Origin of the sequence: Phenylobacterium sp. Root1290 (genome assembly GCF_001425305.1) — a bacterium.
Taxonomy (GTDB): domain Bacteria; phylum Pseudomonadota; class Alphaproteobacteria; order Caulobacterales; family Caulobacteraceae; genus Phenylobacterium.
This window is the reverse complement of the sequence record NZ_LMEE01000002.1, coordinates 535803-588183: the sequence shown is the minus strand read 5'-3', so window position 1 is coordinate 588183 and position 52381 is coordinate 535803. Positions and strand designations below refer to the sequence as shown.

66 protein-coding genes (2 of these 66 only partly in view) are annotated in these 52381 nt (G+C 68.8%); 30 read left to right on the top strand and 36 right to left on the bottom strand.

Annotation, left to right across the window (positions count from 1 at the left end; genetic code table 11):
- From ASC79_RS12320 to ASC79_RS12315, 3 genes are all read left to right on the top strand, one after another.
- Window positions 1–1366, top strand: partial view of an acetolactate synthase large subunit gene (locus ASC79_RS12320; protein ID WP_056017928.1) — the 3' portion only. It extends 176 nt beyond the left edge of the window; only the last 1366 of its 1542 coding nucleotides appear in the window; its start codon lies off the left edge, out of view; the stop codon is at window positions 1364–1366.
- A gap of 334 nt (window positions 1367–1700) precedes the next feature.
- Entirely contained in the window at window positions 1701–1826 is a 126-nt protein-coding gene (locus tag ASC79_RS21650; RefSeq protein WP_255352739.1) for a hypothetical protein, read from the top strand.
- A 114-nt stretch (window positions 1827–1940) separates the two neighbouring features.
- Complete coding sequence (locus tag ASC79_RS12315; protein ID WP_056016537.1) at window positions 1941–3323, top strand: RNB domain-containing ribonuclease; 1383 nt, start codon at window positions 1941–1943, stop codon at window positions 3321–3323.
- 75 nt (window positions 3324–3398) lie between these two features.
- Here ASC79_RS12315 and ASC79_RS12310 read toward each other — a convergent pair whose 3' ends face one another.
- Entirely contained in the window at window positions 3399–4721 is a 1323-nt protein-coding gene (locus ASC79_RS12310; protein WP_056016534.1) for a hypothetical protein, read from the bottom strand.
- A 164-nt stretch (window positions 4722–4885) separates the two neighbouring features.
- Here ASC79_RS12310 and ASC79_RS12305 point away from each other — a divergent pair, with 164 nt between their 5' ends.
- The 4 genes from ASC79_RS12305 (at window position 4886) to ASC79_RS12290 (ending at window position 8760) form a co-directional block, all read left to right on the top strand.
- Window positions 4886–5950 carry an MBL fold metallo-hydrolase gene (locus ASC79_RS12305; RefSeq protein ID WP_056016531.1) on the top strand — a complete coding sequence of 355 codons (1065 nt, stop codon included), beginning with the start codon at window positions 4886–4888 and terminating at the stop codon, window positions 5948–5950.
- Between the two features lie 213 nt (window positions 5951–6163).
- The gene (locus ASC79_RS12300) at window positions 6164–6943 is read left to right on the top strand and encodes an enoyl-CoA hydratase-related protein (RefSeq protein ID WP_056016528.1); all 780 of its coding nucleotides are present in this window, start codon (window positions 6164–6166) and stop codon (window positions 6941–6943) included.
- A gap of 3 nt (window positions 6944–6946) precedes the next feature.
- Window positions 6947–7906: an oxidoreductase gene (locus ASC79_RS12295; RefSeq protein WP_056016525.1), complete on the top strand. Its 960-nt coding sequence runs from the start codon at window positions 6947–6949 to the stop codon at window positions 7904–7906.
- Window positions 7903–8760, top strand: a complete 858-nt coding sequence (locus ASC79_RS12290) for an NAD(P)-dependent oxidoreductase (protein ID WP_056016523.1) — start codon at window positions 7903–7905, stop codon at window positions 8758–8760. Before ASC79_RS12295 ends, ASC79_RS12290 begins: the two co-directional genes overlap by 4 nt.
- Before the next feature lie 162 nt (window positions 8761–8922).
- On the opposite strand, the gene ASC79_RS12285 is transcribed toward ASC79_RS12290, so the two are convergent.
- Window positions 8923–9264 carry a TfoX/Sxy family protein gene (locus tag ASC79_RS12285; protein WP_056016520.1) on the bottom strand — a complete coding sequence of 114 codons (342 nt, stop codon included), beginning with the start codon at window positions 9262–9264 and terminating at the stop codon, window positions 8923–8925.
- On the opposite strand from ASC79_RS12285, the gene ASC79_RS12280 reads away from it, so the two are divergent.
- Window positions 9263–9769 carry a GNAT family N-acetyltransferase gene (locus tag ASC79_RS12280; RefSeq protein ID WP_056016517.1) on the top strand — a complete coding sequence of 169 codons (507 nt, stop codon included), beginning with the start codon at window positions 9263–9265 and terminating at the stop codon, window positions 9767–9769. The genes ASC79_RS12285 and ASC79_RS12280 overlap by 2 nt on opposite strands.
- 96 nt (window positions 9770–9865) lie before the next feature.
- On the opposite strand, the gene ASC79_RS12275 is transcribed toward ASC79_RS12280, so the two are convergent.
- Both ASC79_RS12275 and ASC79_RS12270 read right to left on the bottom strand, forming a co-directional pair.
- Window positions 9866–10216, bottom strand: a complete 351-nt coding sequence (locus tag ASC79_RS12275; RefSeq protein ID WP_056016512.1) for a DUF3147 family protein — start codon at window positions 10214–10216, stop codon at window positions 9866–9868.
- A gap of 28 nt (window positions 10217–10244) precedes the next feature.
- Entirely contained in the window at window positions 10245–10934 is a 690-nt protein-coding gene (locus tag ASC79_RS12270) for a cation transporter (RefSeq protein ID WP_082532090.1), read from the bottom strand.
- 44 nt (window positions 10935–10978) lie between these two features.
- Here ASC79_RS12270 and ASC79_RS12265 point away from each other — a divergent pair, with 44 nt between their 5' ends.
- Window positions 10979–11401, top strand: coding sequence for a helix-turn-helix domain-containing protein (locus ASC79_RS12265; protein ID WP_056016509.1), 423 nt, complete (start codon window positions 10979–10981; stop codon window positions 11399–11401).
- 158 nt (window positions 11402–11559) lie between these two features.
- On the opposite strand, the gene ASC79_RS12260 is transcribed toward ASC79_RS12265, so the two are convergent.
- Window positions 11560–12111 (bottom strand): TetR/AcrR family transcriptional regulator, encoded by a 552-nt coding sequence (locus ASC79_RS12260; protein ID WP_056016506.1) that lies wholly within the window; start codon window positions 12109–12111, stop codon window positions 11560–11562.
- Window positions 12112–12203: 92 nt separating this feature from the next.
- Here ASC79_RS12260 and ASC79_RS12255 point away from each other — a divergent pair, with 92 nt between their 5' ends.
- Entirely contained in the window at window positions 12204–12641 is a 438-nt protein-coding gene (locus ASC79_RS12255) for a tautomerase family protein (RefSeq protein WP_056016503.1), read from the top strand.
- Window positions 12642–12652: 11 nt separating this feature from the next.
- On the opposite strand, the gene ASC79_RS12250 is transcribed toward ASC79_RS12255, so the two are convergent.
- Window positions 12653–13051, bottom strand: coding sequence for a hypothetical protein (locus ASC79_RS12250; RefSeq protein WP_056016500.1), 399 nt, complete (start codon window positions 13049–13051; stop codon window positions 12653–12655).
- Between the two features lie 68 nt (window positions 13052–13119).
- On the opposite strand from ASC79_RS12250, the gene ASC79_RS12245 reads away from it, so the two are divergent.
- Window positions 13120–13722: a GNAT family N-acetyltransferase gene (locus ASC79_RS12245; protein WP_056016497.1), complete on the top strand. Its 603-nt coding sequence runs from the start codon at window positions 13120–13122 to the stop codon at window positions 13720–13722.
- On the opposite strand, the gene ASC79_RS12240 is transcribed toward ASC79_RS12245, so the two are convergent.
- From ASC79_RS12240 to ASC79_RS12230, 3 genes are all read right to left on the bottom strand, one after another.
- Window positions 13719–14012, bottom strand: a complete 294-nt coding sequence (locus ASC79_RS12240) for a hypothetical protein (protein WP_056016495.1) — start codon at window positions 14010–14012, stop codon at window positions 13719–13721. The genes ASC79_RS12245 and ASC79_RS12240 overlap by 4 nt on opposite strands.
- 144 nt (window positions 14013–14156) lie before the next feature.
- Complete coding sequence (locus ASC79_RS12235) at window positions 14157–15086, bottom strand: SDR family NAD(P)-dependent oxidoreductase (RefSeq protein WP_056016492.1); 930 nt, start codon at window positions 15084–15086, stop codon at window positions 14157–14159.
- Window positions 15087–15118: 32 nt separating this feature from the next.
- Window positions 15119–16372, bottom strand: coding sequence for an MFS transporter (locus ASC79_RS12230; protein WP_056016489.1), 1254 nt, complete (start codon window positions 16370–16372; stop codon window positions 15119–15121).
- Window positions 16373–16612: 240 nt separating this feature from the next.
- Between ASC79_RS12230 and ASC79_RS12225 the strand changes: the two genes are divergently transcribed.
- The gene (locus ASC79_RS12225; RefSeq protein ID WP_056016486.1) at window positions 16613–17098 is read left to right on the top strand and encodes a GNAT family N-acetyltransferase; all 486 of its coding nucleotides are present in this window, start codon (window positions 16613–16615) and stop codon (window positions 17096–17098) included.
- On the opposite strand, the gene ASC79_RS12220 is transcribed toward ASC79_RS12225, so the two are convergent.
- The 3 genes from ASC79_RS12220 to ASC79_RS12210 all read right to left on the bottom strand — a co-directional run bounded on the left by ASC79_RS12220 (window position 17088) and on the right by ASC79_RS12210 (window position 19529).
- The gene (locus tag ASC79_RS12220; RefSeq protein ID WP_056016483.1) at window positions 17088–18008 is read right to left on the bottom strand and encodes an alpha/beta hydrolase; all 921 of its coding nucleotides are present in this window, start codon (window positions 18006–18008) and stop codon (window positions 17088–17090) included. The genes ASC79_RS12225 and ASC79_RS12220 overlap by 11 nt on opposite strands.
- 85 nt (window positions 18009–18093) lie before the next feature.
- Window positions 18094–19113, bottom strand: coding sequence for a helix-turn-helix domain-containing protein (locus ASC79_RS12215; protein WP_156378255.1), 1020 nt, complete (start codon window positions 19111–19113; stop codon window positions 18094–18096).
- Window positions 19114–19133: 20 nt separating this feature from the next.
- Window positions 19134–19529 carry a DUF1801 domain-containing protein gene (locus tag ASC79_RS12210; RefSeq protein WP_056016477.1) on the bottom strand — a complete coding sequence of 132 codons (396 nt, stop codon included), beginning with the start codon at window positions 19527–19529 and terminating at the stop codon, window positions 19134–19136.
- Between the two features lie 135 nt (window positions 19530–19664).
- Between ASC79_RS12210 and ASC79_RS12205 the strand changes: the two genes are divergently transcribed.
- Genes ASC79_RS12205 through ASC79_RS12185 form a run of 5 tightly spaced genes read left to right on the top strand, consistent with a single transcriptional unit; the run spans window position 19665 to window position 23085 of the window.
- Entirely contained in the window at window positions 19665–20240 is a 576-nt protein-coding gene (locus tag ASC79_RS12205) for a DUF1285 domain-containing protein (protein WP_056016474.1), read from the top strand.
- Window positions 20237–20878 carry a CoA pyrophosphatase gene (locus tag ASC79_RS12200; protein WP_056016466.1) on the top strand — a complete coding sequence of 214 codons (642 nt, stop codon included), beginning with the start codon at window positions 20237–20239 and terminating at the stop codon, window positions 20876–20878. The genes ASC79_RS12205 and ASC79_RS12200 overlap by 4 nt, the downstream gene beginning before the upstream one ends.
- A complete protein-coding gene (locus tag ASC79_RS12195) occupies window positions 20871–21146 on the top strand; it encodes a DUF6111 family protein (protein WP_156378254.1) in 276 nt (91 codons plus the stop codon). Before ASC79_RS12200 ends, ASC79_RS12195 begins: the two co-directional genes overlap by 8 nt.
- Entirely contained in the window at window positions 21143–22387 is a 1245-nt protein-coding gene (locus ASC79_RS12190) for a CCA tRNA nucleotidyltransferase (protein WP_369817257.1), read from the top strand. Before ASC79_RS12195 ends, ASC79_RS12190 begins: the two co-directional genes overlap by 4 nt.
- Window positions 22387–23085, top strand: coding sequence for a glutamine amidotransferase (locus ASC79_RS12185; RefSeq protein WP_056016460.1), 699 nt, complete (start codon window positions 22387–22389; stop codon window positions 23083–23085). The genes ASC79_RS12190 and ASC79_RS12185 overlap by 1 nt, the downstream gene beginning before the upstream one ends.
- A gap of 56 nt (window positions 23086–23141) precedes the next feature.
- On the opposite strand, the gene hemF is transcribed toward ASC79_RS12185, so the two are convergent.
- Window positions 23142–24020, bottom strand: a complete 879-nt coding sequence (gene hemF / locus ASC79_RS12180) for an oxygen-dependent coproporphyrinogen oxidase (protein WP_082532088.1) — start codon at window positions 24018–24020, stop codon at window positions 23142–23144.
- Between the two features lie 12 nt (window positions 24021–24032).
- Window positions 24033–24500, bottom strand: a complete 468-nt coding sequence (locus ASC79_RS12175; protein ID WP_056016457.1) for a tRNA (cytidine(34)-2'-O)-methyltransferase — start codon at window positions 24498–24500, stop codon at window positions 24033–24035.
- 228 nt (window positions 24501–24728) lie between these two features.
- On the opposite strand from ASC79_RS12175, the gene petA reads away from it, so the two are divergent.
- From petA to ASC79_RS12160, 3 genes are read left to right on the top strand one after another with little or no spacing between them, the layout of a single operon-like run.
- Complete coding sequence (gene petA / locus ASC79_RS12170) at window positions 24729–25283, top strand: ubiquinol-cytochrome c reductase iron-sulfur subunit (RefSeq protein WP_056016454.1); 555 nt, start codon at window positions 24729–24731, stop codon at window positions 25281–25283.
- 5 nt (window positions 25284–25288) lie between these two features.
- Window positions 25289–26608: a cytochrome b/b6 gene (locus ASC79_RS12165; RefSeq protein WP_056016451.1), complete on the top strand. Its 1320-nt coding sequence runs from the start codon at window positions 25289–25291 to the stop codon at window positions 26606–26608.
- 6 nt (window positions 26609–26614) lie between these two features.
- Window positions 26615–27463 (top strand): cytochrome c1, encoded by an 849-nt coding sequence (locus ASC79_RS12160; RefSeq protein WP_056016449.1) that lies wholly within the window; start codon window positions 26615–26617, stop codon window positions 27461–27463.
- Window positions 27464–27538: 75 nt separating this feature from the next.
- Here ASC79_RS12160 and ASC79_RS12155 read toward each other — a convergent pair whose 3' ends face one another.
- On the bottom strand, window positions 27539–28321 hold the full coding sequence (locus ASC79_RS12155; RefSeq protein WP_056016447.1) for a hypothetical protein: 783 nt from the start codon (window positions 28319–28321) through the stop codon (window positions 27539–27541).
- A gap of 191 nt (window positions 28322–28512) precedes the next feature.
- On the opposite strand from ASC79_RS12155, the gene ASC79_RS12150 reads away from it, so the two are divergent.
- Window positions 28513–28986, top strand: coding sequence for a hypothetical protein (locus ASC79_RS12150; protein ID WP_056016444.1), 474 nt, complete (start codon window positions 28513–28515; stop codon window positions 28984–28986).
- On the opposite strand, the gene ASC79_RS12145 is transcribed toward ASC79_RS12150, so the two are convergent.
- The 8 genes from ASC79_RS12145 to ASC79_RS12110 all read right to left on the bottom strand — a co-directional run bounded on the left by ASC79_RS12145 (window position 28983) and on the right by ASC79_RS12110 (window position 35795).
- On the bottom strand, window positions 28983–29498 hold the full coding sequence (locus tag ASC79_RS12145) for a GNAT family N-acetyltransferase (RefSeq protein ID WP_082532087.1): 516 nt from the start codon (window positions 29496–29498) through the stop codon (window positions 28983–28985). The two genes, ASC79_RS12150 and ASC79_RS12145, sit on opposite strands and share 4 nt — an antisense overlap.
- Window positions 29495–30175: a dienelactone hydrolase family protein gene (locus ASC79_RS12140; RefSeq protein WP_056016441.1), complete on the bottom strand. Its 681-nt coding sequence runs from the start codon at window positions 30173–30175 to the stop codon at window positions 29495–29497. The genes ASC79_RS12145 and ASC79_RS12140 overlap by 4 nt, the downstream gene beginning before the upstream one ends.
- A 2-nt stretch (window positions 30176–30177) precedes the next feature.
- Entirely contained in the window at window positions 30178–30846 is a 669-nt protein-coding gene (locus ASC79_RS12135; protein ID WP_056016438.1) for a dienelactone hydrolase family protein, read from the bottom strand.
- Window positions 30847–30996: 150 nt separating this feature from the next.
- Window positions 30997–32094 carry a redox-regulated ATPase YchF gene (gene ychF / locus ASC79_RS12130; RefSeq protein ID WP_056016436.1) on the bottom strand — a complete coding sequence of 366 codons (1098 nt, stop codon included), beginning with the start codon at window positions 32092–32094 and terminating at the stop codon, window positions 30997–30999.
- A gap of 98 nt (window positions 32095–32192) precedes the next feature.
- Window positions 32193–32804: an aminoacyl-tRNA hydrolase gene (pth, locus tag ASC79_RS12125; protein ID WP_056016433.1), complete on the bottom strand. Its 612-nt coding sequence runs from the start codon at window positions 32802–32804 to the stop codon at window positions 32193–32195.
- A gap of 30 nt (window positions 32805–32834) precedes the next feature.
- Entirely contained in the window at window positions 32835–33443 is a 609-nt protein-coding gene (locus ASC79_RS12120) for a 50S ribosomal protein L25/general stress protein Ctc (RefSeq protein ID WP_056016430.1), read from the bottom strand.
- Window positions 33444–33569: 126 nt separating this feature from the next.
- On the bottom strand, window positions 33570–34493 hold the full coding sequence (locus ASC79_RS12115) for a hypothetical protein (RefSeq protein ID WP_235528645.1): 924 nt from the start codon (window positions 34491–34493) through the stop codon (window positions 33570–33572).
- A gap of 366 nt (window positions 34494–34859) precedes the next feature.
- Complete coding sequence (locus ASC79_RS12110; protein ID WP_056016424.1) at window positions 34860–35795, bottom strand: ribose-phosphate pyrophosphokinase; 936 nt, start codon at window positions 35793–35795, stop codon at window positions 34860–34862.
- A gap of 159 nt (window positions 35796–35954) precedes the next feature.
- On the opposite strand from ASC79_RS12110, the gene ASC79_RS12105 reads away from it, so the two are divergent.
- On the top strand, window positions 35955–37031 hold the full coding sequence (locus tag ASC79_RS12105; protein ID WP_056016422.1) for a calcium:proton antiporter: 1077 nt from the start codon (window positions 35955–35957) through the stop codon (window positions 37029–37031).
- 74 nt (window positions 37032–37105) lie between these two features.
- A complete protein-coding gene (locus ASC79_RS12100) occupies window positions 37106–38173 on the top strand; it encodes a mechanosensitive ion channel family protein (RefSeq protein WP_056016419.1) in 1068 nt (355 codons plus the stop codon).
- Here ASC79_RS12100 and pgeF read toward each other — a convergent pair.
- The 3 genes from pgeF to lgt are packed head-to-tail and all read right to left on the bottom strand — an operon-like array spanning window position 38170 to window position 40846.
- Complete coding sequence (gene pgeF / locus ASC79_RS21520; RefSeq protein ID WP_056016416.1) at window positions 38170–38943, bottom strand: peptidoglycan editing factor PgeF; 774 nt, start codon at window positions 38941–38943, stop codon at window positions 38170–38172. The two genes, ASC79_RS12100 and pgeF, sit on opposite strands and share 4 nt — an antisense overlap.
- Window positions 38940–39995 (bottom strand): class I SAM-dependent methyltransferase, encoded by a 1056-nt coding sequence (locus tag ASC79_RS21515; protein ID WP_056016410.1) that lies wholly within the window; start codon window positions 39993–39995, stop codon window positions 38940–38942. The genes pgeF and ASC79_RS21515 overlap by 4 nt, the downstream gene beginning before the upstream one ends.
- Window positions 39992–40846 (bottom strand): prolipoprotein diacylglyceryl transferase, encoded by an 855-nt coding sequence (lgt, locus tag ASC79_RS12085; RefSeq protein ID WP_056016407.1) that lies wholly within the window; start codon window positions 40844–40846, stop codon window positions 39992–39994. The genes ASC79_RS21515 and lgt overlap by 4 nt, the downstream gene beginning before the upstream one ends.
- An 82-nt stretch (window positions 40847–40928) precedes the next feature.
- Between lgt and ASC79_RS12080 the strand changes: the two genes are divergently transcribed.
- The 3 genes from ASC79_RS12080 to proC all read left to right on the top strand — a co-directional run bounded on the left by ASC79_RS12080 (window position 40929) and on the right by proC (window position 42624).
- Complete coding sequence (locus ASC79_RS12080; RefSeq protein ID WP_056016404.1) at window positions 40929–41174, top strand: accessory factor UbiK family protein; 246 nt, start codon at window positions 40929–40931, stop codon at window positions 41172–41174.
- Between the two features lie 142 nt (window positions 41175–41316).
- Window positions 41317–41820, top strand: coding sequence for a YbjN domain-containing protein (locus ASC79_RS12075; RefSeq protein ID WP_056017916.1), 504 nt, complete (start codon window positions 41317–41319; stop codon window positions 41818–41820).
- Window positions 41821–41829: 9 nt separating this feature from the next.
- Window positions 41830–42624, top strand: coding sequence for a pyrroline-5-carboxylate reductase (gene proC, locus ASC79_RS12070; RefSeq protein ID WP_056016399.1), 795 nt, complete (start codon window positions 41830–41832; stop codon window positions 42622–42624).
- 3 nt (window positions 42625–42627) lie between these two features.
- Here the strand turns inward: proC and ASC79_RS12065 are convergent, their stop codons facing one another.
- The 4 genes from ASC79_RS12065 to ASC79_RS12050 are packed head-to-tail and all read right to left on the bottom strand — an operon-like array spanning window position 42628 to window position 45641.
- Entirely contained in the window at window positions 42628–43050 is a 423-nt protein-coding gene (locus ASC79_RS12065; RefSeq protein ID WP_056016396.1) for a DUF2147 domain-containing protein, read from the bottom strand.
- 44 nt (window positions 43051–43094) lie between these two features.
- On the bottom strand, window positions 43095–44447 hold the full coding sequence (locus tag ASC79_RS12060; RefSeq protein ID WP_056016393.1) for an ATP-binding protein: 1353 nt from the start codon (window positions 44445–44447) through the stop codon (window positions 43095–43097).
- 10 nt (window positions 44448–44457) lie between these two features.
- Window positions 44458–45165: a response regulator gene (locus ASC79_RS12055; protein ID WP_056016390.1), complete on the bottom strand. Its 708-nt coding sequence runs from the start codon at window positions 45163–45165 to the stop codon at window positions 44458–44460.
- Window positions 45165–45641 carry a MarR family winged helix-turn-helix transcriptional regulator gene (locus tag ASC79_RS12050; protein ID WP_056016387.1) on the bottom strand — a complete coding sequence of 159 codons (477 nt, stop codon included), beginning with the start codon at window positions 45639–45641 and terminating at the stop codon, window positions 45165–45167. The genes ASC79_RS12055 and ASC79_RS12050 overlap by 1 nt, the downstream gene beginning before the upstream one ends.
- An 81-nt stretch (window positions 45642–45722) precedes the next feature.
- Here ASC79_RS12050 and ASC79_RS12045 point away from each other — a divergent pair, with 81 nt between their 5' ends.
- Window positions 45723–46610 (top strand): branched-chain amino acid aminotransferase, encoded by an 888-nt coding sequence (locus tag ASC79_RS12045; protein ID WP_056016384.1) that lies wholly within the window; start codon window positions 45723–45725, stop codon window positions 46608–46610.
- A 300-nt stretch (window positions 46611–46910) separates the two neighbouring features.
- On the opposite strand, the gene ASC79_RS12040 is transcribed toward ASC79_RS12045, so the two are convergent.
- The 6 genes from ASC79_RS12040 to ASC79_RS12020 all read right to left on the bottom strand — a co-directional run bounded on the left by ASC79_RS12040 (window position 46911) and on the right by ASC79_RS12020 (window position 50092).
- Window positions 46911–47309: a hypothetical protein gene (locus tag ASC79_RS12040; RefSeq protein ID WP_235528643.1), complete on the bottom strand. Its 399-nt coding sequence runs from the start codon at window positions 47307–47309 to the stop codon at window positions 46911–46913.
- A 94-nt stretch (window positions 47310–47403) separates the two neighbouring features.
- A complete protein-coding gene (locus ASC79_RS12035; protein WP_056016380.1) occupies window positions 47404–47880 on the bottom strand; it encodes a hypothetical protein in 477 nt (158 codons plus the stop codon).
- Window positions 47880–48227: a dihydroneopterin aldolase gene (gene folB, locus ASC79_RS12030; protein ID WP_056017911.1), complete on the bottom strand. Its 348-nt coding sequence runs from the start codon at window positions 48225–48227 to the stop codon at window positions 47880–47882. The genes ASC79_RS12035 and folB overlap by 1 nt, the downstream gene beginning before the upstream one ends.
- Before the next feature lie 90 nt (window positions 48228–48317).
- Entirely contained in the window at window positions 48318–49052 is a 735-nt protein-coding gene (locus ASC79_RS12025; protein WP_056016377.1) for an SDR family oxidoreductase, read from the bottom strand.
- A gap of 9 nt (window positions 49053–49061) precedes the next feature.
- Window positions 49062–49196 carry a hypothetical protein gene (locus ASC79_RS21645; protein WP_255352736.1) on the bottom strand — a complete coding sequence of 45 codons (135 nt, stop codon included), beginning with the start codon at window positions 49194–49196 and terminating at the stop codon, window positions 49062–49064.
- A gap of 8 nt (window positions 49197–49204) precedes the next feature.
- On the bottom strand, window positions 49205–50092 hold the full coding sequence (locus ASC79_RS12020) for a LysR substrate-binding domain-containing protein (protein WP_056016374.1): 888 nt from the start codon (window positions 50090–50092) through the stop codon (window positions 49205–49207).
- 94 nt (window positions 50093–50186) lie between these two features.
- On the opposite strand from ASC79_RS12020, the gene ASC79_RS12015 reads away from it, so the two are divergent.
- The 3 genes from ASC79_RS12015 to ASC79_RS12005 all read left to right on the top strand — a co-directional run.
- Window positions 50187–51575, top strand: coding sequence for a phosphatidylserine/phosphatidylglycerophosphate/cardiolipin synthase family protein (locus ASC79_RS12015; protein ID WP_056016371.1), 1389 nt, complete (start codon window positions 50187–50189; stop codon window positions 51573–51575).
- Window positions 51576–51678: 103 nt separating this feature from the next.
- The gene (locus ASC79_RS12010) at window positions 51679–51987 is read left to right on the top strand and encodes a hypothetical protein (RefSeq protein WP_056016368.1); all 309 of its coding nucleotides are present in this window, start codon (window positions 51679–51681) and stop codon (window positions 51985–51987) included.
- 70 nt (window positions 51988–52057) lie between these two features.
- On the top strand, window positions 52058–52381 hold the 5' end (the start) of the coding sequence (locus ASC79_RS12005) for an SMP-30/gluconolactonase/LRE family protein (protein ID WP_056016365.1). It continues 624 nt past the right edge of the window; only the first 324 of its 948 coding nucleotides appear in the window; its start codon is at window positions 52058–52060; its stop codon lies beyond the right edge, outside the window.

The following is a 52381-nucleotide window of genomic DNA, read 5'->3' as shown; positions in this document are numbered from 1 at the left end:
CCGCATCGCCGAGACCCCGGCCTGCACGCTGCTGCACCTGGGTCCCGGCTACGGCAACGGCCTGGCCAACCTGCACAACGCGCGGCGCGCCTTCACCCCGATCGTCAACGTGATCGGCGACCACGCCACCTATCACCGCCAGTACGACGCACCGCTGAACTCCGACATCCCGACCATCGTCGGACCCAACTCGCTGTGGGTGAAGTCGGCCGACAGCCCCGACACGGTTGCGGAGATCACCGCCGAGGCGGTCACCGCCAGCTACGGTCCGCCCGGCGGTCCGGTCAGCCTGATCCTGCCGGCCGACTCCGCCTGGCTGGAGACCACCAAGGGCGCGGTGAAGGCCTCCGTGCCGACCCGCGCGCCGCCGGCGAGCGGCGTGGTCGAGGACGTCGCCAAGAAGGTCCGCGCCGCCTCCAAGCCGGTGGTGCTTCTGGGCGGGCAGGGGACCAGCGCCAAGGCGCTGGAGCAGGCCGCGCGCCTGCAGGCGGCCGGCGTGCGGGTGATGGCCGATACTTTCTGCGCGCGCCAGCCGCGCGGGGCCGGCGTCTTCCAGCCGGCGCGGATGCAGTATTTCGGCGAGGCGGCGCTGGCGGACCTGGAAGGGACCGACCTGATGGTGTTCGTAGGCACGGTGACGCCGGTGGCGTTCTTCGCCTATCCCGACCGGCCGAGCGTGCTGGTCCCGGAAGGCTGCGAGACCATGACCCTGGCGCAGCGCTCGGAAGACGCGGTGGCGGGGCTGGCGGCGCTGGCCGACGCCCTGGGCGCGCCGGCGAGCGGGCCGTCGCAAGCCTACAAGGTGGCCGACGCGGCCCCGACCGGGCCGTTGACCCCGCAGTCGGCGGGCGTGTCGGTGGCGCGCCACCTGCCGGAAGGCGCGATCATCTGCGACGACTCGGTGACCTCGGGCGGCGGCATCGCCGTGCCCTGCGCGACGGCCAAGGCGCACGACGTGCTGGCCCTGACCGGCGGGGCGATCGGCATCGGCGGGCCGCTGGCCATCGGGGCGGCGACAGCCGCGCCGGACCGCAAGATCGTGTCGCTGAACGGCGATGGCTCGGCGATGTACACGGTGCAGTCGCTCTGGACGATGGCGCGCGAGAACCAGGACGTGACGGTGGTGGTGTTCGCCAACCACTCCTACCGCATCCTCAACATCGAGATGGGCCGCACGGGTTCGGGCAATCCGGGGCCGTCGGCCAGCAAGCTGCTGGACCTGGGCGATCCCAAGATCGACTGGGTGTCGGTGGCCAAGGGCCTGGGCGTGCCGGCGGTGCGCTGCGAGACGGCCGAGGCGTTCGACGCCGCCTTCGCCAAGGCGATGGCCGAGCCGGGCCCGAAGTTCATCGAAGCGGCGATCTAAGGCGACGGTCGCCCTCCTGGGGGAGCTGTCAGCCGAATGGTTGACGGAGGGGGCATGCGGGCTCCCTCCGTCTCGCCGCTGCGCGCCGATCCACCTCCCCCAGGAGGAATTTTAGGTGCTTCGCAAACCGGGATGACCCTGATGAGGGCGGTCGCGAGGCGTTCGGCCTTTGCAATGCAGCATCGGCCGATCACGCCCGGTCCGGGCAGAAAGCTGACCCCGGATGGTGCTGGGGCTCGCTTCACATTTTTTCATCACAATATGAAATATTGCGACGCACCATTGATTTTGGGTGCGTCGCAGCATAGGTAGCGCTCAGCACTTGGAGGCGATCATGCTGTTTGCTGAATACGAAAACGTCGAAGGCCAACTGGCTTTTTACCGCGCGACCAACGCGTTCGTGGGCAAGGTCCTGGCGCGCCTGCGCGGCGAAGCCGAACACCTGCTCTCGCACGCCTAAGCGCGCGACCGAATGACGAGCAAGGCCCGCGGAGCGATCCGCGGGCCTTTTCGTTTGGGCGAGCCGCCGGCGACGGGGGATGACAGCGGCGGGCGGGCCTGACAGAGCTTGGGCATGAAGACGCTCGTTGATCCGCACAATGCGTTGAGTCAGGGCCTGGCCGGCCTTCGTTCCCGCTTCAAGGTTCCAGACGGTTTTCCCCCCGAGGTGCGGGCCGCGGCCCAGGCCGCCGCGCAGCGACCGTTGAGCGAGCATGTCGACCGCACCGACCGGCCGTTCGTCACGTTGGACCCGGCGGCCTCGACCGACCTCGACCAGGCCTTCACCATCGAGCGCAGCGGCGATGACCTGCTGCTGCAGTATGCGATTGCGGACGTCTCGTGGTTCGTGCGCGACGGCGACCTGCTGGATCAGGAAGCCTGGAAACGGGGCGCGACGCTCTATCTGCCCGATGGCAAGGCGAGCCTCTATCCGCGCGAACTGAGCGAGGGGGCGGCGAGCCTGCTGCCGACCGGACCGCGGCCGGCGGTGGTCTTCGCCGTGCGGGTCGCGCCCGACGGCGAGGCGATGCTGGACGGCGTCGAGCGGGCGGTCATCCGCAGCGTCGCCAAGCTGGCCTATGACAAGGTCACGCCGGCCGAGCTGCCGGACGGCTTCGCCGAGCTGGCCGAACGGGTGAGGGGCGCCGAGGCGCGGCGCGGCGCCTCGCGGGTGGATCCCCCCGAGCAGGAGGTGGCGAGCGTGGACGGGCGGCTGCAACTGCGCTTCCGTCCGCGCACGCCGGCGGAGGACCAGAACGCGGCGCTGTCGCTGGCGACCAACATGGCGGTGGCCCAACTGCTGCAGGCGCACCAGACCGGCCTGTTCCGGGTGATGCCCGAGCCCGACGAGCGGGCGGTCAAGCGTCTGCGCCAGACCGCCAAGGCGTTCGGGCTGGCGTGGCCGCAGATGGCGAGCCTGGCGCAGTACGAGCTGACCCTGGATCCAGACGATCCGAAGGCGGCGGCGTTCATGCTGGCCATCCGCCGGGCCAGCACGGCGGCGACCTATGTGCCCTATTCCGAAGGCGCGCCGCCCTGGCACGCGGCGATGGCGGCGACCTATGCCCACGCCACCGCGCCGCTGCGGCGGCTGGCCGACCGCTATGTGGTCGACACCGCTTTGGCGATCGCCAACGGACGCCCGCCGCTGGCCGCGGCGGTTGAGGCGTTCGCCAAGCTGCCCAAGGTGATGGCGAGGGCCGACGCCCAGGCCGGCCAGATCGACCGCGCGGTGATCGACCTGGCCGAGAGCGTGATGCTGCACGGGCGCGAGGGCGAGAGCTTCCGCGCGGTGGTCACCGACATCGACGAGCGGGGCGCGCGGATGCAGCTGTGCGAGCTGCCGGTGGTGGCGCGGATCACCGCCCACAAGGTCGAGGTCGGCGATGCGCTGCAGGTGCGGTTGGCCGCCGCCAACCCCGACGCGCCGCCGGCGGTGTTCGAGCGGGTCGCCTAGGAGGCGGCCGCAGCAGGCAAAGAAAAAGGCCCGGGGTCGCCCCCGGGCCTTTCGCTTTGGCGTTGCTGGCGCGGCTTAGACGTTGCCGGGCAGCTTGCAGTCCTTGGTGAAGGCGCAGCCGGTGGTGGCCAGCGGGGTCAGGTCCGCGCTGTACTCCATGACATAGCCCTTCAGGCCGTCGGCGCAGGCGACTTCCATGTAGGTCGTGCCCTTGGCGGTCTTGCCGATGACGCGGGCGTTGGAGACCGCGCAGTCAGCCTTGCCCATCTTCTTCAGGTCGGCGGTGACCGAGCCGTAGCTGTTGACGTCCAGCTTGGTGAACGAGCAGCGGTAGCCGGCGATCGGCGCGCGGGCGCAGTCGTAGACGATCGGCTTGTCGTTCGGGCCGCCGAAGACGCCGACGCCGCCGTCCGGACGGTTCGAGCAGGCCATCTCGACGATGTCCTTGCCGGCCGGGCCGGGGAACGGCGCGTACTTCGACACGTCGCAGTTGAAGCCGGCCGACTTGGCCAGGCGGGTGTAGAGGCCGTTCTGCTCGGTGACCGCTTCCTTGGTGTCGGTCAGGGTGCAGCCGCCCATGACGCCCTGGGCCTTGGCGCACTCATAGGTCTGAGCGAGCTTGCCGGCGTCGACGCGGTAGAGGTAGCCCTTGCCGTCGGCGCAGGCGGCTTCGAAGAACGACGAGCCGGTCTGGGACATGCCCAGGTACTTCTTGTCCTTCACGGTGCAGCCGTTGTTGGCCTGGGCCGCGACGGCGTCGACCACCGCCAGGCGCTCTTCCTTGGTGCGCAGGCTGCAGGAGATGTTGCTGGAGCCGCCGTCGTACAGCATGCAGTCGCTGGCCTCGACCGGCTTGGCCGCGTCGATCGGAGCGCTGGTCTTCAGCACGTAGCCCTGGGCCGAGCCCTGGCAAGCGACTTCGAGGTAGGTGGCGCTGGCGCTTTGGCCGATGCCGCGGACGGCCTCGGGCGTGCACTGGACCTTGGCGGCGGCGAGCACGCCGGCCAGGTCGGCCTTCGGATCGGCGTTGCCGGGGAGCTTACAGGCCAGGTTGGACGGCTTGCCGTCCGGGCCGGGGGTGTTGGCCTCGATACAGGTGAACGAGGTCGTCGCGCCGCCCTCGACCGCCGACAGCACGAAGCCGACGCCCTGGTCGCAGTCGATCTCGAAGTAGCTGGTCTTGGTCTTGGCCTTCTTGTCTTCGGTCTTGCCGATGAAGAAGGCGTCGGTGACGTTGCAGGCGATGCCGGCGGCCTTGGCGAGGGCCGGAGCCTCGGCCATCCCCTGGGTGCGCGCCTTTTCCGAGATCTCGGCGGCTTTGTTGCCTTGCGAGACGGCCGCCGGCGCCAAGGCCAGCAAGGCCAAGGTGGCGGCCAGCCCCGTGATGAATGGCCTCATGGTTCAAAAACTCCTGGGTGGTTCCCTATTGCGCGGACATAAGCCCCCACAGCGCCAATGGGTCAAGTTCGTCGTGAATGACGTCTGAACGCGGCTGCGGGTTGCATTTGCCCTGACCAAGAGTGCGGTCAAAAATAGGGCGGGAACGAGAAGGGGATCTGGCTTTGCGCGACGGTTTCGAAGAGACGCAGGAGCAGACCGCGCGGGCGCGGCTGAGCTATCCGTTCGCGGAAGGTCCCGAACTGGGCGAGGCCGTCGATGTCGCGCCCGGGGTGAAGTGGCTGCGGATGCCGCTGGGCGGCTCGCTGGCCTTCATCAATGTCTGGGCGATCGAGGACGGCGAGGGCTGGGCCATCGTCGACACCGGCATGGGCGGATCGGACACCCAGCAGACCTGGCGCAAGGCGTTCGCCGGGGTGCTGGCCGGCAAGCCGGTGACACGAGTGTTCGTCACCCACATGCACCCCGACCACATCGGCATGGCCGGCTGGCTGACCCGCAAGTTCCAGTGCCGGCTGTGGATCAGCCGCCTGGAGTTCCTGATGTGCCGCTCGCTGGCGGCCGACACCGGCCGCGAGGCGCCGGCCGACGCGCTGGAATTCTACCGCGCGGCCGGCTGGGACGAGGAGGCGCTGGAGAACTACCGCGCCCGGTTCGGCGGCTTCGGCAAGGGACTGCACGCGCTGCCCGACGCCTTCCGCCGGCTCTGCGACGGCGACGTGGTGGAGATCGGCGGCCGGCCCTGGGAGGTCGTGGTCGGCTCGGGCCATAGCCCCGAGCACGTCTGCCTGTGGCAGAAGGACCTGAAGCTGTTCATCAGCGGCGACCAGGTTCTGCCGAAGATCTCGTCGAACGTGTCGGTGTTCCCGACCGAGCCGGACGGCGACCCGCTGACCGAGTGGCTGACGACCCTGGCGGCGATCAAGGCGCGGGTGAGCGACGACGTCCTGGTGCTGCCGGCGCACAACGAGCCGTTCTTCGGCTTGCATGCGCGGATCGACCACCTGATCGGCGGCCACGAGCGCGGGCTGACGCGGCTGCACAAGCTGATCGGCGAGCCGAAGCGGGCGGTCGACGTGTTCCCGGTGCTGTTCCGCCGCAAGATCGACCAGTGGGTGCTGGGCATGGCCACGGGCGAGAGCCTGGCGCACCTCAACTGCCTGATGTCGCGCGGCCAGGCGGTCGCCGAGCCCGACGAGGCCGGGGTGATCTGGTACCGGGCGGCTTAGGGCGGGCCCGAACTGTCATCCCGGTTTGCGAAGCAAGACCGGGAACCATTCGCGGCTGAGTTGGCAGGATGAGGAGAGGCCGTTGGCTTGCCTCGTCCATCAGGTGTTCATGGGTCCGGTCTTCGGCTGCGCCGAAACCGGGATGACACGAAATGATGGCGTCGCAGCCCCGCGCCGCGTTAGCATACGGCGTAAGTTATGGAGCGCATTTCAATGTCCGAACACATTCTGATCGAGAAGTCCGGCGGGGTTCTGACCCTGACCATGAACCGCCCTGACAAGAAGAACGCCCTGACCCGGGACATGTACCAGGCGCTGGGCGACGCGATCGATCAGGCCGAGTTCGACAAGGACGTGCGCTGCGTCCTGATCCAGGCCAACGGCGACATGTTCACCGCCGGCAACGACATCAGCGACTTCGCCGCGGTGAACGCCGGCGAGTCCTCGGCCAACGAGGCGCGGCGCGGCGGCAATCCGCTGCTGGCGGCGCTGGCGCGGGCCAAGACCCCGCTGATCGCGGCGGTGAACGGCCGTGCGGTCGGGGTCGGCACCACCATGCTGCTGCACTGCGACCTGGTCTATCTGGCCGACAACGCGCTGCTGACCACGCCGTTCGTGAACCTGGCGCTGGTGCCGGAAGCCGCGTCCAGCATCACCCTGCCGAGCCGGATCGGCCATGCGCGGGCGTTCGCGATGTTCGTGCTGGGCGAGGCGGTCGACGCCAAGAAGGCGGTCGAGTGGGGCATCGCCAACGAGGTCGTACCGCTGGACCAGGTGCGCGCCAAGGCCCGCGCCGCGGCCGAGGCCGTGGCGGCGCGTCCGCCGGCCGCGGTGGTGATCACCAAGGCGCTGATGCGCGATGAGACGGGCCTGGCCCAGCGCATGGACGAGGAAGGCGCGCACTTCGCCGCCCAGCTGAAGTCCGCCGAGGCCAAGGAGGCGTTCGCCGCCTTCGCCGAGAAGCGCGCTCCCGACTTCAGCAAGGTGTCCTGACCCATGATCCGCTCCCGCTTCGGCGCCTTCACCCCCGCCCGCGTGGTGGCCGGCGACCACGACCTGTCCGGCCGCAACGTCATCGTCACCGGCGGGGCCAGCGGGATCGGCTATGAGACGGCCAAGGCGCTGGCCGCGGCGGGGGCGGACGTCATGCTGGCCGTGCGCGACCGCGTGGCCGGCGAGAAGGCGGCCATGGCGATGAACGAGGCGATCGGCGCCGACAAGGTGGTGGCCGGGACCCTGGACCTGGCCAGCCTCGGCTCGGTGGGGTCGTTCGTCGACGCCTGGGGCGACCAGCCGCTGGACATCCTGATCAACAACGCCGGGGTGATGGCGACGCCCTTGCTGCGGACGGCCGAGGACCTGGAGCTGCAGATCGGCACCAACCACTTCGGCCACTTCGTGCTGGCGATGGGGCTGACGCGGGCGCTGCTGAACGCCTCGGACGAGGACCGGCTGGCGCGGATCGTGGCGCTGTCCTCGATCGGACACCGGCGCAGCGACATCAACTGGGACGATCCGAACTACCTGACGCGGCCCTATGACAAGTGGGAGGCGTACGGCCAGTCCAAGACCGCCAACTCGCTGTTCGCGGTCGGCTACAACGCCCGCTTCGAGGAACACGGCATCACCGCCAACGCCGTGATGCCCGGCGGGATCATGACCCCGCTGCAGCGTTACCTGCCCAAGGAGGAGATGGTGGCGATGGGCTGGATGGACGAGGAGGGCAACGTCCGCGAGGGCTTCAAGACCCCTGAGCAGGGCGCCTCGACCAGCGTCTGGGCCGCGGTCGGCGAGGAGCTGGAAGGCGTCGGCGGCCTCTACCTCGAGGACTGCGCCGAGGCCGCGCCCTGGAGCAAGGACAACCCGGTGAAGGGGGTCATGCCCCATGCGCTCGACCCGGAATCGGCCGAGCGGCTGTGGGCGCTGTCGGAAGAGATCACGGGAGTGACGCTATGAGCCTGAACGGCAAGACGCTCTTCATCACCGGGGCCAGCCGCGGCATCGGCCTGGCCATCGCGCTGCGCGCGGCGCGGGACGGGGCCAACATCGCCATCGCCGCCAAGACCGCCGAGCCGCACAAGCACCTGCCGGGCACGATCTATTCGGCGGCCGAGGAGATCGAGAAGGCGGGCGGCAAGGCGCTGCCGCTGATCGTCGACGTCCGCGAGGAGGCCAGCGTCTACGATGCGGTCGAGAAGACCGTGGCCGCGTTCGGCGGGATCGACATCTGCGTGAACAACGCATCGGCCATCCAGCTGACCCCGACGCTGGCCACCGACATGAAGCGCTACGACCTGATGAACCAGGTCAATGCGCGCGGCAGCTACATGACCTCCAAGGCCTGCATCCCGCACCTGAAGAAGGCGGCCAATCCGCACGTGCTGATGCTGTCGCCGCCGCTGGACATGAGCCCCCGGTGGTTCCAGGGGCACGTCGCCTACACCATGGCCAAGTTCGGCATGAGCATGTGCGTGCTGGGCATGGCCGAGGAGTTCCGCGAGGACGGGATCGCGTTCAACGCCCTGTGGCCGCGCACCGGCATCGCCACCGCGGCGATCCAGTTCGCCCTGGCCGGCGAGGAGGGCATGAAGTCCTGCCGCACGCCCGAGATCATGGCCGATGCGGCGCATGCGATCTTCGAGAAGCCGAGCCGCGAGTTCAGCGGCAATTTCCTGATCGACGACAGCTTCCTCTACGACGAGGGCGAGCGGGACTTCGACAAGTACCGGGTCGATCCGACCACGAAGCTGATGCCGGACTTCTTCGTGCCGGAGAGCAGCAAGCCGCCGCCTGGGGTAGTGATCGGGTAGGGATTCACGCCCGGCACGGCCCGTTTCCCTCGCCCCTTTTGGGGGAGAGGGGAGGGTGAGGGGGCTCGGGCGGTTCGGCGATCTGTGAGGCCGGAGGGCGCCGCTGCGCGTCGCGGACCCCTCACCCCAGCCCTCTCCCCTCAAGCGGGGAGAGGGAGCTAGTCAGCGTTTCTTTTTGACGGTCTTCGCGCGCATCGCCGCGTCGAGCGCGCGCGTCGTCCAGGCGGCCATCTCGTCGGGGTCTTCGAGGGCTTCCATGGGCACGGTCCAGTAGCTCATCGCCTTGTCGCCGCCGAACGGCTTGAAGGCCTCGCAGCCGGCGGCCTCGAAATCCGGGCGGCTGGTCTCGTCCACCTTGAAGTAGAGCACGTCGTCGGCGATGAGGGCGAAGAACAGCTCATGCCGCGAGACGCCGACCCCGCCGAACATCCGTCGATGGGTGATCCCGCCGAGGGGATGCAGCTGCTCGAGCACGTAGTCGAGGAAGTCGGGAGAGACGGGCATGAGCCAGGAGAAGAGCGCCGCCGCGGCCAAGGTGCAAGTGCGGCCGGCGATCCCGGCGGACGCGCCGCTGATCTACGGCTTCATCCGGGCGCTGGCCGAATACGAGAAGCTGCTGCACGAGGTTGAGGCGACGCAGGCCGACGTCGAGACGGCGCTGTTCGGCGAGCATCCGCGGGCGTTCTGCGACATCGCCGAGGCGGACGGGACGCCGGTCGGGTTCGCGTTGTGGTTCTACAACTACTCGACCTTCCGGGGGCGGCACGGGATCTATCTGGAAGACCTGTTCGTGGTTCCGGAGGCGCGGGGTCTTGGGGCCGGCAAGGCGTTGCTGCGGCGGCTGGCCCAGCGATGCCAGGACGAGGGCCTGGCGCGGCTGGAGTGGTCGGTGCTGGACTGGAACGCGCCGTCGATCGCGTTTTACGATTCGCTGGGGGCGAGCGCGCAGACCGAGTGGATCGTGCGGCGGTTGACGGACATGCCGCTGAAGTCGCTGGCGGAGAGCTGAAGCAGGGCGCCGCTCCGCGTCGCTCACCCCTCACCCAACCTCGCCCCTCGGAAGGGGAGAGGAGGAATTCTGCGGTGGGCCGGGGTGAGCGTGGGTCTAAAGCTTCAGGCCGAACCGGGGGCCGATCCAGGTCATGGCGAGGTAGAGGCCGATGGTCAGGGCGCAGCCGATGGCCAGGGCCGGCCAAAAGGCCATGCCCCGGCGCAGCAGGGCCGGGATCAGCAGGAACATCGGCAGCGAGGGCAGGACGAACCAGAAGGTGCCCTCGGCGTGGGCGGCCATTCGCTGGACGTCGCCCGTATCGCGCCACAGCCACATCATGCCGAGGATCGAGACCAGCGGCAGGGACGCGACCAGGGCGCCGAAGCCTGGGCTGCGCTTGGCGATTTCCGACACCGCCGCAATGATCGCGCCCGACAGCAGCGCCTTGATGACCAGATAGACCACGCCTGTACTCCCCCGACTTGACGCGCCCCTAGGCGGCGGCCTGGAGCCTCAACTCGCCGCGAGCTTGCCTGATGATGGACGAGGCGGTCGAGAGGAACAGGCTGGCCATGATCGCGGCGACAAACAGGTCGGCCCACTTGGTGGCCGTGTAGGCCACGACGCCTGCGGCGCAGAGCACCGCGACATTGCCGATGGCGTCGTTGCGCGAGCAGAGCCAGACCGAGCGGACGTTCGCGTCGCCGTCGCGGAAGCGCAGCAGCAGCAGGGCCGAGATGACGTTGGCTGAAAGAGCGAGCGCGCCGACCCAGCCCATGGTGACGGCGTCCGGCGTGCCGTCCACGAAGGTGCGCCAGAGGGCGGCGGCGAGCACGTAGACGCCCATGATCGCCAGGCTGACGCCCTTGACCAGGGCGGCCTTGGAGCGGAACGAGAGAGACTGGGTGAGGGCGAACAGCGACAGGCCGTAGGTGGCGCTGTCGCCTGCGAAGTCGAGGGCGTCGGCCTGCAGGGCCATGGAGCCCGCGAGCTGGCCCTGGACGACCTCGAGCGCGAACATGCCGGCGTTGAGGCCAAGCACGATCCACACGGCGCGGCGGAAGGCGGGAGAGCCGTTCTCGACGGCGCGGGCGGCCGCCTCGCAACCGCAGCCGGCGGCGGCGCAGGCGGCGCCTTCGGGGGCGGGCGGCGGAGCCTTGTGGTGGACGATCTCGAAGGTCATGCCTAGATGTTGCATCCTCCAGTCACTGTAGGAGCAAGAGGCGAATGGCGGGCGATATCTCGATCGGCGAACTCTCGCGCCGGGCCGGCGTGAAAGTGACCACCATCCGCTTCTACGAAGGCGCCGGCCTGATGCCCGCGCCGCCCCGCAGCGAGGGCGACCGCCGGCTGTACGACGCGGGGCACGTGCGGCGGCTGTCGTTCATCCGCCACGCCCGCGAGCTGGGTTTCGAGATGGAGGACCTGCGTACGCTGCTGGAGCTGAGCGACCGGCCGGACGGGTCCTGCGGACCGGTCGACGAGATCGCCGGCCGGCACCTGGCCGCGGTCGAGGGCAAGATCGCCAAGCTGACGGCGCTGAAGGGCGAGCTGTCTCGGATGCTGGAGACCTGCAACCACGGGGCGGTGGGCGAGTGCCGGGTGATCGAGGCGTTGGCCGACCATTCGCACTGCGGCGGCGAGCACTAGGCGGGCCGAGTTTGGTGGCTCGGGCGGTTCCGCTCCCGGAGGCTGGAGGGCGCCGCTGTGCGTCGCTTGACCCCTCACCCCAGCCCTCTCCCCTCACGCGGGGAGAGGGAGCTAACAGGGTGACCTGGGGTGGGTCTTAGTCGCTGTTGGCGAAGGGCTCACTGCGCTTCGGCGATCGCCAGCTTCAGGTTGGTTTCCAGCAGTTCGTCGGCCAGGGCGCCGTCGGGGACGGCGCGGGCGAGCATCAGGGCGCCGGCCATGCGGGTGACGACGCCCAGCGCCCGCTGGCGGCGATCTGGGGTGTCGGGCAGGCGCGCCTCGACCGAGACGATCATCTGTTCGACGCCGGCGGCGAAGACGGCCTTCAGGTCGTCCGGCTGGCGGCCGACGTCTCCCCCCAGGGCGGCGGCGGGGCAGCTCTTGCCCGGCGCGCGGCGCGCGGCCTGGGACAGGTAGTGGGTGAGCATTTCGGGCAGGTCGCGGGCGCGCTCCCGGTGGCCGGCCATGGTCTTGAAGGCGCTGTCCAGAGCTTGCGCGGCCAGGGCGTCCTTGGACTGGAAGTGGTTGTAGAAGCCGCCGTGGCTGAAGCCGGCGGCGCGGGTCAGGTCGCCGACGCTGACCCCGTCGAAGCCGCGCTCGCGGAACAGGCTGGCGGCGGCGCCGACGATCTTCTCGCGGTTCTCGCCTGCCTGCGCCTTGCTGATCTTCATCGGCTTGCCTCTTGACGACCCTATGGACTCAATGATGATGATCATCATTATTGAAGTCAAGGCGGCGCTGAAGCCGCCCAAGGAGCCGATCCATGCCGCTTTGGAAGATCTATCACCCGGTCGGGGCGTTCAGCCTGGAGGACAAGAAGGGTCTGTCGGAGGCGATCACCGCGCTCTACGCCCGCGGCCTGCCGAAGTTCTATGTCGGGGTGGTGTTCCAGGAAGTCGCCGCCGACTCGTTCTTCATCGGCGGCGAGAGCGTCGACAATTTCGTGCGTATCTGGATCGACCACATCGCCCGGACCATGCCGACGGCCGAGATCAGGACGAGGTTCATCCAGATGGCCGACGAGGCGCTGGCGCCCTACGTCCGCGACCGCGGCCTCAACTGGGAGTACCACATCGACGAGACGTCCTATGAGCTGTGGTCGATCCAGGGCTACCGCCCGCCGCTGCCCGGCACGCAGGACGAGATCCGCTGGCGGACCGAGAACCAGCCCAGCCCGGTGGGGCCGCGCGAGACGGCCTGACTGCGTCGATCCTAGACCGAGATGTCGATGATCATCGGCTTGGCGGGTTCGCCGCGCTTGGCGGACTCGGCGGCCTCGGTCTTCAGGGCCTGTTCCATCGCCTCCTTCACGAGGCGGGCGACTTCGTTGTCGACGGTCGCGGCATCTGCGTCGGGGTTGGCGGATTTGACCTCGGCCTCGATCTTTTCCTTGAGCTTCTCGAGCTTCTGCTCCTGGGCCCAGGCGTAGATGCCCTTCTCGCGGATCTCGTCGAGCACGGCGCGCTGGGTGGACTGGGCGAGCTCGGCCTTGCGCGCGGCTTCGGCGGCGGCGGAGGGTTTTGCCGAGTCGGTTTTGCCGAGCTGGCCGATCTTGCTCAGCGTATCGGTGGAGAAAAGGCTGTTGGCGAGGCTTGAACTGCCGACTTGCATGCGAAGGCTCCTTGACTGCGCTAGGCTTGAGCAAAGGCCGGGCCAACCGGCGGAGCGGAGGAACAGCCATGAGCGCGCCACCCAAGACGGTGCTGCAGGTGAGCCCGGAAGAAGACGCGGCGATCCGCGCGGCGGTTCGCGGGGCGGGCGGCGAGGCGATGATCATCGCCGGCCCCGAGCATGTCGCGGGGCTGACGGCGTTGCTGGCCGACCCCAAGGTGTCGGACCCGATCTATGACCTGCCGCGGCCGATCAACGAGACCAATGTCGGCCGCTGGGTCGAAGCGAGCGAGGCGCTGCGCCAGAAGGGCGAGTGCATCCTGAGCGTATCGGTGGACGAGGCCGGCGAGGTGGCGGGCTATTCACGGTTCACCGTCTGGCCCGATCGGTCGGCGGCGGAGATCGCCGGCGCACGGCGCGCGGACCTGCAGAACTCACACAGCGGCAAGGCGGGCGTGGCCCGCTCGATCGCCTTCATGTTCGAGCATCTGGGCGTGCGGCTGATCGCGCTGACCGCGGCGCTGGACAATGTGCGCTCGGCCGCCTCGATCGATGCGGCGGGGTTTCGGCGGATGGGCGAGGTGGAAAGCGTGCGGCCTGACGGGACCACGCGACGCTCGCTGTACTGGGAGCTGACCCGCGAGGAGTGGGTGCGGACCCACCGCCTCTAGGCGCGGATGTCGAGGATCGCGCCGGCCGGATCGCGGCCTTCAGCGGCGCGCTTGTCGGCCGCGCGCTGGGCGTCCTCCTGGAGGATCTTCTGGAAGTCGCCCGCGGCCATGCCTGCGAGGGTCTTCTTCAGCTTCTCCTCTTCCTCCGGCGTCATCGTCCGGTCGGGCTTGGCCGGCTCCTCGATGCGCAGCTTGCTGGCCGATTGCTCGCTCTCCTTGGCCTTGCCGGCAGGGGAGGTGAACTGCGGCTGGGCGTACCAGCCGGCGGGGCCGGCGCTGCTGACGGACATGGGGCGCTCCTGTCGAAGGGACGCCTGGCGTTAAGCAAGTTTCGGGCCAGCAACCCTTGCAGCGTAAGCGATTGCGAGCGCGCAAAGAAAAGCGGCGGCCCCTGAAAGGAGCCGCCGCCTTGAAGTCCTAGCCTATGGGGCCGATCAGCCGGCCTTGGCCGGAGCGGCGCCCTGGCTCGCCAGCGGCGGGCGCGAGAGCGGGGTGAACTTCGGTTCCATCTTCGGCACGGCTTCCGACAGGATGGTCTCGACCGTCCAGCCTTCTTCCTTGGTCACGGTCTCGATCGGACGCGGCTGGCTGTAGAGGATGATGTTCTCGCCCGAGGCGCCGAACACCTGGCCCGAGACGCTGGCCGCGGCCGGGGTGATCATGGCGACGGAGAAGCGGGCCGGTTGGTCGGCGCGGATCTTCTCGGCCATCACGGCCCGGCGGGCGGCGGCGGCTTCGTCCTTCACCGGCACCGACTGGGTCATGCGGGTCCAGGCGACGGGCGCCAGGCAGTTGGAGCGCACGTTGTTGCGCGCGCCTTCCATGGCGATGATCCGCGACAGGCCGGCGATGCCCATCTTGGCCGCGCCGTAGTTGGCTTGGCCGATGTTGCCCAGCAGACCCGAGGTCGAGGTGAAGAACATGTAGGCGCCGTCGTTCTGTTCGCGGAACAGCTCGATGGTGGCGCGGGCGACGTTGAACGAGCCGCGCATGTGGACGGCGATGACCGCGTCCCACTCGGCTTCGGTCATCTTGTGGAACATCACGTCACGCAGGATGCCGGCCGGGTTGATCACGGCGTGCAGACCGCCGAATTCCTTCTTGGCCTGCTCGACCATGCCGTAGACGGCGTCGAGGTCGGTGACGCTGTCCGAGTTGGAGACCGCCTCGCCGCCCGCGGCGCGGATCTCGGCCGCCACCTGTTCGGCCGGACCAGCCGAGCCTTCGTCGCCGCCGCCAAGACCGCCGCCGAGGTCGTTGACCACGACCTTCGCGCCTTCCTGAGCCGCGATCAGCGCGCAATCGCGCCCAATGCCGTTACCGCCGCCAGTGACCAGGACGACTTTGCCTGAAAGAGCACCCATCCAATTATCTCCCTAAAAGAATACCGTGTTTGTTATTCGAGCCGGTCGGCCTTGCGCAAGGCGGGAAACAGTTTCGCCCAGACGCCGGTGACGATCAAAGCCGCCACGCCGCCCGAGACGGCGGCCCCGACAGCGCCCATGAAGCGGGCGGCGACGCCGGTGCGGAACTCGCCCAATTCGTTCGACGCGCCGATGAACAACGACGACACCGCCGCCACACGGCCGCGCATCTGGTCGGGTGTGACGATCTGCACCAGGGTCTGGCGGACATAGACGCTGAGCATGTCGGCGGCCCCGAGCACGGCCAGGGCGACGACCGACAGCCAGAAGATCTCGGACAGGCCGAAGACGATGGTGGCCAGGGCGAAGATCGCCACGCCGACGAACATGATCGGGCCCGCGTTGGAGCGGATCGGATTGGCCGCCAGCCAGATGGCGACCAGGGTGGCGCCGATGGCCGGGCCGGCCCGCAGCATGCCGAAGCCCTCAGGGCCGACGTGCAGGATGTCGCGGGCGTAGACCGGCAGCAGGGCGGTCGCGCCGCCCAGCAGCACCGCGAACAGGTCGAGCGAGATCGCGCCAAAGACGATCTTGTTGTGCCAGACGTAGCCGAGGCCTTCCTTGATCAGCGTCCAGCGCGAGCCGGGCTGGGTGACCGGCTTGGTGTTCATGGCGATCAGCGACACCGTGAGAACCGCGATCAGATAGAGCGCCGAGGTCGAGCCGTAGGCGGCGGCAGGCGAGATCGAGACCAGCGCCCCGCCGAGCGCCGGGCCGATGATCGAACCGCCCTGCCAGGCCAGCGAGTTCCAGGCGATGGCCCGCGGCAGCAGGCTGCGCGGCACCAGCATCGGCCCCATGGCGGTGCCGGCCGGGCCCATGAAGGCGCGGCTGGCTCCGAACAGCACGGCCACGCCCAGCAGCAGCGGGATGGTCGCGAAGCCGAACAGGGTGGCGGCCAGCAGCAGCAGCACGGAGGCGATCTCGCCCGCGTAGCAGAGCTGGAGGATGCGCTTGCGGTCGTAGCGGTCGGCGGCCTCGCCGGCCCACAGCGCCAGCAGCAGCACCGGGATGAAGGTCACCAGCCCGATCATGCCGACATAGAAGGCCGACTGGGCGACGCTGTGGGTCTGGCGCGCCACGGCGTAGACCTGCCAGCCGAGCGCGACGCTCTGGATCTGCACGCCCAGGGTCGAGGCGACGCGCGTCGACCAGAACAGCATGTAGTCGCGGTGGGCGAGCAGTTCGCGCGCGGTGGTCGGCTGGTCGGCGGCGTGATCGGACATGCGGACTCGGGAACTTGAAGGCTGCGCAACTTGGCCCGCGAAGACCTGCGCCGCAACGCGCGATTGACGCGGGGCTGTCATGGCCTTATGCGCCGCGCTTCCTGTGAACGATCTGGAAGACGTCCATGCGACGCCAGCGACGAACCGGGCGCGCCCGCCGCGCCAGTTAGAGCCCCGCACGCCGGCGCCGATGCGCGTTGGCGGCGGACCCCGTCGTCCCCGTCATCCGCAAAGACGTTCATGATCGATCCCGCCGACCCGGCCCTTTCCTACACCCAAGAACAACCCGCCGACGCCGACGCCATCGAGGCGCTGCTGGACCATGCCTTCGGTCCCGGCCGCTTCGTGAAGTCGTCCGAGCGCGTGCGCGAGTTCGCCGAGTTCCGTCCTGAAATGTCGTTCTGCGCCTGGGACCAGGGGCTGCTGGTCGGCTCGGTGCGGATGTGGAAGGTGCATGTGGGCGGGACGCCCGCAGTGTTCCTCGGCCCGCTGGCCGTGCGCGCCCAGGGCCGCAAGTTCGGCACCGGCGGCGAGCTGGTGGCGCGGGCCTGCGCCGCCGCACAAGCCGCCGGCTATCCGGTGCTGCTGGTCGGGGACGAACCCTATTTCGGCCGCTTCGGATTTTCCGCCGCGCCCTGCAAGGGCGTGCGGATGCCGGGTCCGGTCGATCAGCGCCGGGTGCTGGCGCGCGGCGTCGACGCGCTGTCGGGGCCAGTCACGGCGTAAAGGCCGCGGTGATGGCGGCCAGGCCGCTCGGTCGGGTCACGAGGCCGACATGGTCCAGGCCGGGGACGAGCTGGACGCGGACCTTGGGATTGGCGCCCTGGAACTCGGGCCCGTAGCGGTCGGCGTAGAACTGCTGATCTTCGGCGCCGACCAGCACGAGCATCGGCCGATCGGCGTTCCGCAGCGCCGCGCGATGATCGCGGACCGCGTAGTTCATCGCCAGGCGATAGGAGTAGGCGGGCGTCATCAGGCCGGCGACCTGCGGCGGGACGTCGAAACGCGCCACCTCCGCCCCGTCCCAGCCGTGAAGGCCCAGGCGGTTCAGGCCCATGATGAGAACGATCCTGACCACGTCGATGTGCGCCCAGCCGCCGCCGCTGCGCGCGATCTTCGAGGGGAAGGGGATCGCCGGGGCGAGCAGGATGAACCGGTCGAACTGGGCCTCATTGGCGCCGCCCGCGGCGCGCAATGCGAACGCCCCTCCGGCGGAGAAGCCGACCAGGGTGATTTCCGCGTCCGGCCGCTGGCGCCGGACGACGGCGACGAAGTCGGCGAGGTCGTCGTCCAATTGGCCGACATAGGCGATGTCGCCGCGCGGCCCCGAGGCGCCGTGGCCGCGGACGTCCGGGACATAGACGCTGACGCCGGCGGCGTTCAGCGACCTGGCGAGGGGATTCATGGTCAGGGACTGTCCTGCCGACCCGTGGAGCAGGATCGCGACCCGGCGTCCGCCCGGATAGGCGCGGTAGGCGAGGGCGGCCCCGTCACGCGCCCGATATTGCGAGAGCGGCGGCGCGCCGGCGGCGTCCAGCGCCGCGGCCGGTGGCCGGGTCGCAAGCGCGGCGGACGGCAGGAGCGCAAGGGTCAGGAGCCCGCACAACAGGGTGCGGGCGGCGGCTTTGATGGTCATGGGAGCCTCTTCGAACAGCAGATCGGCGGCGACGTCCGCACGCGCCGCCCGGCCCGTCTGGCCGTTTTCGAAATCGGCCAGCCTGCTAGGCGAGGGCCGTCCTGCGGTAGGCGCTGGGGGTCAGCCCCGTCTGGGCCTTGAAGGCGCGATTGAACGGGCCGATCGAGGCGAAGCCGGTGTCGAGCGCAATGGTCAGGATCGAAACCTCGGCCTGGCTGGAATCGGCGAAGGCCTGCCGCGCCTCGGCGATCCGATAGCCGTTGATGAAGGTCGAGAAGTTGCGATGTCCCAGGCCGTTGTTGATCAGGCGGCGAAGCTGGTGCTCGGGCAGCCCCATGCGCGTGGCCAGGCGGCCGATGGTGAGATCCTCGCGATAGGCGCGCTCGACGGTCATCAGGCGTTCGAGACGCTCGATCATCGCGCGTTCGGGACTGGCCGCGGGCTCGGGGGGCGTCGGGCGGTCGAAGAGGTCGCCGGCCCGCAGATTGAGCAGCCCCCAGGATACGGCGCCCAAACCGGCCAGCACGGCGGCGATCGTCGCGAGACTGACCAGGTCGGCGCGGGACGATGGGCCGAAGGCGGCGAACAACGCGGCGTTCAGCATGGTCGCGCCGGCCAGGCTGACGACGACGATCAGGCGCAGCCGCCGCCGAGCGTCGCTCAGGTCATCGCGCCAGCTGGCGAACACTTCGGTGAGCGCACCTGCGGAGAGCAGGAGAACGATCGCGGTGACGGAGAGGCGAAGGCCGTCGGTGGCCGTCGCCACCAGGCCTGGCGCGGCCGCGGCGAAGCCCAGTGCGGCGACGAGACCCCAGATCGCGCCATGCCAGGGACGAGGGCGGAAAGTGGCGCGGAACAGCGAAGCCGCCACCAGCCAGCCCACGACCGCATTGCCGGCGCTGAGCGCCAGCAGCACGGCATGAAGCCAGCCCGTCGACGCGGCAAAGCCCGGCGCGGCGCACCAGGCGTGGGCCGCGACGCCCAGCGCGAAGGCCGCGGCCAGTCGGGCGCTGTGCCGCCCCCGATGGTCGCGCAGCATGAGGGCCGCGACCAGGAAGGCGAGAACGGTGACGGCGCCGCGCAGCGCCATGTCGAGATCGGTCAAGGGCATCGCCGCCGCAGCCGTCAGCCCTTGCGGGGCTTCTTGGAGGCGCTGTTCAGGGCCGCGGCGGCGCTGACCAGGGCCTTGAAGGCCGCCTCGTCCAGGGCGGCGCCCTGCGGGATGTCGATGGCGCGGCGGACATTGCCGTCGAGGCTGGCGTTGAAGAGGCCGGCGGGGTCGTCGAGGGCCGCGCCCTTGGCGAAGGTGAGCTTGACGTAGGCCTTGTAGGTCTCGCCGGTGCAGATGATCCCATCGTGCGACCAGACCGGAACGCCGCGCCACTTCACCTCCTCGATCACCTCTGGAAGCGCCTGGTGGATCAGACTGCGGACGTGGGCGAGGGTCTCGCCCCGCCAGTCGCCCAGGTCATTGATGCGCGCGTCGATCTGCTGGGACGGGGATTCGGAGCTGTCGGTCATGGTGCAGGTCCTTCGGCGGGCCCTGCCATTTTGGGGCGAGCGGGCGGGGCCTGTCGACACCCGGATTCCTCGCCGCTGCGCCGACCTGTGAAGAAGGCCGTTGAGGCGGCGCGCGGGCGTCCTTACCTTCAGCGCATGGGAGACACGACAAAGAAGCCCGGCCTGGAGGGCGTCATCGCCGCGGCCAAGCAGGCCCCCGGGCGCGGATTGCCGCCGGTGCACCTGTGGAACCCCGCCCACTGCGGCGAGATCGACATCGTGATCCGCAAGGACGGGACCTGGTTCCATGAGGGATCGCCGATCGGGCGCGAGGCGCTGGTGCGGCTGTTCTCGACCGTGCTGCGCAAGGATCCGGACGGTTTCCACCTGGTGACGCCGGTGGAGAAGATGAAGATCACGGTCGAGGACGCACCGTTCATCGCCACGCGGGTGGACCACGAGGCCGACGGGCTGAAGTTCCTGACCAATGTCGGCGACGAGGTGGTCGCCGGGCCGGAAAACGAGATCCGGGTGGAGATGGACGCCGCGACCGGCGAGCCGCGGCCCTACCTGCACGTGCGGCGGGGCCTGGACGCGCTGATCGCCCGGCCGGTGTTCTATGAGCTGGTCGAGCTGGCGCAGGAGCGGGACACGCCCGAGGGGCCGCGCCTGGGGGTCGAATCGAACGGCGCCTGGTTCCCGGTCGGCCCGGCCGGAGCGCACCAGCTGTGAGCCCGAGCGCCAGACCGGCGGAGTTGCGCGAGTGGATCTCGGGGCACCTCGACCCGCTCGACGCCGAGCCGCCCGGCGCGGCGGCCTCGGACTTCGATCTGGGACCCAACGCCTTTCCGAACGAACCCGTTAGCCTGAAGCCGGCGGCGGTGCTGGTTGGGCTGATCGAGCGGCCGCACGGCTATTCGGTGCTGCTGACCCGGCGGTCCGACACGCTGCGCAGCCACACCGGCCAGATCGCGCTGCCCGGCGGCCGTCGCGATCCCGGCGAGACCAGCCCGGTCACGGCCCTGCGCGAGGCGCATGAGGAGGTTGGGCTGGCGCCCGACTACGTGACGCTGGCGGGGCTGTCTTCGCCCTACCGGACGGGGACGGGGTTCCTGGTGACGCCTGTGGTGGGCTTCATTCAGCCGGGGTTCTCGCTGACGCCCAATCCGGCCGAGGTCGCCGACATCTTCGAGACGCCGTTCGGGTTCCTGATGGACCCGGCCAACCACGAACAGCATGAGCGCCAGGGCCCGGACGGCCAGCTGCGCCGGTTCTACGCCATGACCCATGAGGACCGCTTCATCTGGGGCGCGACGGCCGGGATGCTGCGGGCGCTCTACGACCGGCTCTATGGGGCGGCGGTTGCTTAGGGAACTCGCCCCTCGGCTGCTGCTGGTGGCGGCGCCTTTCGTCATCTGGTTCATCTGGCGCGAGGTCGCGCTGCGCACGGGGCGGCCGATGGGCGCGACGCCCTGGACATGGCTGGTGGCCATCGCCGGCGTGCTGCTGGCCGTTTCGCTGCTGGCGACCGCGCTTTTCCATGGCGACAACCGCGGGGAAACCTATGTTCCTGCGGAAGTGGAGGCCGGCGGCCGCGTGTCGCCGGGACATTTCGAGAAGAAGGCGCCCGCAAAGTGACGCAGAGCATCGGCGAAAAGCCCTGGATGAAGCCCGCCGCCCCGGTGATGGAGGCGCTGGAAGCCGCCGGGGGCGAGGGATGCGCGCGGTTCGTCGGCGGCGCGGTGCGCAACGCCCTGCTGGGCCAGCCGGTGGACGATGTCGATATCGCCTGCACCCTGACCCCGGACGAGGCGACCAAGGCGCTGCAGAGCGCCGGCATCAAGGTGGCGCCCACCGGCGTCGAACATGGCACGGTGACGGCGATCGTGAAGGGCCAGCCCTTCGAGGTGACGACCCTGCGCCGGGACGTGGAGACCGATGGGCGCCGCGCGGTGGTGGCCTTCACCCAGGATTGGGCCGAGGACGCCCAGCGCCGCGATTTCACGATGAACGCCGTCTATGCGGACCGGCTGGGCAATCTGACCGACCCGACCGGAACGGGCGTGGCCGACGCCAAGGCGGGGCGGCTGGTGTTCGTGGGGGACGCTGCGACTCGGATCGCCGAGGACAGCCTGCGCATCCTGCGCTTCTTCCGGTTCCTGGCCTGGTACGGCAAGGGCGAGCCCGACGCGACCGCCCTGGCCGCCTGCGAGGCGGGCCGCGAGCTGATGGGCAACCTGGCGGCCGAGCGCGTGGCCAAGGAACTGCTGAAGCTGCTGGCGGCCTATGACCCGCGCCCGGCGGTGGCGCTGATGGCCAAGACCGGCGTGCTGGCGCAGCTGCTGCCTTCGGCCACGGATCTGACCGCCTTCAATCAACTGGTCGAGGTCGAGACCGAGCAGCTGTTCAACTGCGATCCGGTGCTGCGGCTGGCGACCCTGTTGCCCGACAACGAGATCGGCGCTGGCAAGGCGGCCGAGGCGCTGCGGCTGTCGAACGAGCAGCGTGACCGGCTGTCGGCGGCGATGGGCAAGACCCCGCGCATCACCTCCTGGATGAGCCCGCGCGAGAGCCGCAGGGCCGTCTACAAGATCGGCGTCCAGACCTTCAGCGACCGTATCAAGCTGGCCTGGGCGCGCTCGGATCGATCGGCGGCCACGCACCAGTGGCGCGGCCTGCTGGCCCTGGCCGAGAGCTGGACCCCGCCGCCGTTCCCGCTGAGCGGCGAGGATGTGATCAAGTCGGGCGTGCCGAAGGGGCCGATGGTCGGCCAGGTCCTTCGCGAGGTCGAGGACTGGTGGATCGACCACGACTTCATCGACGACAAGTTCTCGGCCATCGAGAAGCTGAAGGCCGTGGCGCAGGGTATGGCCTACTGATGAAGCTCGGCATTCTGGAGACCGGTGCGCCGCCGGAGGAGATTCGCGGACGCTATGGCAGCTATCCGTCGATGTTCCGGCGGCTGTTCGGCGAAGGGGCCTATGACTATGCGGTGTTCGACGTGGCGGCGGGAGAGCTGCCGTCCGGGGTGAGCGACTGCGGGGCGTATCTGGTCACCGGCTCGTCGGCGGGCGCCTATGACCCTGAGCCCTGGATCGCGCCGCTGGAGGACTTCCTGCGCGCCGCCAAGGGCCAGGCGCCGCTGGTCGGCGTCTGTTTCGGCCACCAGATCATGGCCCAGGCGTTCGGCGGCAAGGTGACCAAGTCGCCCAACGGCTGGGGGCTGGGGCTGCAGCGCTACCGGCTGGACGAGGCGCGCGGCTGGATGGACAGCGGCGAGCCGATCGCTGTGCCGGGATCGCACCAGGACCAGGTGGTCGATGCGCCGCCGGGCGCCCGCGTCATCGGCGGCAACGACTTCTGCCCGGTGGGGATGCTGGACTATGGCGCGGCGCGGGCGATCTCGATCCAACTGCACCCGGAATTCGAACCGGACTACGCCAAGGCGCTGATCGAGACCCGGCGCGGCACGCGGCTGACCCATGAGGAGGCCGACCGCGCGGTGATGAGCTACGAGCAGCCTGACGACCGCCTGCGGGTCGGCGCCTGGCTGCAGAGGTTCATCGAGACGGCTTAGCGCGTCGCCGACCCCTCACCCGGCCTCTCCCCTTGGAAGGGGAGAGGGGACCGGGGTTAGATCCAGCTCACCATCGGCGGCATCGAGGACAGGATGGTGTCGATGTTGCCGCCGGCCTTGAGGCCGAACATGGTCCCGCGGTCGTAGAGCAGGTTGAATTCGACGTAGCGGCCGCGGCGGACCAGCTGTTCCTGGCGGTCGGCCTCGGTCCAGGGCTCGTCCATGCGATGGCGGACGATCTTGGGATAGACGTCGAGGAACGCGTCGCCGACGGCGCGGGTGAAGGCGAAGTCCTTCTCGAAGTCGCCGCTGTTGTGACGGTCGTAGAAGATCCCGCCGACGCCGCGGTGCTCCTTGCGGTGCGGCAGGAAGAAGTACTCGTCGCACCAGGCCTTGTACTTGGGGTGCCACTCGGGATCGAAGGCGTCGCAGGCCTGCTGCATCGCCGCATGGAACAGCTTGGCGTCGTCGGCCTCCTGGCTGCGCTGGGCGTCGAGCATGGGCGTCAGGTCGGCGCCGCCGCCGAACCAGCTCTCGGCGGTCGACAGGAAGCGGGTGTTCATGTGCACGGTGGGCACGCGCGGCGAGCGCGGGTGCACGATCAGGCTGATGCTGGCCGACACGTAGGTCGGGTCCTTGTCGGCGCCCGGCATCTGGGCGGCCATCTCGGGCGAGAAGCGGGCCAGGGCCGCGGAGGTGTGGACGCCGGCCTTCTCGAACAGCCGGCCCTTCAGGTGGCCGCCGATGCCGCCGCCGACCCCGGTCTCGCGGGTCCAGGGGCGCATGTCGAACTGGCCGGGCTCGCCGGGATAGAGATCCGCCGGCGCCTCGTCCTCCAGCCGCTCAAGCTCGGCGCAGATGCGGATCTGCAGATTCTCGAACCATTCCTTGGCGCGGGCGCGCCGGGCGTCGATCTCGGGAGAAATGTTGGTCATCGCGTACCGCAGTTATGAAATTTGGCTGGGAGTAGGAAATTGACCGGTCTGGCGCAACGCCTCGGAAAGGCCGATCGCGGCCGAGACCGTGACGTTGAGCGAGCGTCGGCCCGGGGTGAGCGGAATGAAGACACGAGCGTCGGCGGCGTCGTGAACGTCGTCCGGAACGCCCAGGCTCTCGCGGCCGAACAGCAGGATGTCGTCGGGCCGGAACGCGAAATCGTGCAATGGCAGCGCGGCCTTAGTGGAAAACAGCACTATTCGACTTTCGCCCTTCGCCGCCTGAAAATCGCCCCATCCGGCATGGCGGACGACATCGGCCGGCTGCCCGTAATCCATGGCTGCACGGCGGATTGCCTTGTCCGAGAGCGGAAATCCACAGGGCTCGATGACGTGTACGGGGACCCCCATACAGGCCCCGAGACGAAGAGCCGCGCCAAGGTTTTGCGGAATGTCCGGTTGAAAAAGCGCGAGCAGCATTCTAAGCGGTCCAGCCACGGGATTAGCCGGGGCCAGGGGCGAATCACGGAAGGTGGGCTGCGAGTAGCAATCCACTAGCCTTCCGCGGGTTTGCCCGGCGCCAGCATTCTAGTTCCGGTGGCCCTTACCAGAACCGCTGGCAGGGGTCGAAGGCGGGATCACTCCGGAATTATCCGTAGGGGTCCGACGGGTCGCAGTCCGCGGCCCCAAACGAAGGGTAGCTTTAAGGTGGCCGACACCGTCGCGGGCGCAAATCCCGATACCCATGCCGCGGGCGACGACCCGAACCGGCGTGATTTTATTCATATTGCGGCCGCGGTCGCGGCCGGCGGCGCTGTCGCGGGCCTCGCCTGGCCGTTCATCGACCAGATGAACCCGTCGGGCGATACTCTGGCCCTGGCGTCGGTCGAATTCGACCTGACCAAGGTCGAGGAAGGCCAGCAGGTCACGATCAAGTGGCGCGGCAAGCCGCTGTTCATCCGCAATCGGACTGGCGCGGAGATCGCCAAGGCCATTGGGGACGACAGCGCGAGCATGCCCGACCCGCAGAAGGACGAAGACCGTCACAAGCCGGGCAAGGCCCAGTGGCTCGTGCTGGTCGGCACCTGCACGCACCTCGGCTGCGTGCCGACGTTCGGCGGCGGCGACTACGGCGGCTGGTTCTGCCCGTGCCACGGTTCGCACTACGACGTGTCGGGCCGCATCCGTAAGGGTCCGGCGCCGAAGAACCTGCTGGTGCCTGACTACACCTTCCTTTCCGACACCAAGGTCAAGGTGGGCTGACCCAGATGAGCGGACATTCCAATTACGAACCGAAGACCGGCATCGAGCGTTGGCTCGACACCCGTCTGCCTGTCGTGCGCCTTGCGTACGACTCGATGATCGACTTCCCGACCCCGAAGAACCTGAACTACTGGTGGACCTTCGGCGGCATCCTGGCGGTCTGCCTCGGCATCCAGCTGGTCACCGGCATCGTGCTGGCCATGCACTACGTGCCGCACGTGGACCACGCCTTCGCCTCGGTCGAGCGCATCATGCGTGACGTCAACTACGGTTGGCTGATCCGCTACATGCACGCCAACGGCGCCTCGATGTTCTTCATCGCGGTCTACATCCACATGTTCCGCGGGCTGTACTACGGCTCGTACAAGGCTCCGCGCGAAGTGCTGTGGATCCTGGGCTGCGTGATCTACCTGCTGATGATGGCCACCGCCTTCATGGGCTACGTGCTGCCCTGGGGTCAGATGTCCTTCCACGGCGCCGTCGTGATCACCAACCTGTTCGGCGCTCTGCCGGTCGTGGGCGAAGCGATCACCACCTGGCTGTGGGGCGGCTTCGCGGTCGACAACCCGACGCTGAACCGCTTCTTCTCGCTGCACTTCCTGCTGCCGTTCATGATCGCTGGCGTCGTCGGCCTGCATATCTGGGCGCTGCACGTCCCGGGCAACAACAACCCGACCGGCGTGAACGTGAAGTCGAAGGAAGACACCGTTCCCTTCCATCCGTACTACACGGTGAAGGACGGCTTCGCGATCGTGGTGTTCCTGATCATGTTCGCGACCTTCGTGTTCTATAACCCGAACGCCTTGGGCCACGCCGACAACTACATCCCCGGCAACCCGCTGGTGACCCCGGCGCACATCGTGCCCGAATGGTACTTCCTGCCGTTCTACGCGATCCTGCGCGCGGTTCCGGACAAGCTCGGCGGCGTGCTGCTGATGTTCGGCGCCATCGCGGTCCTGTTCGTCCTGCCCTGGCTCGACACTTCCAAGGTGCGCTCGATGCGCTACCGGCCGACGGCGAAGCTGTACTTCTTCATCTTCCTGCTGGCCTGCCTGGTGCTCGGCTATTGCGGCGGTCAGCTGCCGGACGACCACGTCATCCCGCACCTGTCGACCTTCAAGCTGCTGGACGCCGACCTGAACTCGTTCGTGTGGCTGTCGCGTATCGCCACGCTGTATTACTTCGCATACTTCCTGGTCATCCTGCCGGTCCTGGGCCTCACCGAGACCCCGCTGCCGCTGCCGGAATCGATCAGCGAACCTGTGCTTTCGCATCCTGCCAACGCGCCGGCCGGCGCCGCGGCTTCGCCTGAGAAGAGGGGTTAAGCCCAGATGCTGCGTAAAGGTATCGCGCTCGCGGCGCTTGGCTTGGCCATTCTCGCGGCTCCGGCGGCCCAGGCCGCCGGCGGCGCCCTGCCGCCGAAGGATGTCGCGTTCAGCTTCGAAGGCCCGTTCGGCAAGTTCGACCAGGCTGAGCTGCAACGTGGGTACAAGGTCTATCGGGAGGTCTGCTCGGCCTGCCACTCGATGAACCTGATGTACTTCCGCAACCTCGGTCAGAAGGGTGGGCCGTTCTACGACCCGAAGTACAAGAACCCGAACGACAACCCCTATGTGAAGTCGATCGCCAAGGACTATCAGATCAAGGACATCGACTCCGAAACGGGTGATGTCATCGATCGTCCGGGCACCTCGGCCGACAAGTTCCCGTCGCCCTTCCCGAACGAAGCGGCGGCGCGGGCCTCGAACGGCGGCGCCTATCCGCCCGACCTGTCGGTGATGGCCAAGGCTCGTCACCACGGGCCGCAGTACATCTACTCGCTGCTGACCGGCTACAAGAACCCGCCCGCGGGTCTGAAGGTCGGCACGGGTCAGCACTACAACCCCTACATGGCCGGTGACGTCACCGCGGCGTGGACGGGTCCGCACGACAAGGTCCCGCCCGGCGGCTTCATCGCCATGGCCCCGCCGCTGGCGGCCGGTCAGGTGAGCTTCGACGACGGCACCAAGTCGACGATCGAGCAGCAGTCCAAGGACGTTGCGGCCTTCATCGCCTGGGCCTCCGAGCCCAAGATGGAAGAGCGCAAGGCCTTCGGTCTGGCCGCCATGATCTACCTCTTCATCTTCGCGGGCCTGCTGTACGCCAGCTACCGCAAGATCTGGAAGAACGTCGCCCACTAGGGCGCGTCGCTTCCGCAGAGACGACAGAAGGCCCCGGAGCGATCCGGGGCCTTCTTGCTGTCGGGCCCTGCGCGTTCAGTCGCCGGCGGGCGCCAGGACAAGCCGATGGCCGGGGAAATCGAACCGCAGTCGCCAGCGGGCCAGCAGCGGCGCACCCAGGACGCCCGCGCCCGGGGGATCGGAGACGAGCCCTCCGTCGAGGTTCTCAAGCAGGGTCCCGGCGAAGGACGCGGCGCGCAGGCGGGCCCGGCGCTCGCCATAGGGCAAGAGGTCCTCAGGCTTGGCCGCGCCGGGGACCGAGGCGAGGTTCTGGGCCAGGCGCACCGGCGTATCGGAGCCGGTGGCGACCACGAACTGGCCGGAGAACGCCATCGGACCGTCGGAGACGGCTGCGCGGGCGGTGGCGACCCCGCCCTCGGTTCTGAGGCGCAGCGCGGCTCCCGTGGCGAAGCGGGGGGCCTTGCCGCGCGGATAGATGGCGACCTTGCAGGGCGCGAAGCTGACATCGACCACATAGCCCGACAGCAGGTCGGCGCCGATGACGCCGGCGATGGGCGTCGGAAAGGCGTAGGTCCGCGCGTCGAGATCGGCGATCGCGAACGGACGATCGGGCAGGGTGAGGCCTGCGATCCGGACCGGCCCGCGCTGGGCCGGTTCCACCAGGCCGGCCGCCTGGGCCTTGGTCTCGTGCAACTGGGTGACCGGCGAGCCGGTGTCGACGATGTAGTCGCCCGCTAGCCCGTCGATCGAGGCGGGGGCGACGATGACGCCTTGTTCGTACCAACAGGCCGTTTCACCCGCGCGGGCGGCGGCCGGGGACGCGACAACGAGGGCGAGCACCAGGGCGGCTGGCTTCATGGGGTCCCGAGGGGCGAGAGCGCCGGGGCGCTTTGCGGCCCCTTCGCCTGCAGCATAGCCATGGATCGGGCCAGGGGCGATGGCCCTCGGCGCCTGGGTCGATGCATGGACAATCAGCGGATCAGCGGCATGCCGCGAGAAAGCGGCGATAGGGTCTTATCGACACGGCGTCGATCGCCTAAGTCGGACCCATGAGCTTCATCAAGCCCTGGCGAGACTTCCGGCGGATGCAGGACATGGCGGTCGGCGCGGCCGTGCTGATCTATGCCGGCGCGGTCGTCAACGCGTTCCAGGTGCTGCCCGGCGGCCCGGCGCTGATCGCGCAGCGCACCCTGCTCTGGCCCGGTGTGTTCCTGCTTCTGTCGCTGGCCGCACCGCTGGTCGTCCCGCCGTTGAAGCGGGGACTGGCGAGGTACGTCTGGCTGAGCTTCCAGGCGGGCTTTGGCCAGACGGCGATCTCGGTGCTGACCGGCGTCGGGCTGCTGGCTGGGGCGGCGCTGTTCATCTACTGGCAGGTCTGGGCGGTCGCGCACGGCGGCAGGTACCCGGCCGGGGTGTTCTCAGGGTACGGCGCGGGGATCGGCATCCTGGCGGCCCAGGCGGTCCTGGTGCGGGCCCTGGAGACCGTTCCGGACGTGCGGCGGCAGATCGAGGAACAGCCCTAGCAGGGGCCGGTGACTTCCTCGCTACGGACCTCAAGCCGCAGGCGAAGGGTCGGCAGGCCGAACTCGTCCTCCTCCTCGCCGATGGTCGTAAAGCCGAGCTTTTCGAGAATGCGCCACGAGGCGCGGTTCCGCGGGTCGATGGTGGCGTCCACCGTGCCGGCCGAGCAGTTCGCCATCAGGGCCTGGGCGGCCTCGGTGGCGTAGCCCTGGCCCCAGTAGGCGCGGGCGAAGCCGTAGATCAGTTCCAAGCGGTTGCGATGGGGCGTCGGGATGAGGCCGACCCATCCGATCAGCGCGCCGCTGCTGCGCAGCACCACGGCGCGGCTGCCGACCTCGCTCATCACCAGACTGGCGGCGGCGTTGCTGATCCAGAGCGCCGTCGCGGCCCGGCTGAGCGGCACGCCGTCGCCGACGTGAGCCATCACCTTCGGATCGGCGGCGATGGCGCCGAGCGCGTCGAGATCGGTCTCCGCCAAGGGGCGGAGAAGCAGCCTGGAAGTTTCGAGGATCACGCGGAGCTGCGGCCTCCGCCGTTGTTGGCGAACAGGGCCAGGGTCCGCAGTCGGGCGAGCCGGGCGCTGTCGGCGTCATAGTCGGCGCGGCGGTCCGAAACGAACCCGTGGCCGGCCGGATAGAGGTGAATGGGGATGTCGGGATGCCGCTCGCCGATCTCGTCCACCTTTTCCGGGGGGATGGAGGCGTCGGTCTTGCCGAAGTGCAGGATGATCGGGACCTGGGGCGTCTCGTCCTTCAGCTCGCTGATCCTGCGGCCGTAGAAGCTGGCCGCGGCCGACAGGCCCGTGCAGCGGCATGCGGCCAGCCACGTCGCCGCGCCGCCCCAGCAGAAGCCGGTGACGAAGACCGGCGCCTTGAGCGCGTCGATCGCCGCCTGGGCGTCGCCGGCCACCTGGTCCCAGGGCGTGGCCTGCGAGTACTCCACGCCCTTGGCGATGGCGTCCTGGCTGTAGTCGGCCTGGAAGCCCCGTTCGAGACGGTCATAGAACGAGGGGGCGATGGTCTCGTAGCCGTCGGCGGCGAAGGCGTCGGCCAGTTCGCGGATGTGGTCGGTGACCCCGAAGATCTCCTGGATCAGCAGCAGGCCGCCGCGACGGGCGTCGGCGGGCCGGGCGTGATAGGCGCCGAGTTCGAAGCCGTCGAAGGCGCTCTTCAGGGTGATCTGCTCGCCCATGCTCACGCGGTCTCGAACAGTTCGCGAGTGCGGGCGCGGGCGAGGTCGGCGGCTTCCTCGTTGTAGCGTTCCGGGCTCTCGTTGTTGAAGCCGTGGCCGGCGCCTTCGTAGATGTAGACTGGAACGTCGGGATTGTGCTCGTGCACGGCCTTTTCAACCTCGTCGGCCGGGATGCCGGGATCGGTGTGGCCAAGGTGGATGATGGTCGGGCAAAGGGGCCGCAGTGCGGCGTTGGCCTGCACCAGGCTGCCGTAGTAGCTGGCGGCGGCGGCGATGCCCTCGAGCTTGGCGGCGGCGAGCCAGGTCAGCGAGCCGCCGTAGCAGTAGCCGACGACGAGCACCTTGCCGCGAGCGGCGAGGTAGTCGCGGCAGGCGGCGATGTCGCCCAGCGCCTGGTCCAGGGGCGTGGCGCGGGCATGGGTGACGCCGGCGGTCAGGCCCTCGGAGTCGTGCTCGGCGGTGAAGTTGCGTTCGCGGCGATCGTAGAGCGACGGGGCGATCGCCTCGTAGCCGGCCTTGGCCCAGCGCTCGACGTCGGCGCGGATGTGCCGGTCGATGCCGAAAATCTCCTGCAGCACGATCACGCCGCCCTTGCGCGGGGTGAAGGCCTGCTCGTGGTACGCCGAAAAGTCGAAGCCGTCCGCGCCCCGAAGGGTGATCGTCTCGCCCATGCGTTTTCTCCCGTCTTGTTAGACGCGAGCTAAGCAGAGAACCTCAGCAGGGGGGAGGGAGGTTCGCGCATTTTGGGAAGCGTGCGCCGCTGCGCGGCGCTACCCCTCACCCTAGCCCTCTCCCCGGCGGGGAGAGGGAATTTGCGCGCCTTAGACGTTGAAGCGGAAGTTCAGGACGTCGCCGTCCTTGACGACGTACTCCTTGCCTTCCTGGCGGAACTTGCCGGCTTCGCGCGCGCCGGCTTCGCCCTTGAGGCTCACATAGTCCTCATAGGCGATGGTTTCGGCGCGGATGAAGCCCTTCTCGAAGTCCGTGTGGATCACGCCAGCCGCCTGCGGGGCGGTGTCGCCCTTGTGGATGGTCCAGGCGCGGGCTTCCTTGGGGCCGACCGTGAAGTAGGTCTGCAGGCCGAGCAGGTGATAGGCCTCGCGGATCAGCTTGTTGAGGCCGGGCTCAGACAGGCCGAGCGTCTCCAGGAACTCGGTGCGCTCGGCTTCGTCGAGCATGGCGATCTCGCTCTCGATCTGAGCCGAGATCACCACGTGGTCGGCGCCGTCGCGCTTGGCGCGCTCGGCGACCAGGTTCGACAGGTCGTTGCCGGTGGCGGCCGAGGCTTCATCGACGTTGGAGACGTAGAGGGCGGGCTTGGAGGTCAGCAGCTGCAGCATGCGCCAGGCCTTGTCGTCCTCGGCGGAGACCTCGGCCTTGCGCGCCGGGCGGCCGGCGTTGAGCTCGGTCAGGGCGACCTGGACCAGGCGCAGGGTCTGGGCGCTTTCCTTGTCGCCGGTCTTGGCCCGCTTTTCGAGGTTGGCGACGCGCTTTTCCAGGCTCTCGAGGTCGGCCAGCATCAGCTCGGTCTCGATTGTCTCGAGGTCGGCGAGGGGATCGATCTTGCCTTCGACGTGGGTGATGTCGTCGTCGATGAAGCAGCGAGCGACGAAGGCCACGGCGTCGCAGTCGCGGATGTTGGCCAGGAACTGGTTGCCCAGGCCCTCGCCCTTCGACGCGCCGCGCACTAGGCCGGCGATGTCGACGAAGTTCATCCGCGCGGGAATGATCTCCTTGGACGGGATGATCGCGGCCAGGGCGTTCAGGCGCGGCTCGGGCACGGCCACGTCGCCGGTGTTCGGCTCGATGGTGCAGAACGGATAGTTGGCGGCCTGGGCCGCAGCCGTCTGGGTGAGCGCGTTGAAGAGGGTCGACTTGCCGACGTTGGGCAGGCCGACGATCGCGACTTTGAGAGCCATGGGAAGAGCTGTTCCTGAAATTCGAGCGCGCGAACTAGCACGTTAGGGGGCGGCGCCCAAGGGGCCGGGACGTGTCCCACGCCCTTGTGGGGCGAAGATCAGGCCCGGCCGCGCGGGACGTCGCTCTTGTCGGCGGGGGCCAGGCGCATGACCTCGGTCTGGTACTTCTCGTCCTCGCCCTCGGCGAGCAGCGGGGCGGCGTCCGCGACCGCGCGGAGCAGGGCTTCGACCCAGGCGTGGTCGACCTTGTGGAAGTCCGAGAGCACGTGGCCCTGGACGCGATCCTTGTGGCCGGGATGGCCGACGCCGAGGCGGCCGCGGCGGAAGTCGGGGCCGATGTGGGCGGTGACCGAGCGCACCCCGTTGTTGCCGGCCGCGCCGCCGCCGGTCTTCATCCGGAAGCGTCCAGGCGCCATGTCGATCTCGTCATAGAAGAGGACGAGGTCGGCAGGCTTCAGCTTGTAGAATTTCAGCGCCTCGGACACGGAGCGACCGCTCTCGTTGTAGAAGGTCTGAGGCTTGAGGATCAGGGTGCGGACCGGGCCGCTGGGCGTCTCGATCTCCCCCTCGCGGACGAGGGAGGAGAAACGAGAACGTTCGGGACCGAAGCGCCAGCGGCGCGCGATCTCGTCGACGGCCATGAAGCCGATATTGTGCCGGTTGCCCGCATAGCGGGCTCCCGGATTGCCCTGGCCGGCCAGGACGAGCATGCGTTGCTCCCCAAGCCGGCCGATAGGGGCTTAGGCTTCGGCTTCGTTCGCGGCTTCTTCAGCGGCTTCCGACGCCGAGGCCGACGAACCGGCCACGGTGGCGACGACGAAGTCGCGGTCCATGGCGGCTTCGACGCCCTTGGGCAGGGTGAAGGCCGAGATGCGGATGGTGTCGCCGATGTCCAGACCGGTCAGGTCGAAGACCAGCTCTTCCGGGATGGCGTCGGCATGGCACTGCAGTTCGACGTCGTGACGCACCACGTTCAGCGTGCCGCCCTTCTTCAGGCCCGGCGAGGCTTCGTGATTCTTGAAGTGCACCGGCACGGCGATCTTGATCGTCTGGTGCGCATCGACGCGGTACAGGTCGAAGTGGATCGGCTCGTCGGTCACCGGATGCATGTCGACGACCTTGGCGATCACCGGCTGGGTTTCCTTGCCGTGCTTCAGGGTCACCAGGTGGCCCAGGAGCTTGCCGGTGTAGAGCGCCTTGCGGAACTCGTTCGACTTGACCGTGATGGCCACCGGATCCTTGTCACCGCCGTACAGCACGCCGGGGACCAGGCCCTCGCGACGGGCGGCGCGCGCGCCACCGGTTCCAATGCGCTCACGCAGTTCAACGTTCAGGATGATATCGGCCATGGCCTCGCCTCAAAACGAAGCCGCCGCGCGAAGACCCGCGCGGCGACGGAACGACCCGTTAGGGCCGAAAGGTGCGCGTAGATACACAAAACCCCTGCCTGTGGCAACGGGCAGTCGGAAGGATTTCTAACCCTTCTTCGCGGGCTTCTTCGCCGCAGGCTTCTTGACCGGGGTCACCTTGTAGCTGGCGTTCTCGCGAACGGTCGGCACGAAGCGCGGTTCGAAGGGCTCAGGCTGACCCGAGGCTTTGATTACGCAACGGGCGCTGTCCATCATGCCGTGCTGGCCAAGGCAGAAGACATCCTCGTAGTGCGGCTTGGAGACGGCCAGGCACTGATAGAGGTTCAGCTTCGACATGTTGATGCACGAGGTGATGTTCGGCTCGACCATCATCGCGTTGATCGTGGCGATGTTCGGCTCGCTGGCGTGGCCGAGGACGCCGAGGGCGGCGATCGCCAGGCTTCGAATCACCACCGGGGTGAAGGGCGGATTGGCCGCCGTGCCCGTGACGCCGAGCGGGGCTCCGCCGCTGATCGCCTGCTGGAGGCGAGTCGTCTGGGCGACGTCGCCGACGACGGGTGTCGCGCTCAGCAGCTTGGCCTGGGACAGGCGCGCCGCGTGGGCGGCGACGTCGGCCTTGGACCACGACTGCTTCTGAACGTCGTAGGCGGCCTGCTTCACGGTCTTGCCGGCCAGGTAGAACTTGTTCCCGTCCGCGCCGAGCGCGGCGATGACGACGCCCGCGCCGCTGGCCGCGCCGGGCAGGCCGACCACATAGGCCGGGTCCTTCATGATCTCGTAGGCGATCTGCTGACGCTGGGCGGCGGTGCCGGAGTACTGCTTCACGCCGGCTACGAAGGTCGGGTCCTGCAGCGCGACGATGGCGCCGTAGGCGATGGCGCCCTGCAGGAACTGCTTGGGCTCGTAGGACGCGGCGACCTTCAGCCCCTCGGCGACCATCTGGCCGTCGACGAAGGCGGGCGAGATCGCGGCGGCCCTGTCCATGTAGTAGCGGTAGGCGGCGGCCTGCTCGATGAGCCTTGGCGCCAAGCTCGCAGCCGGGGCCGGCGGTTCAACCGGCTTGGGCGGCGGGGGTTCTGCGCAAGAGGCCAAAAATGTGGCGAGCGCGACAGCTGCGGCCGTCAGGCCAGCGCGAGAAGCCGAGTTCATCCAGAGCTTTCCCCAAAAAATACAGGCATCGGAACATAGCCCCGTCAGCGGGCGAGAATGTGACCGCCAGGGGTTAACGAGGCTTAACCAAACCCGTGTTCAGCCGGGGGCTGACGGATTTGTGACCCATGGTGAAGCTTGGATTTGGGCGTTGGACGGGCAGGCGCATGGCGACCGAGTCGCTGAGGCGGCCGGCGGGGAAGGCGACGGCCGCGGCGGCCCGCAGGCCGCCGCGGCGCGTTCGGATCAGTCGAAGAGCTTGGAGACCGATTCTTCGTTGGCGATGCGGCGGATGGCTTCGCCGAGCAGCTGGTCGCAGCTGACGTAGCGGATCTTGCCGGCGTCGGTGGCGCGTTCGGGAGCCGGGATCGAGTCGGTCATGACCAGTTCCTTGAGCACCGAGCCGTTGACGCGCTCGACGGCCGCGCCCGACATCACGCCGTGGGTCACATAGGCCGAGACCTCGGTGGCGCCGGCGTCGATCAGGGCCTGGGCGGCGTTGCAGAGCGTGCCGCCGCCATCGATCATGTCGTCGAAGAGAATGCAGCGGCGGCCTTCGACGTCGCCGATGACGTTGGCGACCTCACTCTTGCCTGGGCCCGAGCGGCGCTTGTCGACGATGGCCAGCTCGGCGTTGAGGCGCGAGGCCACCGCCAGGGCGCGGACCACGCCGCCGACGTCGGGCGAGACGATCATGATGTCCGCCGGCTTTTCGTAGTTTTCCTTGATGTCGGTCGCCAGCAGCGGCGCGGAGATCAGGTTGTCGGTCGGAATGTCGAAGAAGCCCTGGATCTGGCCCGAGTGCAGATCCATGGTCAGGACGCGATCGGCGCCGGCGCGCTCGATCAGGTTGGCGACCAGCTTGGCCGAGATCGGCGTGCGGCCGCCGGTCTTGCGGTCCTGACGGGCGTAGCCGAAGTAGGGCATCACCGCGGTGATCCGCTTGGCCGAAGCGCGTTTCAGCGCGTCGATGCAGACCAGCAGCTCCATCAGGTTGTCGTTGGCGGGGTAGTTGGTCGACTGAAGAATGAAGACGTCCTCGCCGCGGACGTTCTCGTCGATGGTCACCCAGACCTCGTTGTCGGCGAAGCGCTTTACCTGCGCGCGGGTGAGGGGGAGATCGAGGCGCGAGGCGACAGCCTCCGCCAGCGCGCGGTTGGAGTTGCCGGCCAGCAGCTTCATCGGTCCCCCAGGGGCAGGTATCGGTAATTGCCGGGCTTTTAGCAGGCGAGGGCCCGGGAGCAAGGCCTCAGAACATCGCAGCACGATATCGCATAACAATATCGCGGGCGGAACGGGTTCGGGTCGCGGCATGGCGGCGCTTGGTTTACGCTGCGCGCCATGCCCAAAATCGGACTCCCAGCCTGGACCTGGCTCTCACCCATCATCGGCTCGCTGCTGCTCTTCGGATCCAAGCTCGGCGGGCCTTACGACATAGTCCTGGCGGTCGGATTGGTCGCTTGCGTACTGGCTGCGGTGCACCACGCCGAAGTGGTGGCCCACAAGATCGGCGAACCTTACGGGACACTGGTGCTGGCCATCGCGGTCACCGTGATTGAGGTTTCGCTGATCGTCTCCCTGATGCTGTCCAGCGGCCCTGCCGGCGCGGGCCTTGCGCGCGACACGGTGTTCGCCGCCATCATGATCATTCTCAACGGCCTGGTCGGCCTTTGCCTGCTGCTCGGCGGCGCGCGCCACCTGGAGCAACGCTATGGCCAGGCGGGTGTCAGCGCGGCGCTGGCGACCCTCGCGGCCCTGGCCGTGCTGACCCTGGTGCTGCCTAACTACACGACCTCCATGGCCGGCCCGGTCTATTCCAATAGCCAGCTGGCCTTCGTCGGCCTTGTCTCGCTGGTGCTCTACGGGACCTTCGTGCTGGTGCAGACGATGCGCCATCGCGACTATTTCCTGCCCAGCGGCTCGGCCGCGCATGACGAAGACGCGCACGCCGCGCCGCCGACGGCGCTGGCGGCCTGGGTCAGCCTCTCGCTGCTGGTCGTCGCCCTGGTCACCGTCGTGCTGCTGGCCAAGTCACTGGCGCCGACCATCGAAGCGGCGGTCGCCGGCGCCGGCGCCCCCAAGGCCGTGGTCGGGGTGATCATCGCCGGCCTGGTGCTGCTGCCGGAAAGCCTGGCGGCGGTGCGGGCGGCGCGAGCCGACCGCCTGCAGACCAGCCTCAACCTGGCGCTCGGCTCGGCCCTGGCCTCGATCGGCCTGACCATCCCCGTCGTGGCGGTGGTCTCGCTGACCATGGGCTGGCCGCTGTCGCTTGGCCTCGACGCCAAGGCGATGGTGCTGCTGATGCTGACCCTGCTGGTGACGACCCTGTCGCTGGCCACCGGGCGGACCACGGTGCTGCAGGGCGTCGTGCACCTGGTGCTGTTCGCGGTCTATCTGTTCACGACCATCGTGCCTTGATCGTTTCCTGATCTGCAGCGTTCGTTGCTGGACCCAAGCCGGCCGCGCCGGCGCAAGTTCGAGACAATCGCGACATGATGGAGTGGATGGAGGGCGCAGCGCCCTCGTGGCTGCCTGCTTGGCTGCTGAGCCTGACGGTGCTGGCGGCGGGGGCCTTGCTGGCCCTCGCGGCGCATCAAATGCTGGTGCTGACCGTCAGACGGCTCATCGCCTCGCGCGACGAGTTCTGGCGTGAGCTGGTCAAACGCACCCGCAGGCCCAGCCGGCTGGCGGCGCTGATCCTTGGACTGGCCGCTGCGGCGCCGCTGGCGCGGCTGCAGACGATCCAGTTGGACGTGCTGGCGCGGGTGCTGCTGATCGGCTTCATCGTGCTGTGCGGGTGGGCGGCGATGACCGCGCTCGACGTCGCAACGCTGCTCTACACGCGCCGCTTCCGGATCGACGTCGAAGACAATCTGCTGGCCCGCAAGCATGTGACGCAGACGCGCATCCTGCGGCGCACCGCAGCGGCGATGATCGTGGTGCTCACCATCGCCTTCGCGCTCATGACCTTCGCAGGCGTGCGGCAATACGGGGTCAGCCTGCTGGCCTCGGCGGGCGCGGCGGGGATCATCGCGGGTCTGGCGCTGCAGCCGTTCCTGACCAACCTCATCGCGGGCATCCAGATCGCCACCACCCAGCCGATCCGCATCGACGACGCGGTCATCGTCGAGGGCGAGTGGGGCCGCATCGAGGAGATCGGCTCGACCTATGTGGTCGTGAAACTGTGGGATTGGCGCAGAATGGTGCTGCCGCTGACCTACTTCATCCAGCAGCCGTTCCAGAACTGGACGCGCGAGAGCGCCTCGCTGATCGGCACGGCGATGGTCTATGTCGACTATTCGGCCCCCATCGAGGTGCTGCGCCGCAAGCTGGTAGAGATCGCCGAAGCCTCGCCGCTGTGGGATCGCAACGTGGTCAATCTGGCGGTGACCGAGCTATCGGAAAGAACCATGCAGGTCCGCTGCCTGACCAGCGCGCGCAATGCGGGCGAAGCCTTCGACCTGCGCTGTGAGGTCCGCGAAAAGATGGTGGCGTTCCTGCAGACCGAACTGCCCCACGCCTTGCCGCGCGAGCGCTTCGACCTTCGCCCCGCGGATTAATCCAGGGCGATCGCCGAGAGCAGGCGGCCGAAGTCCGGCTCGCCACGCTTGAAGGCGCGGCGGTTGGAGAAGAACAGCTCTTCCTCGGCGCAGGTGTCGCGGCCCAGCCATTCGCAGGCCCCGACGCCGGCCAAGCGTAGCCGGTGCAGCACATAGCCCGGCAGGTCGAACATCGCCTTGTCCGGCGCTTCGCCGGGAATGAAGAACTCGACGTTCTCTGCGTTCTGCGCGGTGAAGGCCTCGAGGAATTCCATGCCCACTTCGTAGGAGGATTGGGCGATGCAGGGGCCGACCACGGCGACGATGTCGCCGGGCCGCGCACCGAGCTGCTGCATTGTCTCGACGGTCGCGCCGACGATCCCCCCGAGCGCGCCCTTCCAGCCGGCGTGGGCGGCGGCGATCACACGGGTCTTGGGATCGGCGAACAGGATCGGCGCGCAATCGGCGGCCAGGGCGCTGCAGGCGAGCCCCGGCTTGTTGGCGACAACGCCGTCGGCCTGCGGGCGCTCGCCGTTCCAGGGCGCGTCGGCGACCAGGGCCGTGGCCGAGTGGATCTGGTAGCAGGTGTTGAGCGCGCCCTCGGCCAAACCGAAATGGGCGGCGGCGCGGCGGCGGTTCTCGATCACGTCGGCGGGCGCATCCTTGGAGCCGCGGCCGACATTCAGGCTGTCATATAGGTCGGTCGAGACCCCGCCCCGACGCGTGAAGAAGGCATGGCGGATCCCCGCCAGATCGAGCAGGGGCGAAGTCAGGACGGGCAGGTCGGTCAAGTGAGAGTCTCGAAAGCTGGCGGCTCGAAGCCCGCGGAGTGGATGCAGGCGGCCTTGAACAACTCGCCCATTTCGTCGGGGGAGACGAGGCGCTCGAGCTGGCGCTCGATCGTATCGCCAAGGTCGGGACGGGCGTTGGCCAGGGCCTCGGCGCGGGCCCCGATGCCGAGCCGGACCAGCAATTCGCCCTGGGTCAGGATCTGCGGAGTCTGAGCGCCCTGGGCGGCGGCGGCGGCGAGCACGGCGGGAAAGTCCGCATGAACGGTGAGATCGGCCTCGCCCGGCCCGGCCAGGGGGCTTTCCTTCTTGTGACGGCGCAGCGCCTGCAGGGTGTCGCCGAGGCCGGGCACGGCGCGGCCGTAGTCGATCAGCAGAGCCGCGCCGCCATCGGCGACGATGCGAGCCGCCAGTTCGTCGCCCAGCGCGGCCTGGGCGGGGGAATGTTCGAGGATGGCGCCCACCGGGGCGAGCCGCTCCACGGCCGGAGCGCCGGCCAGGCCGAAGGCCAGGGCGCCGGCTTCGTCGAGCCCGACCATGCGCTCGGCCCAGCCCTTGTCCGTGCGGACGAACTGGCGAGCCGGGAGGCAGTCGAGCAGTTCGTTGGCGATCAGGATCAGCGGCGTTCCGCCGGGCACCTCGGCCAGCGACGCCGCCCATGACACGTGATCGCCAAGCGTCTGGCGCTGGCGGTCGCGCAGCGGTTGGGAGACCTCGACCAGCCAGACGTCGGCGGCCTCGGTGAACTCGCGCGAGAGGCGGGCGGCGCGCAGCAGGTCGCTCATCAGCGTGCCGTCGCCGGGACCCATCTCGACCAGCCGGAACTCGGCCGGGCTGCCCAGGCGCGCCCAGGTCTCGACGGCCCAGAGACCGATGAGCTCGCCGAACATCTGGCTGACCAGCGGCGCGGTGATGAAGTCGCCGTTCTGGCCGAGCGCCGGACGGGTGGCGTAGTAGCCGAAGTCCGGATCGTGCAGGCAGGCGTGCATGTACTGGGCGACGCTCATCGGCCCGCTGGCCCGGATCTGGGCCGTCAGGCGGTCGCGCAGGCTCATGGGGTGTGGGTCTTGGCCTGCGCCGGAGGGGGCGCGGCCTCGACGGCGAGGGGTTCACGCAGGCCGCGCCAGATGAGGAACAGGCCCAGCAGCACCATCGGCGCCGACAGCATCATCCCCATGGTGAGCCCGAACGGGAACGCCTCCAGGTAGCGGTCCGGCTCGCGGAAGTTCTCCACGAAGGTGCGGAAGATCGCATAGCCGAGGAAGAACATGCCGGCGACGACGCCGCGGCGCTGCAGCAGCTTGGCGTGATGGGTCGCCCAGCGCAGGACCAGGAACAGCACGATACCTTCCAGCGCCGCCTCGTAGAGCTGGCTGGGGTGGCGGGGCGTGATCCCGTCGGCGTGGGGGAAGATCACCGCCCAGGGAACGTTGCTGGGACGGCCCCAGAGCTCGCCGTTGATGAAATTGGCGATGCGCCCGAAGAACAGCCCGATCGGCACGCAGGCGGCGACCGCGTCGCCCAGCCGGAAGATGTCGATCTTGTTGCGCCAGGCGAAGCCGAACAGGGCGATCATCACCCCGAGCACCCCGCCGTGGAAGCTCATCCCGCCTTCCCAGACCTTCACGACCTGCAGCGGGTCCTGGAAGATGATCGAGGGCGTATAGAATAGAACGTGGCCCAGCCGGCCGCCGAGGATGATGCCGAGCGTGATCCAGAGGATCATGTCGTCGACCTGCGGGATGGTAGCGGGCGCGCCGCGCGGACCCCACAGCGTCTGATTCTTCATCAGCCCCGCGACATAGCGCCACCCCAGAAGGATGCCGGCCACATAGGCCAGGGCGTACCAGCGTATTGCGAAAGGCCCGATCTGAACGAGGACTGGATCAAAATCGGGGAAGGGCAAGGTTGGTTCTCCGAATGCTTCGCCCCCAGGGTTTAGACGAGAAGGTCTTCGCTTTCATCCCCTGGCGGGCCATATAGGGCCTATGCAGACCCAGAACCCTTTCCTGGACGAGTTCGCCAAGCTGACCAACGCCGCGATGGGCCTGGCCCAGACGGCCGGCGACGAGGCCAAGGCCGCCTTCCGCGCCCAGGCCGACCGCTTCGTGGCCGACTTCGATCTCGTTCGTCGTGACGACCTCGACGCGCTCAAGGCGGAGATCGCCGCGCTGCGCGCCGAAGTGGCTGAGTTGAAGGCGGCCGCGCCCAAAAAGGCGGCCAAGAAAGACTAGGTCTCGATACACGCGAATGTGGCTCGCCCGGTGAAAGAAAGCCGGTGACGCAGGAGCCGCGAAGCAGCTTACTTTGAACATCGCAGGCGATTCGATGGCCGGCCCGGCCGCGGACGCCCTCTGCGAAAGGACCGCTGGTCTAATGGATACCTCCCAGCCTGACGAAGACGTCCTGGTCACGCTCGACCCGCTCGACGTGGTCGAACATGTGCTGACCGCCGAGAACCTGCAGTTCGACCGTACCGAAGACGGCGACCTGGCCTTTGCGCTGACCGGTGACTGGAAGGACTATGAGCTCTGGTTCGCTTGGCGCCCCGAGGCTGACTGCCTGCAGCTTTGCCTGTCGGTGGACCTGAAGGCGACGCCGGAACAGAAGGTCGCGGCCTACGAGCTGATCTCCACCCTCAACCAGCGCGTCTGGCTGGGCCACTTCGAGGTCTGGGACGACGGCGAGATCATCTTCCGCCACTCGATGGCGCTGATGACCGGCGAACGTCCGAGCCTGGCCCAGGCGGCGGCGATGATCGACGTGGCGATGGAGGCGGCCGACCGCTTCTACCCGGCGTTCGACTTCCTGGTGCGGGGCTCGAAGTCGGCGGCCGACGCCGTGGCGGCCTGCATGTTCGAGACCGTCGGCGAAGCTTAAGGACTACACATGACGCCGATCTTGATGCTGGGCGCCGGCCGCATGGGCGGGGCGCTGATCGAGGGTTGGCGCATGGCAGGAGCCTTCCAGGCGTCCGACCTGCTGATCCGCGAGCCGCACGCCAATCCGACTCTGGAGGCGGCGAAGGCGGCGGGGGCGAGCGTCAATCCGGCCGACGCCGACCTGGCGCGGGCCAAGACCGTGCTGCTGGCCGTGAAGCCGCAGCTGTGGCGCGAGGCGGCGGCGCAGGTCGTCGCGTACCTGGCGCCCGACGCGATCATCGTCTCGATCGCCGCCGGCGTGCGCGCGTCGGACATCTCGCAAGCATTCGGCGGACGCGCCGTGGCCCGCATCATGCCGACGACGGCGGTCGCGGTCTGCCAGGGCACGGCCAGCATCTACGCCGCCGACGACGAGGCGAAGGCGCGCGCGCATGCGCTGTTCGCGCCGGTCGGGACAGTGGTCGATGTGGCCGACGAGGAACTGATGCACGCGGCGACCGGCGTGTCCGGTTCGGCCCCGGCCTATCTCTACGCCTTCGTCGAAGCCCTGGAAGCCGCGGGCGCCGCGGCCGGCTTGCCGGCGGCCGATTCCGCGCGGCTGGCCCGTTCGACCATCGCCGGCGCTGCGGCGCTGATGGCGCGCAGCGGCGAAGAGCCAGCCGAGCTGCGCAAGCAGGTCACCTCTCCCGGCGGCACGACCCAGGCTGCGCTGGACGTCCTGCTCGCCGCCGACGGCTTTCCCGCACTGCTGCGCGACGCGGTGGCGGCGGCTACACGGCGGTCGAAGGAACTGGGCGGGTAGGGCCTAGCTCGCCCGCTTCCAGGTCTGGGCCTGGCAGACGACCGCCACGCAGCCTTCGACCTTCAGCGTCCCATTGGGGTTGGCGCTCATCTTCGAGCCGTAGGTCTTGCCCGAGTTGGGGTCATAGATCTTGCCGCCGGTCCATTTGCCGGGGCCTGCCGACTTGAAGTCGCGGATCATCAGCATGCCCAGGATCGGGCGGCTGCGCAGCGAGGCGTCGGGGTTGTTGGCGTCCTTGGCTCCGGCCATCTTCAGCCAGGCGACCTGACCGCACATTTTTGTCTTGTCGCTCGCGCAGGGAGCGACCTTGATCTTGGCCGAGCCGGCTTCGACCAGCCAGAGGCCTTCGACCGGATCTGCGGCCAGGGCGGGTGAGGCGATCGCGGCGGCCAGGGCGGTCGCGGCGGCTAGGCGGGCTAGGGTCATCGGAAGTTCCTCGGCGGCGTGCCGCGGAGACTGACCGAACCCGGTTATCCAGGCAACCTGACAATCGCCCTGAGGCCGCCCAGCGGCGAGCGATCGAGCACGATGTCGCCGCCGTGGCTGCGGGCGACGTCGCGGGCGATCGCCAGGCCGAGGCCGACGCCCTTTTCGTTCTGGTTCCGAGACTCGTCGAGCCGGTTGAACGCCTTGAAGGCGTCTTCGTAGCGGTCCTGGGGGATGCCCGGACCGTCGTCGTCGACGACGATCTCGACGCCGCCGGTCGCGCGCGGCGCGGCGGCCACCTCGACGGTCTCGCCGTGGGCCGCGGCGTTCATGATCAGGTTCGACAGGGCTCTCTTCAGCGCGTTGGGCCGCACGGAGGCCATCAGCTCGGGATCTGCGGCGACGCGCACCTGGGCGCCGGCGCGGATGGCGCCCTCGCTGACCTCCTCGATCAGGCTCTTGAGGCGGACGCTCTCGACGGCCTCTCCTCCCTCGCCGCGGGCGAAGGCGAGATACTCGTCGATCATGTGCTCCATCTCGGCCAGGTCGCGCTTCATCTCGACAGTGCGGGGGCCGGGCTCGGCGAGGGCGAGCTCCAGCTTCAGGCGGGTCAGAGGCGTGCGCAGGTCGTGGCTGACGCTGGCGAGCAGGGCGGTGCGCTGGTCGATGTGACGCTGGATGCGCTGCTTCATGGCCAGGAAGGCCTGGGCGGCCTGACGTACCTCGCGCGCGCCGCTGGGCTTGAAGGCCGGGGCGTCGACACCCTTGCCGAAGGCGTCGGCGGCGCTGGCCAGGCGCTCGATGGTGCGGGTCTGGTTGCGGATGAACAGGATGGCGATGGCGGTCAGCAGGATCGTCGCCATGGCCAGCCACAGCACGAAGATGTGGCCCTGGGTGGCGAAGGCGCGGTCGCGGGGCGCCAGGATGCGGATGACGCCCTGGTCCACCTTCACCCGGATGTCGACATAGGCGGGGTAGCGGGTGGTGTCGAACCAGTAGGGCGCGTCCAGCCGCTGGCTGAGGGCGCGGTCGATGGCGCGGTCGACCACGGCGAAGGTATTCGTGCGCCGGCCTTGCGGCAGCTCGCGGCCGGGCTGCAAGGCGATGGAGAGGTTCAGCGATTTTTCCGCGCGATCGGCGATGGTGCCCATGGTCGCGGGGCTGGGATCGTCCTGATAGCTTTCGACCGCCCAGGCGACCTCGCCGGCCAGGCCGTCGGACAGGCGGCTGGTGACCGTCTGCCAGTGGGCGTCGAAGAAAATCCAGGTCACCGCGATCTGCATCAGCGCCACCGGCAGCACGATGATCAGCAGCGAACGGCCGAACAGCGAGGTCGGCAGACTGCGCTTGATCAGCCGCTGCACCAGGCGCGGTTCGAGGCGGCGAGGGAGCTTCACGGCCTTCCCATCAGTCCGGCGCCAGCAGGTAGCCGACGCCGCGGACGGTCTGCAGGTAGCGCGGGGTCTTCGGATCGTTCTCGATCTTGCGGCGCAGGCGGGTGACCTGGACGTCGACGGCGCGGCCGGAGGGGTCGACGGTCTCGCGCGCCAGTTCCAGGCGGTCGACCGGTTCGTGCGGGCTGCGGGCCAGGCGCTTGAGCAGCGCGACCTCGGCCTCGGTGAGGCGCACCGGCACGCCGCCGCGGCTGAGCTCGCCGCGCTCGAGGTCGAAGCTGCAGGCGCCGAGCGAGAGGCTGCCGTTGGCGCCGCCGGCCGGGCGCTGGTCGGAGCGGCGCAGGATCGCCTCGATGCGCAGCAGCAGCTCCTCGGGCTCGAAGGGCTTGGCCAGATAGTCGTCGGCGCCGAGCTTGAGGCCTTCGATGCGGTCCTCGGCGAGGCCGCGGGCGGTGAGCATCAGCACCGGCGTGCGGCCCGCGGCGCCCTTGCGCTCGCGCAGCCAGCGGGTCAGCGAGAAGCCGTCCTCGCCCGGCATCATCACGTCGAAGACGGCGAGGTCGAAGTTGATGGTCTCGATCAGGCTGCGCGCCGCCGCGCCGCCGGGCGCCGAAGTCACGCGGAAGCCGTGCCGCGTCAGGTACTGCTTGAGCAGATCGCGGATGCGGTCGTCGTCATCGACCACCAGCAGGTGACGTTCGGCAGTCTCGACCGCGGCCATCAGGCGCCTCCGCTTTTCATCCGCCCGCCGGCCAGGGCCGACAGGATGCGCCTGGCGCCGGCCACGCCGTCCAGGCCCCCCACCCGATAGGACCGGGCGAGCTGGGCGCGCAAGCGTTCAGAGACGCGCTCCTCGAACGCAAGGCCGGCCGGGGTGAGGCTGACGGCGCGGCGGCGGCCGTCCAGATCGCCGGCGATCTTCTCGGCAAGGCCCCGGGCTTCGAGGTCGGCGACGATGCGGCTGGCGGCCTGTTTGGAGAGGCTGGTGAGATGGGCCAGTTCCTGCACGCCGACCCCCGGCCGGCGCTTGAGCAGAAAGGCCGCGCGCCAGTGCGAGCGGCCGAGCGAGAGGCCATCCTCGGCCTCGAGTCCGGCATCGACGCCGGCCCATAGCGCAGCCTCCGCCAGCAGCAGCATTTCCAGGCCGCCGTCCAACTCTTCGTCGCGCAGAATGAGCCTTGGATCGGCTGCGACCATTACACTTTGAAACCCATTTTGTTTGACGCGAGGGGCAAGGGAGTCTGTAAGGGGGCCGTATTGAAAGGAGGACTTTCCCTCATGTCTCTAGTGCCCTTTGACGATCGCGACGGATGGATCTGGCTGGACGGCCAGTTCGTGCCCTGGCGCGAGGCGAAGGTGCACGTACTGACGCATGGCCTCCATTACGCCTCGGCGGTGTTCGAAGGCGAGCGGATGTACGGGGGAGAGATCTACAAGCTGACCGAGCATACCGAGCGTCTGTTCAAGTCAGCCGAGATGCTGGACTTCGAAATCCCGTTCACGGTGGCGGAGATCGACCAGGCCTGCAAGGACACCTGCGCCAAGAACGGCCTGACCGACGCCTATCTCCGTCCGATCGCCTGGCGCGGTTCGGAAATGATCGGGGTGTCGGCGCAGAACACCAAGATCCACGTCGCCATCGCGGTGTGGGACTGGCCGAGCTACTTCAGCCCCGAAGAGCGCGCCAAGGGCATCCGCCTGACCTGGGCCAAATACAAGCGCCCGTCGCCGGAGACCGAGCCGGTCCACGCCAAGGCCACCGGCCTCTACATGATCTGCACCATCTCCAAGCACGCCGCGGAGAAGGCCGGCTACACCGACGCGATGATGCTCGACTATCGCGGCTACATCGCCGAGAGCACCGGTTCGAACGTGTTCTTCGTGAAGGACGGCGCGCTGCACACCCCGACCCCCGATTGCTTCCTGAACGGCATCACCCGTCAGTCGGTGATCGCGCTCGCCAAGGGCAAGGGCATCGAGGTGATCGAGCGTCACATCAAGCCGGAAGAACTGGCTGACTTCACCGAGTGCTTCGTGGTCGGCACGGCCGCCGAAGTGACCCCGGTGGGCGAGATCGGCGAGTACCGGTTCACGCCGGGCGCGCTGTCGCTGGGCCTGGCGGACGACTACGCCAAGATGGTCCGGCGCGAGCTGGTCGCGGCCTAGGGCCGAAGCCGCAGCCTGAATTAAAGACGCCGCCCGGACCGATCCGGGCGGCGTTTTCGTTTTCGAAGAATGGGGATGGGGGGATTCGCCCTCCAGCCGCGCCTGCCTCGTCGCTCGCGCTCCCCCGCAGCAGCGCCAAACTCAGGTCAGCTACGAACCCCCCCGCGCCGTCGCCCCCCTTGGCGTCGACGAGGACAGATGCTGCCAAAGCGGGGGGAGGGGGTCTAGTGCGGCTGCGCCACAGGGCGCGCAAGACGATAACTGCGCCGCCCTTTCGAGCGGACGGCGCAGCCATTGCCGTCAAATCAGCCAGGTATTCGGTCGGGGATAGGCTTCCCCTTGCGAGATGTAGACCAGGCCGATGATGCAGCGGACGGCGAACCAGACCCCGACCGCGCCCCACAGGAAGAGGAACAGGAAGAAGAACGGAAGGCCGATCAGCACGACCGAGAGGACGGCGCTGATGCCGATGAGGACGGCGAGCGCGACGAAGATCGCCAGACCGATCCAGAACGTCCGGATCAGGAAGGCGTAGTGCGTCTTCATCCGCGGGCCGGCCTTGTCGAGGTTCATGTAGGCGACCACCAATCCAACCAGGATGGTCAGGCCGTTGACCAGGCCGAGCAGGTAGAGGCCGTAGACCACTGCCGGCATGATGCGGTCTTCGGTCGTCACAACAGTGGTTTCGGTTTGGCTCAATTCAGTCTCCCAAGCGAAGTATCTGAACGAGATGTGGCCCCGTTCGACGCGAATGCTAGCTTAAATCGCGTTCATGTCGCCGGGGCGACTGGGGCTAGCGGGCCCGGGGCCTGAGCCAGGGCAGCACCGCCGCCCCGAGGATCACAACAAAGACCAGCCGGGCCGCCAGCGCCACGCCCAGCAACCAGGCGCCGGCGACGCCGGCCGCGAACAGCACGGCGGCGGCGCCGACCGCCATCAGGCCCATGATCCAGAGCACCGCCTCTACGTTCGGCGAAGGACGGCGGATCGGACGATCGGGAACGGCGTCCGAGAGGGCGGCGAGGAAGGCCTCGAACGTGTCGGTCTGGTCGAGCGGGCGCATGGCGCCGCCATAGGTGAGGGCCGGGATGGTCACGCGGCGGCGCTGGAACTGCAGGACTGCGCCGCGCCCGGCGCGGGTGACGCCGCGCAGCTCGGCCAGCGGGAAACGGCGTTCGCGGCCGGTGCGGCGTTCGACGATGGCGGACTTCTCAAGCGTCCAGACGGTTTCGCCCTGCAGCGGCGAGAGACGCGCGGCGTAGGTGACCATCAGCCTCGGACGACGGTGATCTCGACCCCGGCGGCGGCGGCGTGCGGCGCAAGCGCCTGGGGCTTTTCGACCCGAACCCGGGCGCGCATCACCCGCGGATCGGCGAGGCAGGCGCGGGCCAGGCGCTCGGCGAAGTCCTCGACCAGCTGGATGTGTCCCGCGGCGGCGATGGCGCGGGCGGATTCACCGATCGACTCGTAGTTGACGGTGTCGGCCAGCCGGGTCGCCCCGGCGGTGGGGACGTCCAGTTCGACGTCGACGACCAACGGCTGGGCCTTGCCCTTCTCGTGGGTGTAGACGCCGATCTCGGCGGCGACCTTCAGGCCGGTGACGAAAATCTTGGTCATGACCACGCGCCCCTGCGACTCAGGCGAAGGGGGCGAATTGTCCTGCAGCGATGGAAGAACCAAGTGCGCTCCGTTCCAAGGAGAAGCGGCTCAGGCCAGATGCTGGCCAGCGTCGACGGCGATCATCTGGCCCGTCACTGACCTTGCGTCAATGAGATACCTGAGCGCATGGCCGATCTCGGCGGGATCGACCGGGTGTCTGAGCAGGGTCGTGGCGACCTCGTCCTCGAAGTCGGCTCCCTGCTGGTGGATCGAGGGCAGGGTGGGGCCGGGCCCGATGCCGTTGACTCGGATGCGCGGCGCCAGTTCCTGGGCCAGCATCAGGGTGGCTGCCCAGAGGGCGCTTTTGGACAACGCGTAGCTGAAGAAATCGGGGCCGGGCGCGAGCACCCGCTGGTCGAGGATGTTGACGATCTGACCGGTGCGCCCGGCCGGGAGCCGGCGGGCGAAGGCCTGGGCCAGGACGAGCGGCGCACGCAGGTTGGTTTCGAGGTGGGCGTCCCAGGACGCGCGGTTCATGCTGGCGAAGGCGTCGTTCTCGAACACCGAGGCGCAGTTGATCAGCAGGGTCACGGGGCCGAGCTCGCTCTCGGCGGCGCCGACCAAGGGAGCGGTCGCGCCTTCGTCGCGCAGATCGCAGGCATGGATGGAGGCCTTGCGGCCGCGGGCCCGGACATCGGCCGCGGCGGCTTCGGCGTCGTCGTCGATGGCCCGGACGTGGATGGCCACGTCGAAACCCGCGTCGGCGGCGGCCTGGGTCAACGCCCGGCCGATCCTGCGCGAGCCCCCGGTGATGAGGGCCGCGCCGCGGGTGGTGTCAGCCAACGAGCAGCCTTAGTCGAGCCGGCCGAACTCGAAATAGTTCAGGCCGCCGATGACGACGAGGAAGACGAGGATGGTCAGGATCGCGGTCATGAAAAGCTCCGACGTTAGGTGACCGGCTTTAGAATGGGCGCGGGGCGTTCGCAAGGGGCAGGTCAGGTCCTGCGCCGAAGGTCGGGCGGCAGCGGACCGCCTGCGCCTTCCGCCATCAACCAGTCGCGAAAGGCTTCGGCGAGAGGGTCTGGGGCGGCCCGGGCGCGCACGAAGACACAGGGTGTCAGCGCCTCGACGAAGCCCAGCGGCGCCAGCAGCGCCCCGCTCTCGATCTCCGCCTTCACGGCGAACCAGGAGCCGATGGCGGCGCCAAGCCCGGCGGCCGCGCCCCCAATGGCCTGAAGGTAGCGGGGGAACTCGATGACTCCGGTGGGCGCGGGCAGGTCGACGTCCGCCGCCTGCGCCCAGTGTTCCCACTCCCCGGGATAGGTGTGCGAGATCAGGCGCGGCAGGCGCAGCACCTCTTGCAGGGAGCGCCCCGCCCCTGCCGATCTGGCGATGACCGGCGCATGATGCCGGGTCAGGAAGGGTGTGACTTCGGCCGCGTCGACCGGTGCGTCATGGCCGAGTTGCAGCGCGCAATTGATCTCGGCGGTGGGGCCGTTGGTGTCGATGATCCGGATAGAGGCGCCCGGCCTCTGCGCCAGAAACGACGACAGCCTTGGAATGAGCCACTTCGACGCCAGGGTGCCGACGCAGGCCAAGTGCAGCACCTCGCCCTCGACCTTGGGTTTGGGCAGGGCCGCCTCAAGATCGTCGAAGAGCGGCGTAAGCGTGACGGCCAACTGGCGTCCGGCGTTGGTCAGACGAAGGGCGTTGCGCGGACCCTCGGTCAGATCCACGCCGAGCGCCGCCTCCAGGGATTTGATCTGCCGGCTGACGGCGCCGTGCGTGACGCAGAGCTCATCGGCTGCAAGCGTCATGCGGCCATGGCGCGCGAAGACCTCGAAGGCGCGGAGGCCGTTAAGCGGCAGTTGCGAGCGGGCCATTGTGATGAAACCTCACAGACAAGCGCAGCTATAATCGATTTGGCCGCCGCAGCAACGGGTGCAGAACCGCGCTCGCACAGCTTGGGAGGGCGGGATGCGCGAGGCCGATATCCGTGATGCGGGCGCGATCGCATTCGTCGACGCGAGTTCGTACCCCATGCGTGGCGGGAACCTTGTTCGCCCCCTGATCGATGGCGAGCCGGCCTTTCGGCGGATCTGCGAGGCCGTCGAGGCGGCCGAACGCAGCGTCTGGGTGACGGTCGCTTTCCTGACCGCGGACTTCCAGATGCCGGATGGCCACGGTTCGTTGTTCGACGTGCTGGACCGGGCCGCGGCGCGAGGGCTGGAGGTGCGGGCGCTGTTCTGGCGCGACAACGAAGGCAGCGGCTTTCGGAAAGATGAGGTGTTCTCCGGCTTCGCCGAGCACCGGGCGTTCCTGACGGCGCGAGGCGCGGCGTTCACCGCGCGCTGGGACCGGGCGCAGAAGGCGTACTGCCATCATCAGAAGAGCTGGGTCATTGACGCGGGAGGGGCGGGCGAAACCGCCTTCGTGGGCGGCATCAACCTTAACACTCATGGCATGAGCGTACCGGGCCACGGTGGGCATACTCACCAGGCCCACGATCTCTACGTCGAGGTGCGGGGACCCTGCGCGGTGGACGTTCGCCACAACTTTGTCCAACGCTGGAACGAGGCGAGCGAGCGGGAGCTGGCCGACGGCGCGTGGCTGGACGACGGGCGCGATCTCGCCTTCCCGAGCGCTGCGTCGCCGGCGCGGGGCGCAACCCTGGCGCAGGTTCAGCGGACCGTTAGAGCGGGCCAGTACGCGGACGGGCAGGCGAGCCCGGGTGGAGAGGCCTTCGCCGTCGCTGGCGGCGATCTGGCGGTCTTCCGGCAGTACCGGCAGGCGATCGCCGGCGCCCGGCGGTCGATCTATATCGAGAACCAGGCGCTGGGGACGCCGGAAATCGTGGAGGATCTGCACGACGCACTGGCGCGCGGCGTCGAGGTGGTCTGCCTCCTGCCCGCCGACGCCAACGGATTCATGCGCGTGGCGCGCCAAAGTCCGCAGTCGCAACCGTTCTTTGAGCGCCTGGGCGCGTTGGGCGATCACCCCAACTTCCTGCTCGCCGGCATAGCCGCGCAGGGCGACGACGGCGTGCGGCGGAATGTCTACGTCCACGCCAAGGCGATGCTGATCGACGACGCCTGGGCGACGATCGGATCGTGCAACATCGGCGGGCGGTCGTTCTTCGGGGATACCGAGCTGAACCTCAGTTTCGAGGATGCCGCCGTGGTCGGGGACTTACGCCGTGACCTGCTCGCCGAGCATCTGGACCGCGATACATCGCACCTGAGCGATGTCGAGGCGCTACGTCTTTATGCGCGGATCGCCCGCGCCAACCGCCAGGCTCTCGATGCCGGCGAGGGGGACTGGCAGGGCCTCGCCTTCGCGCTCGACCCCAAGACCTACGGGGTGTGAGGGTTGTCGTTCCCGGGCCTCGGCAGGGAACCGGAAGGCGCTTGAAGCCTTTGCTTTAGCGGGGCGTCGCCCTGTGGCTTCGCCCGACGGCAGGAGCACCTAGATGATCAAAGACCAGGAGTCCTTCGAGGCGGCCCTTCAGCGGGTGGCGGACCTTCTGGAGCATCCCCCGGCGCACGGCACGCAGGAAGACCAAGAGTTCTTTCAGCTGCTGCACGACATCGAGATCTTCCATCCTACGGCCCTCAGCGCGCCGCCGGACACCAACTTCGCGCAGCTCGGCCGCGACGCCGAGGCGCTGATGGCGCGGGCCAACGACTTCCAGGCCAAGCGCGAGGCGCGCGAGAAGCAGGAGAAGTGGACAAGCTTCCCCGAGGACGGCCAGGGCATCGGTCCAACGACCGGCGTCTAGGCGCCTCTTGTAAAACGCCGTTCGGGCAGGCCAAGGTCGCGGCCAACGACAAGACGCCCGAGGAAACGCCATGCCGCTTTCGCCTGTCTCGCCCGGCGACCTGACCAAGGTCGCCGTTGGGATCGATCGTCCAGAGGACGTCGTGGTCGGGCCGGACGGCCGGGTGTTCGCCTCCGATCACCAGTGCGCGGTCGCCGAGATCTTCCCGGACGGGTCGTTCAAGCGCATGGGTCCCAAGGGCGGGGCGCCGAACGGGATCAACATGGACCGGCAGGGCCGGGTGCTGATTGCGAACTTCGGCATCTATGACCGTGAGGACGGGCCGCTGCAGCGGTTCGACCCGGCCAGCGGCGAGCACGAGACCCTGGCGACCGAGATCGATGGGCGGCGGCTG

What these genes read in the sequence shown, in the direction of transcription:
- ASC79_RS12235 (WP_056016492.1), bottom strand. Translation starts at nt 15,086, where the DNA reads ATGGGTGCTCTTTCAGGCAAAGTCGTCCTGGTCACTGGCGGCGGTAAC.
- ASC79_RS12075 (WP_056017916.1), top strand. Translation starts at nt 41,317, where the DNA reads ATGGATACCTCCCAGCCTGACGAAGACGTCCTGGTCACGCTCGACCCG.
- ASC79_RS12285 (WP_056016520.1), bottom strand. Translation starts at nt 9,264, where the DNA reads ATGCCCGTCTCTCCCGACTTCCTCGACTACGTGCTCGAGCAGCTGCAT.
- ASC79_RS12220 (WP_056016483.1), bottom strand. Translation starts at nt 18,008, where the DNA reads ATGACCATCAAAGCCGCCGCCCGCACCCTGTTGTGCGGGCTCCTGACC.
- ASC79_RS12160 (WP_056016449.1), top strand. Translation starts at nt 26,615, where the DNA reads ATGCTGCGTAAAGGTATCGCGCTCGCGGCGCTTGGCTTGGCCATTCTC.
- ASC79_RS12295 (WP_056016525.1), top strand. Translation starts at nt 6,947, where the DNA reads ATGATCCGCTCCCGCTTCGGCGCCTTCACCCCCGCCCGCGTGGTGGCC.
- ASC79_RS12010 (WP_056016368.1), top strand. Translation starts at nt 51,679, where the DNA reads ATGATCAAAGACCAGGAGTCCTTCGAGGCGGCCCTTCAGCGGGTGGCG.
- ASC79_RS12080 (WP_056016404.1), top strand. Translation starts at nt 40,929, where the DNA reads ATGCAGACCCAGAACCCTTTCCTGGACGAGTTCGCCAAGCTGACCAAC.
- ASC79_RS21650 (WP_255352739.1), top strand. Translation starts at nt 1,701, where the DNA reads ATGCTGTTTGCTGAATACGAAAACGTCGAAGGCCAACTGGCTTTTTAC.
- ASC79_RS12110 (WP_056016424.1), bottom strand. Translation starts at nt 35,795, where the DNA reads ATGAAGCTGCTGGCCGGCAACTCCAACCGCGCGCTGGCGGAGGCTGTC.
- ASC79_RS12065 (WP_056016396.1), bottom strand. Translation starts at nt 43,050, where the DNA reads ATGACCCTAGCCCGCCTAGCCGCCGCGACCGCCCTGGCCGCCGCGATC.
- ASC79_RS12135 (WP_056016438.1), bottom strand. Translation starts at nt 30,846, where the DNA reads ATGGGCGAGACGATCACCCTTCGGGGCGCGGACGGCTTCGACTTTTCG.
- ASC79_RS12250 (WP_056016500.1), bottom strand. Translation starts at nt 13,051, where the DNA reads ATGCAAGTCGGCAGTTCAAGCCTCGCCAACAGCCTTTTCTCCACCGAT.
- ASC79_RS12210 (WP_056016477.1), bottom strand. Translation starts at nt 19,529, where the DNA reads ATGACCGACAGCTCCGAATCCCCGTCCCAGCAGATCGACGCGCGCATC.
- ASC79_RS12265 (WP_056016509.1), top strand. Translation starts at nt 10,979, where the DNA reads ATGGCGGGCGATATCTCGATCGGCGAACTCTCGCGCCGGGCCGGCGTG.
- hemF (WP_082532088.1), bottom strand. Translation starts at nt 24,020, where the DNA reads ATGACCAACATTTCTCCCGAGATCGACGCCCGGCGCGCCCGCGCCAAG.
- ASC79_RS12230 (WP_056016489.1), bottom strand. Translation starts at nt 16,372, where the DNA reads ATGTCCGATCACGCCGCCGACCAGCCGACCACCGCGCGCGAACTGCTC.
- ASC79_RS12165 (WP_056016451.1), top strand. Translation starts at nt 25,289, where the DNA reads ATGAGCGGACATTCCAATTACGAACCGAAGACCGGCATCGAGCGTTGG.
- ASC79_RS12175 (WP_056016457.1), bottom strand. Translation starts at nt 24,500, where the DNA reads ATGCTGCTCGCGCTTTTTCAACCGGACATTCCGCAAAACCTTGGCGCG.
- ASC79_RS12150 (WP_056016444.1), top strand. Translation starts at nt 28,513, where the DNA reads ATGAGCTTCATCAAGCCCTGGCGAGACTTCCGGCGGATGCAGGACATG.
- ASC79_RS21515 (WP_056016410.1), bottom strand. Translation starts at nt 39,995, where the DNA reads ATGAGCCTGCGCGACCGCCTGACGGCCCAGATCCGGGCCAGCGGGCCG.
- ASC79_RS12140 (WP_056016441.1), bottom strand. Translation starts at nt 30,175, where the DNA reads ATGGGCGAGCAGATCACCCTGAAGAGCGCCTTCGACGGCTTCGAACTC.
- pth (WP_056016433.1), bottom strand. Translation starts at nt 32,804, where the DNA reads ATGCTCGTCCTGGCCGGCCAGGGCAATCCGGGAGCCCGCTATGCGGGC.
- ASC79_RS12105 (WP_056016422.1), top strand. Translation starts at nt 35,955, where the DNA reads ATGCCCAAAATCGGACTCCCAGCCTGGACCTGGCTCTCACCCATCATC.
- ASC79_RS12015 (WP_056016371.1), top strand. Translation starts at nt 50,187, where the DNA reads ATGCGCGAGGCCGATATCCGTGATGCGGGCGCGATCGCATTCGTCGAC.
- ASC79_RS12020 (WP_056016374.1), bottom strand. Translation starts at nt 50,092, where the DNA reads ATGGCCCGCTCGCAACTGCCGCTTAACGGCCTCCGCGCCTTCGAGGTC.
- ASC79_RS12225 (WP_056016486.1), top strand. Translation starts at nt 16,613, where the DNA reads ATGATCGATCCCGCCGACCCGGCCCTTTCCTACACCCAAGAACAACCC.
- ASC79_RS12035 (WP_056016380.1), bottom strand. Translation starts at nt 47,880, where the DNA reads ATGGTCACCTACGCCGCGCGTCTCTCGCCGCTGCAGGGCGAAACCGTC.
- ASC79_RS12185 (WP_056016460.1), top strand. Translation starts at nt 22,387, where the DNA reads ATGAAGCTCGGCATTCTGGAGACCGGTGCGCCGCCGGAGGAGATTCGC.
- ychF (WP_056016436.1), bottom strand. Translation starts at nt 32,094, where the DNA reads ATGGCTCTCAAAGTCGCGATCGTCGGCCTGCCCAACGTCGGCAAGTCG.
- ASC79_RS12045 (WP_056016384.1), top strand. Translation starts at nt 45,723, where the DNA reads ATGTCTCTAGTGCCCTTTGACGATCGCGACGGATGGATCTGGCTGGAC.
- ASC79_RS12255 (WP_056016503.1), top strand. Translation starts at nt 12,204, where the DNA reads ATGCCGCTTTGGAAGATCTATCACCCGGTCGGGGCGTTCAGCCTGGAG.
- ASC79_RS12290 (WP_056016523.1), top strand. Translation starts at nt 7,903, where the DNA reads ATGAGCCTGAACGGCAAGACGCTCTTCATCACCGGGGCCAGCCGCGGC.
- proC (WP_056016399.1), top strand. Translation starts at nt 41,830, where the DNA reads ATGACGCCGATCTTGATGCTGGGCGCCGGCCGCATGGGCGGGGCGCTG.
- ASC79_RS12100 (WP_056016419.1), top strand. Translation starts at nt 37,106, where the DNA reads ATGATGGAGTGGATGGAGGGCGCAGCGCCCTCGTGGCTGCCTGCTTGG.
- ASC79_RS12050 (WP_056016387.1), bottom strand. Translation starts at nt 45,641, where the DNA reads ATGGTCGCAGCCGATCCAAGGCTCATTCTGCGCGACGAAGAGTTGGAC.
- ASC79_RS12270 (WP_082532090.1), bottom strand. Translation starts at nt 10,934, where the DNA reads ATGACCTTCGAGATCGTCCACCACAAGGCTCCGCCGCCCGCCCCCGAA.
- folB (WP_056017911.1), bottom strand. Translation starts at nt 48,227, where the DNA reads ATGACCAAGATTTTCGTCACCGGCCTGAAGGTCGCCGCCGAGATCGGC.
- ASC79_RS12155 (WP_056016447.1), bottom strand. Translation starts at nt 28,321, where the DNA reads ATGAAGCCAGCCGCCCTGGTGCTCGCCCTCGTTGTCGCGTCCCCGGCC.
- ASC79_RS12205 (WP_056016474.1), top strand. Translation starts at nt 19,665, where the DNA reads ATGGGAGACACGACAAAGAAGCCCGGCCTGGAGGGCGTCATCGCCGCG.
- ASC79_RS12245 (WP_056016497.1), top strand. Translation starts at nt 13,120, where the DNA reads ATGAGCGCGCCACCCAAGACGGTGCTGCAGGTGAGCCCGGAAGAAGAC.
- ASC79_RS12300 (WP_056016528.1), top strand. Translation starts at nt 6,164, where the DNA reads ATGTCCGAACACATTCTGATCGAGAAGTCCGGCGGGGTTCTGACCCTG.
- ASC79_RS12315 (WP_056016537.1), top strand. Translation starts at nt 1,941, where the DNA reads ATGAAGACGCTCGTTGATCCGCACAATGCGTTGAGTCAGGGCCTGGCC.
- ASC79_RS12120 (WP_056016430.1), bottom strand. Translation starts at nt 33,443, where the DNA reads ATGGCCGATATCATCCTGAACGTTGAACTGCGTGAGCGCATTGGAACC.
- ASC79_RS12240 (WP_056016495.1), bottom strand. Translation starts at nt 14,012, where the DNA reads ATGTCCGTCAGCAGCGCCGGCCCCGCCGGCTGGTACGCCCAGCCGCAG.
- ASC79_RS12260 (WP_056016506.1), bottom strand. Translation starts at nt 12,111, where the DNA reads ATGAAGATCAGCAAGGCGCAGGCAGGCGAGAACCGCGAGAAGATCGTC.
- ASC79_RS12055 (WP_056016390.1), bottom strand. Translation starts at nt 45,165, where the DNA reads ATGGCCGCGGTCGAGACTGCCGAACGTCACCTGCTGGTGGTCGATGAC.
- ASC79_RS12310 (WP_056016534.1), bottom strand. Translation starts at nt 4,721, where the DNA reads ATGAGGCCATTCATCACGGGGCTGGCCGCCACCTTGGCCTTGCTGGCC.
- ASC79_RS12280 (WP_056016517.1), top strand. Translation starts at nt 9,263, where the DNA reads ATGAGCCAGGAGAAGAGCGCCGCCGCGGCCAAGGTGCAAGTGCGGCCG.